59 protein-coding genes, 4 tRNA genes and 1 pseudogene (2 of these 64 cut by a window edge) are annotated in these 54901 nt (G+C 60.5%); 34 read left to right on the forward strand and 30 right to left on the reverse strand.

All coding sequences use genetic code 11. The features are described 5' to 3' along the window. A protein-coding gene (locus AAEO81_RS17415; RefSeq protein ID WP_166594655.1) for an OprD family porin crosses the window boundary here: on the reverse strand, positions 1–677 show its 5' portion. 652 nt of this gene lie to the left of the window's left edge; 677 of the gene's 1329 nt are visible here — the first part of the coding sequence; it begins with the start codon at positions 675–677; the stop codon falls past the left edge of the window. Between the two features lie 741 nt (positions 678–1418). Here AAEO81_RS17415 and AAEO81_RS17420 point away from each other — a divergent pair. The 10 genes from AAEO81_RS17420 to AAEO81_RS17465 all read left to right on the forward strand — a co-directional run bounded on the left by AAEO81_RS17420 (position 1419) and on the right by AAEO81_RS17465 (position 9317). Continuing rightward, the gene (locus AAEO81_RS17420; protein ID WP_341958173.1) at positions 1419–3056 is read left to right on the forward strand and encodes a methyl-accepting chemotaxis protein; all 1638 of its coding nucleotides are present in this window, start codon (positions 1419–1421) and stop codon (positions 3054–3056) included. 129 nt (positions 3057–3185) lie between these two features. Next, positions 3186–3767 (forward strand): cytochrome b, encoded by a 582-nt coding sequence (locus tag AAEO81_RS17425; protein WP_341958174.1) that lies wholly within the window; start codon positions 3186–3188, stop codon positions 3765–3767. A 91-nt stretch (positions 3768–3858) separates the two neighbouring features. Continuing rightward, positions 3859–4410 (forward strand): hypothetical protein, encoded by a 552-nt coding sequence (locus AAEO81_RS17430; RefSeq protein ID WP_341958176.1) that lies wholly within the window; start codon positions 3859–3861, stop codon positions 4408–4410. A gap of 72 nt (positions 4411–4482) precedes the next feature. Beyond that, positions 4483–4977, forward strand: a complete 495-nt coding sequence (locus AAEO81_RS17435; RefSeq protein WP_341964554.1) for an RNA polymerase sigma factor — start codon at positions 4483–4485, stop codon at positions 4975–4977. Continuing rightward, a complete protein-coding gene (locus tag AAEO81_RS17440; RefSeq protein WP_341958178.1) occupies positions 4974–5759 on the forward strand; it encodes a transcriptional regulator in 786 nt (261 codons plus the stop codon). Before AAEO81_RS17435 ends, AAEO81_RS17440 begins: the two co-directional genes overlap by 4 nt. Positions 5760–5898: 139 nt before the next feature. Next, on the forward strand, positions 5899–6285 hold the full coding sequence (gene copC, locus AAEO81_RS17445) for a copper homeostasis periplasmic binding protein CopC (RefSeq protein WP_166594660.1): 387 nt from the start codon (positions 5899–5901) through the stop codon (positions 6283–6285). 4 nt (positions 6286–6289) lie between these two features. Next, a complete protein-coding gene (gene copD / locus AAEO81_RS17450) occupies positions 6290–7159 on the forward strand; it encodes a copper homeostasis membrane protein CopD (RefSeq protein ID WP_341958180.1) in 870 nt (289 codons plus the stop codon). Positions 7160–7243: 84 nt separating this feature from the next. Continuing rightward, on the forward strand, positions 7244–8353 hold the full coding sequence (gene ada / locus AAEO81_RS17455) for a bifunctional DNA-binding transcriptional regulator/O6-methylguanine-DNA methyltransferase Ada (protein WP_341958181.1): 1110 nt from the start codon (positions 7244–7246) through the stop codon (positions 8351–8353). A gap of 47 nt (positions 8354–8400) precedes the next feature. Beyond that, positions 8401–8850, forward strand: a complete 450-nt coding sequence (locus tag AAEO81_RS17460; protein WP_341958183.1) for an antitoxin Xre/MbcA/ParS toxin-binding domain-containing protein — start codon at positions 8401–8403, stop codon at positions 8848–8850. After that, positions 8850–9317 carry an RES family NAD+ phosphorylase gene (locus AAEO81_RS17465; protein ID WP_341958184.1) on the forward strand — a complete coding sequence of 156 codons (468 nt, stop codon included), beginning with the start codon at positions 8850–8852 and terminating at the stop codon, positions 9315–9317. Before AAEO81_RS17460 ends, AAEO81_RS17465 begins: the two co-directional genes overlap by 1 nt. On the opposite strand, the gene AAEO81_RS17470 is transcribed toward AAEO81_RS17465, so the two are convergent. Next, entirely contained in the window at positions 9314–10297 is a 984-nt protein-coding gene (locus AAEO81_RS17470; RefSeq protein ID WP_341958186.1) for an MDR family oxidoreductase, read from the reverse strand. The genes AAEO81_RS17465 and AAEO81_RS17470 overlap by 4 nt on opposite strands. 47 nt (positions 10298–10344) lie before the next feature. Further along, positions 10345–10983 carry a TetR/AcrR family transcriptional regulator gene (locus AAEO81_RS17475; protein ID WP_341958188.1) on the reverse strand — a complete coding sequence of 213 codons (639 nt, stop codon included), beginning with the start codon at positions 10981–10983 and terminating at the stop codon, positions 10345–10347. 164 nt (positions 10984–11147) lie between these two features. Here AAEO81_RS17475 and modA point away from each other — a divergent pair, with 164 nt between their 5' ends. The 7 genes from modA to AAEO81_RS17510 all read left to right on the forward strand — a co-directional run bounded on the left by modA (position 11148) and on the right by AAEO81_RS17510 (position 18200). After that, positions 11148–11915: a molybdate ABC transporter substrate-binding protein gene (modA, locus tag AAEO81_RS17480; protein WP_341958190.1), complete on the forward strand. Its 768-nt coding sequence runs from the start codon at positions 11148–11150 to the stop codon at positions 11913–11915. Then, positions 11916–12596, forward strand: coding sequence for a molybdate ABC transporter permease subunit (gene modB, locus AAEO81_RS17485; RefSeq protein ID WP_166594668.1), 681 nt, complete (start codon positions 11916–11918; stop codon positions 12594–12596). 6 nt (positions 12597–12602) lie between these two features. Further along, positions 12603–13691: a molybdenum ABC transporter ATP-binding protein gene (gene modC, locus AAEO81_RS17490; protein WP_341958193.1), complete on the forward strand. Its 1089-nt coding sequence runs from the start codon at positions 12603–12605 to the stop codon at positions 13689–13691. Between the two features lie 98 nt (positions 13692–13789). Continuing rightward, positions 13790–14848: a DNA topoisomerase IB gene (locus AAEO81_RS17495; RefSeq protein WP_341958195.1), complete on the forward strand. Its 1059-nt coding sequence runs from the start codon at positions 13790–13792 to the stop codon at positions 14846–14848. Further along, positions 14845–15009: a hypothetical protein gene (locus AAEO81_RS17500; protein ID WP_166594671.1), complete on the forward strand. Its 165-nt coding sequence runs from the start codon at positions 14845–14847 to the stop codon at positions 15007–15009. The genes AAEO81_RS17495 and AAEO81_RS17500 overlap by 4 nt, the downstream gene beginning before the upstream one ends. Positions 15010–15051: 42 nt before the next feature. Continuing rightward, positions 15052–17616 carry an excinuclease ABC subunit UvrA gene (locus tag AAEO81_RS17505; RefSeq protein WP_341958197.1) on the forward strand — a complete coding sequence of 855 codons (2565 nt, stop codon included), beginning with the start codon at positions 15052–15054 and terminating at the stop codon, positions 17614–17616. Positions 17617–17966: 350 nt separating this feature from the next. After that, positions 17967–18200, forward strand: coding sequence for a hypothetical protein (locus AAEO81_RS17510; RefSeq protein ID WP_341964555.1), 234 nt, complete (start codon positions 17967–17969; stop codon positions 18198–18200). A 177-nt stretch (positions 18201–18377) separates the two neighbouring features. On the opposite strand, the gene AAEO81_RS17515 is transcribed toward AAEO81_RS17510, so the two are convergent. From AAEO81_RS17515 to AAEO81_RS17555, 9 genes are all read right to left on the reverse strand, one after another. Next, positions 18378–18464: transfer RNA gene (locus AAEO81_RS17515), tRNA-Leu, on the reverse strand. Between the two features lie 308 nt (positions 18465–18772). Continuing rightward, entirely contained in the window at positions 18773–19297 is a 525-nt protein-coding gene (locus AAEO81_RS17520) for a hypothetical protein (RefSeq protein ID WP_341958200.1), read from the reverse strand. Further along, the gene (locus AAEO81_RS17525; protein ID WP_166594724.1) at positions 19255–19539 is read right to left on the reverse strand and encodes a DUF1778 domain-containing protein; all 285 of its coding nucleotides are present in this window, start codon (positions 19537–19539) and stop codon (positions 19255–19257) included. Before AAEO81_RS17525 ends, AAEO81_RS17520 begins: the two co-directional genes overlap by 43 nt. Positions 19540–19932: 393 nt before the next feature. Next, a tRNA-Cys gene (locus AAEO81_RS17530) sits at positions 19933–20006 on the reverse strand. 45 nt (positions 20007–20051) lie between these two features. Beyond that, positions 20052–20127, reverse strand: a tRNA-Gly gene (locus AAEO81_RS17535). A 61-nt stretch (positions 20128–20188) separates the two neighbouring features. Further along, positions 20189–20749: a CDP-diacylglycerol--glycerol-3-phosphate 3-phosphatidyltransferase gene (gene pgsA, locus AAEO81_RS17540; RefSeq protein ID WP_166594725.1), complete on the reverse strand. Its 561-nt coding sequence runs from the start codon at positions 20747–20749 to the stop codon at positions 20189–20191. Between the two features lie 32 nt (positions 20750–20781). After that, complete coding sequence (gene uvrC, locus AAEO81_RS17545; protein WP_341964556.1) at positions 20782–22605, reverse strand: excinuclease ABC subunit UvrC; 1824 nt, start codon at positions 22603–22605, stop codon at positions 20782–20784. A 1-nt stretch (position 22606) separates the two neighbouring features. After that, entirely contained in the window at positions 22607–23251 is a 645-nt protein-coding gene (gene uvrY, locus AAEO81_RS17550; RefSeq protein ID WP_341958204.1) for a UvrY/SirA/GacA family response regulator transcription factor, read from the reverse strand. A 191-nt stretch (positions 23252–23442) separates the two neighbouring features. Further along, positions 23443–23808 carry a helix-turn-helix transcriptional regulator gene (locus AAEO81_RS17555; protein ID WP_341958206.1) on the reverse strand — a complete coding sequence of 122 codons (366 nt, stop codon included), beginning with the start codon at positions 23806–23808 and terminating at the stop codon, positions 23443–23445. An 82-nt stretch (positions 23809–23890) separates the two neighbouring features. On the opposite strand from AAEO81_RS17555, the gene AAEO81_RS17560 reads away from it, so the two are divergent. Beyond that, positions 23891–24118 (forward strand): DNA-binding protein, encoded by a 228-nt coding sequence (locus AAEO81_RS17560; protein ID WP_166594728.1) that lies wholly within the window; start codon positions 23891–23893, stop codon positions 24116–24118. A gap of 18 nt (positions 24119–24136) precedes the next feature. Here AAEO81_RS17560 and AAEO81_RS17565 read toward each other — a convergent pair whose 3' ends face one another. Beyond that, entirely contained in the window at positions 24137–24598 is a 462-nt protein-coding gene (locus AAEO81_RS17565; RefSeq protein WP_341958208.1) for a GNAT family N-acetyltransferase, read from the reverse strand. Continuing rightward, a complete protein-coding gene (locus AAEO81_RS17570; RefSeq protein WP_341958210.1) occupies positions 24599–25372 on the reverse strand; it encodes a carbon-nitrogen hydrolase family protein in 774 nt (257 codons plus the stop codon). Positions 25373–25555: 183 nt separating this feature from the next. On the opposite strand from AAEO81_RS17570, the gene AAEO81_RS17575 reads away from it, so the two are divergent. The 11 genes from AAEO81_RS17575 (at position 25556) to AAEO81_RS17625 (ending at position 38622) form a co-directional block, all read left to right on the forward strand. Next, on the forward strand, positions 25556–25699 hold the full coding sequence (locus AAEO81_RS17575; RefSeq protein WP_341958211.1) for a hypothetical protein: 144 nt from the start codon (positions 25556–25558) through the stop codon (positions 25697–25699). Between the two features lie 342 nt (positions 25700–26041). Further along, positions 26042–27127 carry a 3-deoxy-7-phosphoheptulonate synthase gene (locus AAEO81_RS17580; RefSeq protein ID WP_341958213.1) on the forward strand — a complete coding sequence of 362 codons (1086 nt, stop codon included), beginning with the start codon at positions 26042–26044 and terminating at the stop codon, positions 27125–27127. A gap of 301 nt (positions 27128–27428) precedes the next feature. Beyond that, positions 27429–28313: a triacylglycerol lipase gene (locus AAEO81_RS17585; RefSeq protein ID WP_341958214.1), complete on the forward strand. Its 885-nt coding sequence runs from the start codon at positions 27429–27431 to the stop codon at positions 28311–28313. Between the two features lie 105 nt (positions 28314–28418). Continuing rightward, a complete protein-coding gene (locus tag AAEO81_RS17590; RefSeq protein WP_166594734.1) occupies positions 28419–28700 on the forward strand; it encodes a peptidylprolyl isomerase in 282 nt (93 codons plus the stop codon). Between the two features lie 324 nt (positions 28701–29024). Further along, positions 29025–30893, forward strand: a complete 1869-nt coding sequence (locus AAEO81_RS17595; RefSeq protein WP_341958216.1) for an extracellular solute-binding protein — start codon at positions 29025–29027, stop codon at positions 30891–30893. Further along, positions 30893–31957 carry a microcin C ABC transporter permease YejB gene (locus AAEO81_RS17600; RefSeq protein ID WP_341958217.1) on the forward strand — a complete coding sequence of 355 codons (1065 nt, stop codon included), beginning with the start codon at positions 30893–30895 and terminating at the stop codon, positions 31955–31957. Before AAEO81_RS17595 ends, AAEO81_RS17600 begins: the two co-directional genes overlap by 1 nt. Continuing rightward, the gene (locus AAEO81_RS17605) at positions 31957–32979 is read left to right on the forward strand and encodes an ABC transporter permease (RefSeq protein WP_166594737.1); all 1023 of its coding nucleotides are present in this window, start codon (positions 31957–31959) and stop codon (positions 32977–32979) included. Before AAEO81_RS17600 ends, AAEO81_RS17605 begins: the two co-directional genes overlap by 1 nt. A 1-nt stretch (position 32980) precedes the next feature. Continuing rightward, on the forward strand, positions 32981–34564 hold the full coding sequence (locus AAEO81_RS17610; RefSeq protein ID WP_341958218.1) for an ABC transporter ATP-binding protein: 1584 nt from the start codon (positions 32981–32983) through the stop codon (positions 34562–34564). Between the two features lie 70 nt (positions 34565–34634). After that, positions 34635–36053 (forward strand): sigma 54-interacting transcriptional regulator, encoded by a 1419-nt coding sequence (locus AAEO81_RS17615; protein ID WP_341958220.1) that lies wholly within the window; start codon positions 34635–34637, stop codon positions 36051–36053. A 396-nt stretch (positions 36054–36449) separates the two neighbouring features. After that, positions 36450–37841 carry a GntP family permease gene (locus AAEO81_RS17620; protein WP_341958222.1) on the forward strand — a complete coding sequence of 464 codons (1392 nt, stop codon included), beginning with the start codon at positions 36450–36452 and terminating at the stop codon, positions 37839–37841. 10 nt (positions 37842–37851) lie between these two features. Continuing rightward, complete coding sequence (locus AAEO81_RS17625) at positions 37852–38622, forward strand: 3-hydroxybutyrate dehydrogenase (RefSeq protein ID WP_166598664.1); 771 nt, start codon at positions 37852–37854, stop codon at positions 38620–38622. A 163-nt stretch (positions 38623–38785) separates the two neighbouring features. Here AAEO81_RS17625 and AAEO81_RS17630 read toward each other — a convergent pair whose 3' ends face one another. Further along, positions 38786–39952, reverse strand: a complete 1167-nt coding sequence (locus AAEO81_RS17630; protein ID WP_341958225.1) for a PilT/PilU family type 4a pilus ATPase — start codon at positions 39950–39952, stop codon at positions 38786–38788. A 181-nt stretch (positions 39953–40133) separates the two neighbouring features. Between AAEO81_RS17630 and AAEO81_RS17635 the strand changes: the two genes are divergently transcribed. Continuing rightward, a complete protein-coding gene (locus AAEO81_RS17635) occupies positions 40134–40409 on the forward strand; it encodes a peptidylprolyl isomerase (RefSeq protein WP_037009819.1) in 276 nt (91 codons plus the stop codon). A gap of 128 nt (positions 40410–40537) precedes the next feature. Here the strand turns inward: AAEO81_RS17635 and AAEO81_RS17640 are convergent, their stop codons facing one another. The 8 genes from AAEO81_RS17640 to AAEO81_RS17675 form a co-directional block, all read right to left on the reverse strand. After that, positions 40538–41479, reverse strand: a complete 942-nt coding sequence (locus tag AAEO81_RS17640; RefSeq protein WP_166598662.1) for a sugar kinase — start codon at positions 41477–41479, stop codon at positions 40538–40540. 12 nt (positions 41480–41491) lie between these two features. Beyond that, positions 41492–42715, reverse strand: coding sequence for an amino acid deaminase (locus AAEO81_RS17645; RefSeq protein WP_341958232.1), 1224 nt, complete (start codon positions 42713–42715; stop codon positions 41492–41494). A 42-nt stretch (positions 42716–42757) separates the two neighbouring features. Then, the gene (locus tag AAEO81_RS17650) at positions 42758–43522 is read right to left on the reverse strand and encodes an IclR family transcriptional regulator (protein WP_341958234.1); all 765 of its coding nucleotides are present in this window, start codon (positions 43520–43522) and stop codon (positions 42758–42760) included. 137 nt (positions 43523–43659) lie between these two features. Then, on the reverse strand, positions 43660–44052 hold the full coding sequence (locus tag AAEO81_RS17655) for a RidA family protein (RefSeq protein WP_166598659.1): 393 nt from the start codon (positions 44050–44052) through the stop codon (positions 43660–43662). Between the two features lie 24 nt (positions 44053–44076). Continuing rightward, the gene (locus tag AAEO81_RS17660) at positions 44077–44868 is read right to left on the reverse strand and encodes an amino acid ABC transporter ATP-binding protein (protein ID WP_341958237.1); all 792 of its coding nucleotides are present in this window, start codon (positions 44866–44868) and stop codon (positions 44077–44079) included. After that, positions 44865–45527, reverse strand: coding sequence for an amino acid ABC transporter permease (locus AAEO81_RS17665; RefSeq protein ID WP_341958239.1), 663 nt, complete (start codon positions 45525–45527; stop codon positions 44865–44867). The genes AAEO81_RS17660 and AAEO81_RS17665 overlap by 4 nt, the downstream gene beginning before the upstream one ends. A 9-nt stretch (positions 45528–45536) precedes the next feature. Beyond that, positions 45537–46199 (reverse strand): amino acid ABC transporter permease, encoded by a 663-nt coding sequence (locus tag AAEO81_RS17670; protein WP_166598656.1) that lies wholly within the window; start codon positions 46197–46199, stop codon positions 45537–45539. Positions 46200–46263: 64 nt separating this feature from the next. Further along, positions 46264–47112 carry a transporter substrate-binding domain-containing protein gene (locus AAEO81_RS17675; RefSeq protein WP_341958242.1) on the reverse strand — a complete coding sequence of 283 codons (849 nt, stop codon included), beginning with the start codon at positions 47110–47112 and terminating at the stop codon, positions 46264–46266. Between the two features lie 507 nt (positions 47113–47619). On the opposite strand from AAEO81_RS17675, the gene AAEO81_RS17680 reads away from it, so the two are divergent. Both AAEO81_RS17680 and AAEO81_RS17685 read left to right on the forward strand, forming a co-directional pair. Then, positions 47620–47988 (forward strand): NUDIX hydrolase, encoded by a 369-nt coding sequence (locus AAEO81_RS17680; RefSeq protein WP_341958244.1) that lies wholly within the window; start codon positions 47620–47622, stop codon positions 47986–47988. A gap of 58 nt (positions 47989–48046) precedes the next feature. After that, positions 48047–49063: a hypothetical protein gene (locus tag AAEO81_RS17685; protein WP_341958246.1), complete on the forward strand. Its 1017-nt coding sequence runs from the start codon at positions 48047–48049 to the stop codon at positions 49061–49063. A 36-nt stretch (positions 49064–49099) separates the two neighbouring features. On the opposite strand, the gene AAEO81_RS17690 is transcribed toward AAEO81_RS17685, so the two are convergent. The 6 genes from AAEO81_RS17690 to AAEO81_RS17715 all read right to left on the reverse strand — a co-directional run bounded on the left by AAEO81_RS17690 (position 49100) and on the right by AAEO81_RS17715 (position 52536). Beyond that, complete coding sequence (locus AAEO81_RS17690; protein WP_341958248.1) at positions 49100–49390, reverse strand: DUF6388 family protein; 291 nt, start codon at positions 49388–49390, stop codon at positions 49100–49102. 145 nt (positions 49391–49535) lie between these two features. After that, positions 49536–49611 (reverse strand) — tRNA-Asn (locus AAEO81_RS17695). Positions 49612–49726: 115 nt separating this feature from the next. Continuing rightward, positions 49727–50431, reverse strand: coding sequence for a tRNA (adenine(22)-N(1))-methyltransferase TrmK (locus tag AAEO81_RS17700; protein ID WP_341958250.1), 705 nt, complete (start codon positions 50429–50431; stop codon positions 49727–49729). A gap of 107 nt (positions 50432–50538) precedes the next feature. Then, entirely contained in the window at positions 50539–50775 is a 237-nt protein-coding gene (locus tag AAEO81_RS17705) for a hypothetical protein (RefSeq protein ID WP_341958252.1), read from the reverse strand. A 41-nt stretch (positions 50776–50816) separates the two neighbouring features. After that, positions 50817–52118, reverse strand: a complete 1302-nt coding sequence (gene umuC, locus AAEO81_RS17710; RefSeq protein WP_341958255.1) for a translesion error-prone DNA polymerase V subunit UmuC — start codon at positions 52116–52118, stop codon at positions 50817–50819. Continuing rightward, the gene (locus AAEO81_RS17715; protein WP_341958256.1) at positions 52105–52536 is read right to left on the reverse strand and encodes a S24 family peptidase; all 432 of its coding nucleotides are present in this window, start codon (positions 52534–52536) and stop codon (positions 52105–52107) included. Before AAEO81_RS17715 ends, umuC begins: the two co-directional genes overlap by 14 nt. A 97-nt stretch (positions 52537–52633) precedes the next feature. Here AAEO81_RS17715 and AAEO81_RS17720 point away from each other — a divergent pair. Beyond that, positions 52634–53320: pseudogene (locus tag AAEO81_RS17720) on the forward strand (SOS response-associated peptidase); the annotation flags it as partial. 15 nt (positions 53321–53335) lie between these two features. On the opposite strand, the gene AAEO81_RS17725 reads toward AAEO81_RS17720, so the two are convergent. Continuing rightward, positions 53336–54358, reverse strand: coding sequence for a hypothetical protein (locus AAEO81_RS17725; RefSeq protein ID WP_341958258.1), 1023 nt, complete (start codon positions 54356–54358; stop codon positions 53336–53338). A gap of 361 nt (positions 54359–54719) precedes the next feature. Between AAEO81_RS17725 and AAEO81_RS17730 the strand changes: the two genes are divergently transcribed. Then, positions 54720–54901 carry the 5' end (the start) of an ABC-F family ATPase gene (locus AAEO81_RS17730; RefSeq protein ID WP_341958260.1) on the forward strand. 1405 nt of this gene lie beyond the right edge of the window, so 182 of the gene's 1587 nt are visible here — the first part of the coding sequence; the start codon lies at positions 54720–54722; the stop codon falls past the right edge of the window.

The following is a 54901-nucleotide window of genomic DNA, read 5'->3' on the forward strand; positions in this document are numbered from 1 at the left end:
GAGCCATACAGGCTGGCCGTCAGGTTGTCGTTGAAGGTGTACTTGCCACCGGCATAGTCAATGCTCGACGCCGTAACACCGGCATAAGACGCATAAATATCGTGATCGTGGTTGGTGGTGACCGGGCCATTGCCGCCCGTGAAGTGACCACCATCCAGTTCCAGACCGGCGATGTCACTGCTCAACAGGTTGAAGCCCGTGGCTGTCTGCGTGAACAGGCGCGAACCGCCTGCGGCAAACACCGGCGCGGTCGGCATCAGATCGCCGTAGCGCAATTCGGTCTTGGAAATCCGCATTTTGATGGCCCCGCCCGCAGTGCCGTACTCGTCTTCCGGATCGCCGTGGCGATCCACCGGCAGGTTGCCAGTCCCCGCGGTGCCTGCGCCGCCGTCCAGCTTGATGCCCCACTCACCGTAGGCATCGACGCCAAAGCCCACCGTGCCCTGGGTGAACCCCGAGCTGAAGTTGCCGATGACACCCTGGGTCCAATCCTTGCGGTCGCCACCGCCGTTCTTGCCGTCGCGATTGAAGTAATAGTTCTTGAGATGAACGGTCAGGCTGCTGTCTTCGACAAAACCCTTGGCATCGGACTGATCACTGACGACGCCAGCGGCCGCCATCTGGCTCACGCCCAGCGAAACCGCGAGCGTCACGAGGTTCCATTTCACAAATGTCATTATTATCCCCTGTCTCAATTAAGGCCCAACGTTCCGCAGACCCTGACATGCAGGGTATCGTCCTGAGTTCAGGAGAAAGATGAAACGGTGGAATGTGCGCTATGGCAGATGGGCAAAAATACATCGGCACCGTAATTGATGTTCACGGTTGATCTACAGGCTAGAGGCCCATTTCCTTATTGTTGCAATGAGGTATATCAACCCCATTTCTTGCCGAGTGTGCTCCTCGGGCGAAAAACTTTTAGCATTTTTCCGCCAGACGGTTCATGAATGGGTCGTGATAGTCACTATCGATCTTAGTAATAGTTGCAGCGCCGCCACCGGTGTTACCTTTGTCGGCGATGAAGCACACGAATCAATGACTTGGTGAATCCGCAGCATCAAGTAATCGAATCTTGCTCCACTTCATCATTCCTTTGGTAAGACTTTTTAGCCACCCCACGTCAGTGCGGTGGCTTTTTTTATTAAATAATCTTCATGCAGTTTTCACTATCTGGTTAATTCACGATAGTTCGTAACTCTCCGCGCACTTGATGCCATCACTCACAGTGTTTAATCACCCGCAGGGTTTAATCACCCGCAGGGTTTAATCACCCGCAGGCTTCATTTCCCGACCCGATTCGCCACCGGCAGCGTATATCGCCCCGATAGATAAAAGCGCCTGCAAACGTCTCAGCGATGACGTATAACGAGCATCGGTAGTAGCCATCTAATATCAGACAACAGTTGGAACCGGCGGACATGTTCAAACAGCTTACGATCGGCAAACGGCTTGGGCTCGGCTTCGGTCTGGTACTCGCCCTGATGATCCTCATCACCCTCATCGGCGTGCACCGGGTCAGCATTATTGAAAATACGCTGACGGATGTGAGCGAAGACGCCACGATCAAGCAGCGTTACGCGATCAACTTCCGAGGCAGCGTGCATGACCGGGCCATTGCAGTGCGCGACGCCGTGCTGGTCCGCGACGACCAGGGCCTGGCGCCCCACCTGCGCGACATCGAGCGCCTGAACGCGCTGTATCAAGCGTCCGCCAGCCCGATGGACCAGATTTATCAAACCAAAGGCGCCACTGCCCGCGAACAAGAACTTCTGGCCAGCATCAAAGCGGCGGAACGTGCCGCCCTGAGCGCGACCGACAAAGTGCTGCGCCTGCGTCAACAAGGCGACATCGACCAGGCACAGACTGCGCTGATGGCTGACGTTTCGGGCGCCTACAAGGACTGGCTGAACCGCATCAACGCGCTGATCGATCTGGAAGAAGCCTCCATTGCCGACCATATCGGCATGGTGCGCGTCACCGCCGCCAGTTTTGCGGTGCTGATGTTGATCGCCACCGCCGTTGCCGTGGCGTTGGGCGTTGTGGCTTCGCTGCTGATCATCCGCAGCATCAAATCCACCCTCGGTGCTGAACCCCACGAAGTCGCGGCCTCCATCCGACGGCTGGCCTCGGGTGAACTGACTCAAGCCATCGATACGCCCTACCCCGACAGCGTGATGGGCGCCTTGAAAGTCACCAATGCGCACCTCTCCGCCACCATCAACCAGGTGCGGGCGGCGGCGATGGATTTGATGGGCTCATCCTCGCAACTGCGCGCCAGTTCCGACAGCAACAGCGAACAGATGCGCCTGCAAGCCACCGAGACCGAGCACATGGCCACGGCTATCGGCCAAATGGCAGGCACCGTCAAGGAAGTCGCCGGTTACGCGGCGAAGGCGGCGAACGCCACCGAAACAGCCGATCAGGAAGTCGAGCATGGCAAGCTCATGGTCGAAGGCACCGCCAAAGCCATGCACGAGCTGGCGTACAAGCTGGAAAGCGCCGCTGATTCCGTCGGAAAAGTCTCCGATGACAGTCAGTCCATCGAGACCATCGTCGCGGTGATCAACGCCATCGCCGAACGCACCAACCTGCTGGCCCTGAACGCCGCCATCGAAGCCGCCCGCGCAGGTGAAGCAGGTCGTGGCTTTGCCGTGGTCGCCGATGAAGTTCGCTCGCTGGCCACACGGACACAGGAGTCCACACAGGAAATCCGCAACATGGTCGGCCAGTTGCAGGCCGGTGCCGGCGTCACGGCCGGGCTGATGCGCGAAAGCCGGGAAATGGCTCACCGTACGGTCCAGCAGACCCAGGAAGCGCAAACGGCGCTGGTGAAAATTCGTCACGAGGTTGGTGCGCTGAATGACATGAACGCGCAAATCGCCAGTGCCGCTGCGCAGCAAGGCGCCGTGGCGGAAGACGTCAGCCAGAACATTAACCGTATTCATGACTCGGCCCGCGAGGCGGCGGTGGGCTCTAATCAGGTCGCACTGTCGAGCAAGGAGCTTTCGCAACTCGCCGATCAACTCACCGCCCGCGTGAGCTTTTTCAAGGTCTGAAACGGGCTGGGCGTGCCGGGATGAGGTAGGGTCCCGGTACGTCGGACCTTCTCCGAAAAGAATTTACGACCGGGCCGAATAACTTTCTTCGCCGGGGTGTTTACGGTTCGACACTTTCGGGGATTACACATGAACAGCACGACTTCACGCCTGCACAGCCTTCCCGCTCACCACTACGACCGCATCACTCGCCTTTTTCACTGGCTGACCGCCGCCGTTGTCATTTTTCTGTTCGCCAGCGCCCACATGTGGGCGTTTCTCGCCAAAGGCACGGACCTGCGCAAGGGGCTACAGTCAGTGCATATTTCCTTGGGCATCGCCTTTGCCGTGCTGATCGTCGCGCGCATCGTCTGGCGCGTGTTTGGCGGCAATCGTCCGAAACACGACACCCACCCCGCCGCCCATCTGGCGGCCAGCCTTGGGCACGGCGTGCTGTACCTGCTGTTGCTGGCGCAAATCTCGCTGGGTTTTCTGTTTCGCTGGGCACAGGGTGAGCCGTTCACGTTCTTTGGCCTGTTTCCGATCCCGGCGCCGTTCGCCATCGATCACGGGCTGCGGAGCACCCTGGGCGGTCTGCATGACAACGTCGCCTGGGCGATCATCTTTTTGGCAGGGGTGCATGCCGCCGCTGCGTTGTGGCATCACTACATCGTCGGCGACAGCACCTTGAAACGCATGTTGCCTATGCCTCGCGGGGATCTGCGCGGCTGATCCTTCGCTGACCGGGCCTGCGCCCGGTCATTGTGGTGTTCGGCAGGGCCGAACGCGTATTCGATCCCATCATTTACGGAGCATGAGAACCATGAACACACAGTCTGCACATGCCACGCCCTCCCGTCCTTCCCTGCTGCTGGGGGCCTGCGTGGCCCTCGCACTGTTCGCCGGTCAGGCCCGCGCCTCGGGCGACGAGTCCGCCCCGCCCAAGCCCAACTGCCCGAAAGGCCAGGTCTGGGACAGCAAATCCGGCAAATGCGTGATGCAGACCAGTAAGGCCACCTCGGACGCCGACCGCACCGATTATGCCTACCGCCTCGCCAAAGACGGCCGCTACGAAGAAGCGCTGTCGTTGCTCGACACCCTGCAAAACCCGAATACCGCGAAGGCGCTGAACTATCGCGGCTACGCCACCCGCAAATTGGGCCGGACCGATGAAGGCATCGGCTACTACCTGAAATCCGTGGCCCTGGACCCCAACTACGCACAAGTGCGGGAGTACCTGGGCGAGGCGTACGTGATCAAGGGCCGCGTCGATCTCGCTCAAGAACAGTTGGTGAAGATCAAGGCGCTGTGCAGCACCACCTGTGAAGAGTACGAAGACTTGGCCGACGCCATCGCCGCAGCGCCGCAGACCTGAGTTCGCTTCAGTGAATGATGAGCGACAGGCCGGGAGGCCATCATAGGCAGAGACGCTGAGTTTCGCCGGGAGCTGGGTCTTCTGTTGCCAAGGTTGTGGCGATACGGCTGGGTGCTGTCTCGACAAAAGCACCTGGCCGATGATCTGGTGCAAGCCACTTGTGTCCGGGCGCTGGAGCGTGCCGCGCAGTTCGCCGCGGGCACCCGTCTGGACCGTTGGCTGTTGGCGATCATGCATTCGATCTGGCTCAACGAACTGCGCTCGCAACGGGTCCGTCAGGGCCAGGGTTTCGTCGATGCCGAGCAGGAGCTGTCCTTTGACGGGGAAAGCCAGGCACAGAAAGAAGTCCTCGCCGCCCAAGTGATCAAACGTGTCAACGCGCTGCCGGAAGCCCAACGCGAAACGGTCTTTCTGACCTATGTCGAAGGACTTTCGTACAGGGAGACTGCCGACATCCTGCAAATTCCCGTGGGCACCGTCATGAGCCGATTGGCGGCCGCGCGCCTGAAACTGGCTGAAACCGCACCACCCGCCATGTCGAGCCCTTCGACAGGAGAACGGCGATGACCCGCGATACGACACACGCCCCCCCTTCGGACGAATGGCTGGTCGCCTGGCTGGACGACGAACTCGACCGGGAACAACGCCAGTCCATCGACGACCTGCTGCGCACCGACGCCTCGGTCGCGGCGCGGCTTGAACGGCTGAAACGGTCGGACCTGCCGTTTCGCGAAGCGTTTGATTCGGTCCTGGACGATGCCCCCACCGCACGCCTGCAACGCATGCTCGACGGGTTGCCCGCAGCGGCCGCACCACCGAAGCCAGCCCTGAGCCGTCGCGGTTTCCTGGCCATGGCCGCGACGTTCGTTGTCGCCGGAATCGCCGCAGATCGCCTGTTAATGGGCATGCAAAGCCCTAAATCCGGCGGCGGATGGCGCGGGTCGGTGGCCGAATACATGGCGTTGTACACCCCGCAGACCCTCGACAACCTGACCGCTGACCCCTCGTCCCATGTCGCCCAGTTGAGTTCGGTGGGACAACAGCTCGGCCTGGCGCTGAGCCCTGAAATGGTGGCATTGCCCGGTGCGGAATTCCGGCGGGCGCAAATCCTCGACTACGACGGCGTGCTCATCGGCCAATTGACCTACCTCGATGCCCGGCACGGCCCTTTGGCGTTGTGCATCAATCAGGCACGCACCGGCAGCGAAACCCTTGGCCGGGAACAGCGTCTGGGGCTCAACGTGGTGTACTGGTCCAACACCCGGCAGGACTTCATGCTGGTGGGCAAAAACCCGTTCGAAGACCTGGAAATCATGGCCCGCAGCATTCAGAAACGCCTCCCGGTCTGATGCACCGTTCAGGGGTTTAACTGGAGTCGAGAGGCGGTTTCTGGTCTAGTAGCGCTCGCATTGACCGGAATCGACACGGCATCGGCTCCAGACCGGCCTGTCGCTGCAACACGCTTTCACGAATTCGAAGGAACCCTTGATGTCTGCCCACCGCTTGAAACTCGCCCTCGCTTGCCTGCCGTTGCTCGCCTCCCTGATCGCCACGCCGGCTTTCGCCCATGCGCACCTGGAGAGCCAGCTGCCTGCCGCTGACAGCGAAGTGACCACGCCCAAGGAACTGCGCCTGAATTTCTCAGAAGGCGTCGAAGAAAAATTCACCAAAGTCGCGATCAGCCTCGACGGTCCGGGGGAAACCACCGAAATCATCCAGACCCAGAGCGTCACCACCGACCCCGCCGATAAGAAAGTGCTGATCGTGGTCCCGGCCGTCCCGCTGGCGCCGGGCAAATACAAGGTCGAATGGCATGCGGTGTCGGTCGATACGCACAAAAGCGAAGGCGTTTATCGCTTTCAGGTGACGCCATAACGCCATGCAAGAAGGGTTGATCCTGTGCCGGTTCGTGCACTTCGGCGCTGTCTTGCTGCTGTTCGGTTCGGGCCTGTTTCGCAGTGTGCTATTCACTTCGAACCTGACGGCGTTCGTAACACGTCCCGACAGCCGTCGACTTGACCGCCAGCTCGCGTGGCTGACCGGCACGGCGCTGCTGAGCGCACTGGGCTGGCTGATGCTGACCGCCGGGAGCATGGCCGGTGACTGGCGCGAAGGGTTTGCGCCCTCCACGCTCGCGCTCGTCCTGGGTCACACCTTCTTCGGTCGCGTCTGGGTCGTGCATCTGGCGCTGAATCTGCTGGCATTGATCTGGGTGCTTCGCCCGGGCACATCGGTGAAGTCCCGCCTTTGGATCAACGCCCTCTTGTTGCTGACGCTGGCGCCGGTGGGTCATGGCGCCATGTTCGACGGCCTGCGCGGCCAACTGCTGATCATCAACCAGATGCTGCACCTGCTCGGCGTCGCCACCTGGCTGGGCGGCCTGCTGATGCTGGCCGTTCTGATCAAATCCGTTGATCCGGTGGACCTGCGTGCCGTGCTGCTGCGCTTCAGCGGCATCGGTTACGGGCTGGTGGCCTTGATCATTGCCACTGGGCTGGTCAACGTACGCGCCCTGAGTGGCGGATGGTGGCCAGACCCGGCGTTTTCGGGGTTCGGGGCAGTGCTGGGAATCAAAGAGGCGCTGGTGCTGTGCATGCTGGCGCTGGCAGCCGTGAATCGAAGCCTGGCGCGCGCCCACGTATTGCGACTTCCTGTCTTGAGGGCCAGTGTACTGCTCGAAGGCCTGTCGGGTGGGGCCGCGCTGGCCGCCGTGTCCTTGCTCGGCACTCTGCCGCCCATGCCAGGCTGAATTTGACCGCAAGACTCGGGGTTCCTGACCTCGGCGCAGGCAGTAGTCTTGAGGCTCAACAGTCATTTTCAGAGGTAACGGGTCATGGGCCAAGGCAAGTTGCAACGGTCTGCACAACACATCGAAGACGACCCGCGCTGGGCGGCCGTGGTAGCCCGTGACCCGGCTGCCGACGCGCAGTTCGTCTACGCCGTCCGCACGACCGGCATTTACTGCCGCCCCAGCAGCGTGTCGCGCCTGCCGCGTCCGGAGAACGTGATTTTCTTCGACTGCGCGGCGCAAGCCGAAGCCGCCGGTTACCGCCCCAGCAAACGGGCCGCTGCCGATCAGACCCACCTGGCCGAGCAGCACGCCGGGATCGTCGCCAACGCGTGCCGACACATCGCCGAGGCGGAACAGCCCCCCAGCCTCAACGCCCTCGCCGCACTCTCGGGCATGAGCCCTTGGCATTTTCATCGTGTGTTCAAGGCCGTCACGGGCGTCACCCCCAAAGCCTGGGCCAGCGCCCACCGCGCCGAGCGCGTGCGCCATCGACTGAGCGACACCCAGACCATCACCCAGGCGATGTACGACGCAGGGTTCAACTCCAACAGCCGCTTCTACGAGGCCAGCGAAACCCTGCTCGGCATGACGCCGTCGGACTACCGCAAGGGCGGGACCAACGCTGACATTCATTTTGCGGTGGGCGAATGCTTCCTTGGCTCGATTCTGGTCGCTCAGAGCCAACGCGGCGTGTGCGCGATCCTGCTCGGCGACGATCCGGACCAACTCGTCCGCGATCTGCAAGATCAGTTTCACAACGCCACGCTGATTGGCGGCGACGGCGGATTCGAGCAGTTGGTGGCCCAGGTTGTCGGCTTCGTCGAAGCCCCCGGACTGGGTCTGGATTTGCCCCTGGATTTGCAAGGCACGGCGTTTCAGCAACGGGTCTGGCAGGCGCTGAAACACATCCCGCCAGGCACCACCGCCAGCTACGCAGACATTGCCAAACGCATCGGCGCGCCCCGCTCGTTCCGCGCTGTCGCGCAGGCGTGCGGCGCTAACCCGCTGGCAGTGGCTATCCCCTGTCATCGGGTGGTGCGCAGCGACGGCGGGCTGTCCGGATATCGCTGGGGCGCGGAGCGCAAGCGTCAGTTGCTCGACCACGAAGCACAGGCAACCCCGTGTAACAGCTTGGCGCTTGAGAAACCCTGACAGGGGCGTAACGTCCTGCGTCGGACATCTGATGAAGGAGCATGGACGTGCCTGCCATTTTTCAAGCGTCGACTCACGCGGCTTCGCCCGCTTTCTGGCTGATCGCCGATCAGCTCAGCACCCGCAATGAAACAGAACGACTCGCCTACATCCGCACCGGTTTTCCGCCGGGGTGGGTCAAGACCGTACGCAACGCATTTCAATTGAGCAACAGCCAGCTGGAAGCCCTGCTCAACGCCTCGATTTCGACACTGGAACGTCGGCAGCGGCAACGACGGCCACTGGATCTGGTCGGTTCCGAACGGCTGGACCGGGTCGCTTCGCTGGCCATGCGCGCCGCCGAGGTGTTCGAGGATCAAGACACCGCACGGCGCTGGATGATGACCGTTAATCGCGCCCTCAACGACCAGACCCCGCTCACGTTGTGCGAGACCGAAATCGGCGCTGGCCAGGTTCGCCGCGCGTTGGCGGCCCTGGAACATGGCGGGGTGGTGTAATGCACGCCTGGAGAATCAGCAAGGCCGACGACATCACTGGCCTTTCCGGCGCAGGCGCCGCCGTGTACGGCGGTCGCTGGAATCCGCCGGACGTACCCGCCGTGTACCTGGGCCTGAGTCCGTCCGGCTGCGCGCTCGACCCGGTGATCCTCGCCGGGCACGTTCCTCAACTGCGTTTCAAGCTCATGCACCTTGAACTGCCGCCCGACCCCGAACTGTTTGAAACGCCAGCCGTCGACCAATTGCCGATGGGCTGGGACAACTTCCCCGCTGACCGGCCCAGCATGGAGTACGGTGGCGAATGGCTCGAACGCAATGACCAGCTGGGATTGATCCTGCCGTCAGCCGCCATGGAGGAAATACGGCTGGTGCTGATCAATCCGAAACACCCGGCCTGCAGCCTAATCAAGGTGCTGCAAATCACCGACTTTTTCTACGGCAAATCGGGCACCCGCACTGCGGCTTAGCGCCCGGTGTCGACGACCACCCGCCCACGCACCTGCCCATCCATCAGCCGATGGGCAGTCGCGATCACCTCACTCAAGCCGATTTCGTGGCTGATCAGCGCCAGCGCCTTCGGGTCCAGGTCGGTCGCCAGTCGTGTCCATGCGTCGATACGGTCCTGACGCGGACGCATGACACTGTCGATGCCCGCCAGCGTGACACCGCGCAAGATGAAAGGCGCGACCGAGGCGGGAAAGTCCATGCCTTGGGCCAGCCCGCAGGCGGCGACCGTGCCCCAATAACGGGTGCTGGCGCAGACATTGGCCAAGGTGTGACTGCCCACCGAATCGATGGCGCCTGACCAGCGCTCCTTGGCCAGAGGGCGTCCGGGCTCGGACAGGGTGGCGCGGTCGATGATTTCCGCCGCGCCCAGTTGCTTCAGGTATTCCGCTTCGGAGGCCCGCCCGGTGGACGCCACCACGCGATAACCGAGTTTCGCCAGCAAGGCAATCGAGAAGCTGCCGACACCGCCATTGGCGCCGGTCACCAACACGTCGCCCTTGTCCGGGGTCACGCCGTTCTTCTCCAGCGCCATCACCGCCAGCATGGCTGTGTAACCTGCTGTGCCGATGGCCATCGCCTGGGCGGGGGTGAACGCTGCGTTCAGCGGGATCAGCCATTTACCTTGAACCCGCGCCACCTGCGCCAGCCCACCCCAATGCCCTTCGCCTACACCCCAACCGTTGAGCACGACTGCATCGCCGGACTTGAAATCCGGATCGCTGCTGTCTTCGACAATGCCCGCCAGATCAACGCCCGGCGCCATCGGAAACTGACGGACGATTGGCCCCTTGCCAGTGATCGCCAAAGCATCCTTGTAGTTGAGTGTGCTGTGGGACACCCGCACGGTGACGTCACCTGCGGGCAACTGCGACTCATCGATAGACGCCAGTTTGACGTGATAACCGCTGTCGTCTTTATCAATCAAAATCCCATTGAACATGCTCTTCTCCCGTATAGACCGATCGTCTATAAATAGAGCCGAAGAAATCAGCGTGGCAGCCCACGCAGAAATCCGGCGATGAATGTATTGAGGGGGGTGTCGCTCTGAACGAGCCGTGCGCGCAACACGGCGCCTTCCCAACCGATCCAGAAATACGCGGCCAGCTCGCCACAATCCGCACGCGCCGGCAATTCTCCAACGGCCTTTGCCGCATCGAAGCAAGCACACAAGCGCCGTTGCCAGTCGAGAAACGTCTGCTCAAGCGCGTCGCGAAACCCTTCCGGCAGCACGCTGACTTCCTGGCCCATGTTGCCCACGAGGCAGCCGCGCCTGAAATCATAGCGGGCCATGCTCGCCTTGGAGTGCTGTACGAAACCGGCTAGGCGTTCCAGCGGCGACAGCGACTCATCCAGCAACCAGCGGTCCAGGCGCCTTGCGAAATAGCCTGCATAACTGTCCAGCACGGCGAGCCCGAACGCCTCTTTACTGGCGAAGTAATGGTAGAACGAACCCTTGGGCACGCCCACGCGCTTGAGGATGCTGTCGATGCCTGTGGCCATGAAGCCCTGCTCAGTCAGCACTTCCACACCGCAGCGAATAAGGGCTTCACGGGTGTCGAAGTCGTGGGGGCGGGCCACTTTCGGAGGACGCCCTGGGCGTCGGGGTTTTGCGATCAGATCAGTCATGGGGGGCCATATTAGACCGACCGTCTAATAAATCAACCTAAACCGAACCACCGCAATCTGGCTTCCTTGCCACGCACTATCGCTATATATTCCGCTGCATAGCGTTTGGCCGGTACGAGCCGAGCCTGCACTCACTCACATAAAAACCAACATGGAGCTGCTTCATGCGCGCAACGTTCCTCCGCGTCACCTTCAAATCCCTGGCCCTCGCTGTCGCGGCCTTGTCCGCAAGCAGCGCGTTCGCCGATGAAGTGCAAGTCGCCGTCGCGGCCAACTTCACCGCTCCGATCCAGGCCATCGCCAAGGATTTCGAAAAAGACACCGGCCATAAACTGGTCGCGTCGTTCGGCGCCACGGGTCAGTTCTACACGCAGATCAAGAACGGCGCGCCGTTCGAAGTGTTCCTCGCCGCCGACGACACCACCCCGGCCAAACTGGAAAGCGAAAACGAAATCGTCAAAGGCTCGCGCTTCACCTATGCCGTCGGCACGCTGGCCCTGTGGTCGGCCAAGGAAGGTTATGTCGATGACAAGGGCGAAGTGCTGAAAAAGAACGCGTACCAACACCTCTCCATCGCCAACCCGAAAGCCGCGCCTTATGGCCTGGCGGCCACTCAGGTGCTGGAAAAGGAAGGCCTGACTGAAGCGACCAAGGCCAAAATCGTCGAAGGCCAGAGCATCGCCCAAGCGTTCCAGTTTGTGCAGACCGGCAACGCCGAGCTGGGTTTCGTGGCGCTGTCGCAGGTGTATAAAGACGGCAAATTGACCAGCGGTTCCGCGTGGATCGTGCCGGCCAACCTGCATGAGCCGATCAAACAGGACGCGGTCATCCTCAACAAAGGCAAGGACAGTGCCGCTGCCAAAGCCCTGATGGACTACCTGAAAGGTCCAAAAGCAGCTGCCGTCATCAAATCCTACGGGTATCAGCTGTAAATGCCGCTGGGCAGTGCCGACCTGGCGGCGATCTGGCTGACGCTGAAGCTGGCGTCGTTGACCACCGTGATTCTGCTGATCGTCGGCACCCCCATCGCGTTGTGGCTGGCCCACACCCGGTCATGGCTCAAGGGCCCGGTGGGGGCTATCGTCGCCTTGCCGCTAGTGTTGCCGCCCACGGTCATCGGCTTCTACCTTTTATTGCTGCTGGGGCCGAATGGCGCGTTTGGACAATTTACCCAAAGCCTTGGGCTGGGCACGCTGACGTTCAGTTTCAGCGGCCTGGTGCTCGGTTCAGTGCTGTATTCAATGCCCTTCGTGGTCCAGCCGCTGCAGAATGCGTTCGTGGCGATTGGCCCGCGCCCGCTTGAAGTCGCCGCCACCCTGCGTGCCACCCCGTGGGACACCTTCTTTTCCGTCGTCCTGCCCCTGGCTCGTCCCGGCTTCATCACCGGCGCCATCCTCGGCTTCGCGCACACCGTGGGTGAATTCGGCGTGGTGTTGATGATCGGCGGCAACATCCCCGAAAAAACCCGCGTAGTCTCGACGCAGATCTACAACCACGTTGAATCCATGGAGTACGCGCAGGCTCACTGGCTCGCGGGCTTCATGCTGGTGTTCTCTTTCCTGGTTCTGTTGGCCCTCTACTCCAGCGGCAAGACCAAAGCGACCTGGAGCTGATCCGTCATGACCTCGACCATCGACGTCCGCCTGAACGTGGACTTCCCCGACTTCACTGTGAACGTCGATCTGTCCCTGCCGGGGCGCGGCGTCACGGCGCTGTACGGCCATTCCGGCTCCGGCAAGACCACCTGCCTGCGCTGCATCGCGGGGCTGGAAAAAGCCTCGACCGGCTTCATCTCGATCAACGGCGAGGTGTGGCAGGACAGCGCCAACGGCGTCTTCGTCCCGCCGCACAAACGCTCGCTGGGCTACGTGTTTCAGGAAGCCAGCCTGTTCCCGCACCTTACCGTCCGGGGCAATCTGGAATTCGGCCTCAAACGCATTCCGGCCCGGGAACGTCATGTGAATCTGGAGCAGGCGACCACCCTGCTCGGCATCGAGCATCTGCTCGCCCGTCAACCGGACAAGCTGTCCGGTGGCGAACGGCAACGAGTCGGTATCGCCCGGGCCCTGCTGACCAGCCCTCGCCTGCTGCTGCTCGATGAACCGCTCGCTGCGCTGGACGCCCGGCGCAAGGGCGAAATCCTGCCTTACCTGGAACGCCTGCACGACGAGCTGGACATTCCGATGCTGTACGTCAGCCACTCGCAGGACGAAGTCGCTCGACTGGCCGATCATCTGGTGCTGCTCAGCGGTGGCCAGGCGCTGGCCAGCGGTCCCATCGCTGAAACCCTGGCGCGACTCGACCTCCCACTGGCCATGGGCGATGACGCGGGCGTGGTCATCGAGGGCGCCGTGGTCGCCTACGATGCCGCCTACGACCTGATCACCGTTCGCCTTCCGCGGAGCGATCTCACGATCCGTGTCGCCCATTCCGTGCTGGAAATGAGCAAACCCCTGCGCCTCAAGGTGCAAGCGCGAGACGTCAGCCTGACCCTGCAAGCCGACGACCAGACCAGCATTCTCAACCGTCTGCCGGTCACCGTCGTCAGCGAAGTGCCTGCCGACAACGCGGCCCACGTGCTGGTACGTCTGGACGCGTCGGGCACGCCGCTGCTGGCGCGCATCACGCGTTATTCGCGGGATCAGTTGCACTTGCACACGGGCCAGACGCTCTGGGCGCAGATCAAGTCGGTGGCCCTGCTGGCTTGAGCTGCGTCTGAACCGTGCGCTGATCGCCGAAGCAAATAATCGGCACGACTGTGCGGTGGGAAGGTCAATGCAAAGACCAGCCCTCAGGATTGCCCTTCATGTCGGACGCCCTTACCCGCGAAGACCTGCCCAAAGACCTGCATTATGTCGATGACAGCCAGCCGGGCTTCACGCGCAAGATCCTGCGCGGCAAATTTGCCTATTTCGATACCAACGGCGAACGCATTCGCGACGAGGCGGAAATCAAGCGCATCAACGCGCTGGTGATCCCACCCGCGTACACCGACGTGTGGATCTGCGCAGACCCGCGAGGCCATCTACAAGCCACCGGCAAAGACGCCCGAGGCCGCAAGCAATACCGCTATCACCCCCGCTGGCGCGAGATTCGCGACGAGAACAAGTACTCGCGGATGATCGCGTTCGGCAAGGCATTGCCCAAGGTGCGCAAGCAACTGGAGGCGCAACTGGCCGCCCCCGGCATGGGCCGCGAAAAAGTCATGGCGGCGGTGGTGTCGCTGCTGGACCAGACCCTGATCCGCATCGGCAACAGCCAATACGCCCGGGACAACAAGTCCTATGGGCTGACCACACTGCGCAACAAACACGTAGACGTTCACGGCAGCAAAATCCTGTTCCAGTTTCGCGGCAAAAGTGGGGTCGAGCATGAGGTCAGCGTCACCGACCGACGCCTGGCGAACATCATCAAGCGCTGCATGGAATTACCGGGGCAGAACCTTTTTCAATACTTGGACGAAGACGGCCAGCGTCACACGGTCAGTTCGTCGGACATCAATCGCTACCTCCACGACCTGACCGGCGCCGACTTCACGGCCAAGGATTACCGCACCTGGGCCGGCAGCGCCATGGCACTGACCACTCTGCGCAAACTGGACTGGGAGCCCGAGGCTGACGCGAAGAAACACATCGTCGCGATGGTCAAGGAAGTCGCCCGGCTGCTCGGCAACACCCCGGCGGTGTGCCGAAAATGCTACATCCACCCCGCCGTGCTGGAGGCCTTTGTCGTGGGCGAACTCGCCAAGCTGCCTCGTTCGCGTCAGCGCCAGGGTTTACGACTTGAAGAAGCCGCATTGGCCGGATTTCTCAAAGGCTTGCAGGCTGCCGAAGCCCTGCGTGACGTCACAGGAGACAAACCATGACCGCCCATACCCCCGGCGAAAAAATCAACGACCCTGACGCCAAACCCGCTGATGTGGCGGATGATCGCGACCGCACCCAGGAAACCCGCAAAGAGCAGCCCTTGACGGGAGGCGAGCACGACGACGCAGGCCATACCCCCAAAGTTCCCGATGCCCGGTAAGCTCTGCACTCAGACCGATTCGAATCACGCCAAGGCCCGCCCATGACCACAGCGCCACACCCTCCGCAAGACGCAGACACCCGATCCCTTGGTTCTTCCAAAGTCGCGCCGGATCAACCCGGCTTTGTCAGGGTGCGCGGCGCGCGCGAACACAACCTCAAGGACGTCGATGTGGACATCCCGAGGGATGCCTTGGTGGTGTTCACGGGGGTGTCGGGGTCGGGCAAATCCTCCTTGGCATTCTCGACGCTCTACGCGGAAGCCCAGCGCCGGTATTTCGAATCGGTCGCGCCCTATGCTCGCCGCCTGATCGACCAGGTGGGCGCACCCAACGTCGATTCCATCGAGGGCCTGCCGCCCGCCGTCGCCCTGCAACAGCAGCGGGGCACGCCCAGCACACGCTCGTCGGTAGGCAGCGTCACTACTTTGTCGAGCCTGATTCGCATGCTGTACTCGCGGGCCGGCCACTACCCGGACGGCCAGCCCATGCTGTACGCCGAGGATTTCTCGCCCAATCTGCCACAAGGCGCCTGCCCCGAATGCCATGGTTTGGGCCGCGTGTATGAAGTGTCGGAAGCGCTGATGGTCCCGGACGACTCGCTGACCATCCGCCAGCGCGCCGTCGCCTCTTGGCCGCTCGCGTGGCAAGGGCAAAATCAGCGCGACATCCTCGTGACCCTGGGCTATGACGTCGACATCCCTTGGCGCGACCTGCCGAAAAAACAGCGGGATTGGATTCTGTTTACTGAAGAGCAGCCGACCGCGCCGGTGTACGCCGGGCTCACCCCGGAAGAAACCCGCGTCGCCCTCAAACGCAAGCTGGAGCCGAGCTATCAGGGCACGTTTATCGGCGCCCGACGCTACGTGCTGCACACCTTCACCCACTCCCAAAGCGCGCTGATGAAGAAACGCGTGTCGCAGTTCATGCGCGGCAGCCCGTGCCCGCTCTGCGACGGCAAGCGCCTGAAACGCGAAGCCTTGTCGGTGACCTTTGCCGGTCTGGACATCGGCGAGCTGTCGCAAATGCCGCTCCTGCGCTTGGCCGACGTGTTGAAGCCGGTGGCCGATGGGGCGACCAAGACCGATATGTCCATCGAAAAACGCCTTGCCGCCCAGCGCATCGCCCAAGACCTGTTGGCTCGCGTAACGACCCTCACCGACCTTGGCCTCGGTTATCTGGCACTGGAACGCAGCACGCCGACCCTGTCGTCCGGCGAGCTGCAACGCCTGCGCCTCGCCACGCAGCTCGGTTCGCAACTGTTTGGTGTGATTTACGTGCTGGACGAACCGTCCGCTGGCCTGCATCCCGCCGACAGTGAAGCCCTGTTCGCCGCGTTGCAGCAGCTCAAAGCGTCGGGCAACTCTCTGTTCGTGGTCGAACACGACCTGGAAACCATGCGCCGCGCTGACTGGTTGATCGACGTCGGTCCTGCGGCGGGCGAACATGGCGGACGCGTGCTTTACAGTGGTCCTCCCGAAGGGCTTGCGCAGATCGAGGCGTCTCGCACCCGTCAGCACCTGTTCGCGGAGCATAACGAGTTGCGCACCGAGCGCCGCGCACCCTCAGGTTGGCTGCGCCTCGAAGGCATCACCCGCAACAACCTCGACAACCTGAACGCTGAGTTTCCGCTGGGGTGCTTCACAGCCGTGACCGGCATTTCCGGCTCCGGCAAATCAAGCCTGGTCAGTCAGGCATTGCTGGAACTGGTGGGAGCAGACCTGGGTCGTCCCACCGCCGCCAGCGATCAGGACGAACCGAGCCTCGAAGACGACGCCCCGCAATTCACCGGCGGGCGCATCGCCAGCGGGCTGGAAACGATCAAGCGCCTGGTACAAGTGGACCAGAAACCCATCGGCCGCACCCCGCGCTCGAACCTCGCGACCTACACGGGACTGTTCGACAATGTGCGCAAACTGTTCGCCGCCACCGATGACGCCAAATCAGCCGACTACGATGCCGGACAGTTCTCTTTCAACGTCGCCAAAGGCCGTTGCGATGTGTGCGAAGGCGAAGGCTTCGTCAGCGTCGAATTGCTGTTCATGCCGAGCGTCTACGCACCCTGCCCGACCTGCCACGGCGCCCGCTATAACCCGCAAACACTGGCCGTTAAATGGCAAGGCCTCAGCATCGCTGAAGTGCTGCAACTGACCGTCGATCAAGCCGTCAAGGTGTTCGCCGAGCAACCCACCGTCCTTCGCTCATTAACCGTGCTTCGGGACATCGGCCTTGGCTACCTGCGCCTCGGCCAACCCGCCACCGAACTCTCCGGCGGCGAGGCCCAACGCATCAAACTCGCCACAGAACTGCAACGCAACGCCCGTGGCGCCACCCTTTACGTCCTCGACGAACCCACCACCGGCCTGCACCCCAGCGACGTCGACCGCCTGCTCGTTCAACTGAACGCACTGGTCGACAACGGCCACACCGTCATCGTCGTCGAACACGAAATGCGCGTCGTGGCCCAGAGCGACTGGGTCATCGACATTGGGCCTGGTGCAGGTGATCGAGGCGGAAAAATCGTGGCCAGCGGTACGCCGGAGAAAGTCGCTAAAGCGAAGGCAAGCCGGACCGCGCCGTTTTTGAGGAAGGTGTTAACAGGGTTCTAACTTCACCTTGATCGAAGACAAGGCCGCGAGCAGACTACGCCCTCCCAACAAGGACGAATCTATGAAAACAGGACTCGTGATACTGCTGGCTGGCCTGATCGGTGGATGTGCGAACTACACCGACCGGGGAACCGGCGAAGGCGGAAGGGAAACAGGAAAAAACGGCTACACCGTCCGGTGCGACGCCTCACCGCCGAATCAGCCAGGCTGCTATTCGCCACCGCCCTCCTGGTCATGGGGATTTCTGGACAGGTTCAAATTCGGAATTGGCGCGAAGTAAGGCGAGGCCATACACAGCCAGACAAGAGCGCAACCTCGCGGTGACGCCACTCAGTAAGGATCAATGAATGCTGCAAGAACGAATCGCTGCACTGCGCCTCTCGAAACCCCTGCAAGGGGAAATCGATAATCTGGTGCGCGCACTTAACGCGGCAGATGGGAAGGAATCGGTCGAGCGCGAGGGAGAGATGCAGATCGCTTTCATCTTGGGGCTGGAGAAAACGAAGAAACTGCGCCCAGCGGACATTGAGGCGCTCTACATGATGTTCGACGACGCGGTGCAGGAACGGCTGGCCAATCTGTAGGTTTTGCAGTGTCCGCTACACGGTATTGAAATGGATGCCCGAGCGACGCTACAGGGCGTTGCCGAGGACGCAAAAGCACGAAACCACATTGAGGAGTGAGTTGCGGAAAATGCGGAGTTTTCAGAGCGCTAAAACGACTCAGGCGCTTCGGAAGATTCCGTAAGCGCCTGATCTGGATGGTGCCCCGAGCCGGAGTCGAACCGGCACATCCTTTCGGACGACGGATTTTAAGTCCGGTGTGTCTACCAATTTCACCATCAGGGCGGTGTTGCAGTTTCCATTCCGACCGCGGGCTTTGGAAGCAGGCCGGCCGACAAGAGGTGGGAATATATACATCCCTACCCTGTGAAGCAAGCGCGAAGCGTTGCAAAAGGCGTGAAAAATGTAACTGTGGGCTCTGTGAAAAATCTCGATAAATCATGGGCCTGCGACATTCGCATCACAGATATTGCGAACATCAGGACGATACGACCGCTCTCTTTACCGGTCGCTGCGGTGGCAACGCTGATGATGCTCCGTTTGTCACGCGCCTCTAATCATCAAGAAGCCCGCAGCTGCGGGCTTCTTAGTTTTTACTGTCTAAGCGAAAGCATCATGGTCATCGGAGAAAGGTCTGGGCACGGAATAAACCCAGCGTGCTTGGCATAGTAAGCCGCGAGCCTTTCGTTCAACGGATGCACGATGATTGCCACGGATCCGATGACTTCGGAGGCGATAATGCAACGCTCAATGGCGTCAGCCAGCAATCCAAGTGATAGACCCCGCCCGCTAGCCTTAGCGGTGACCCCCATGCGCCCCAGAACGGTTACAGGCAACGGGTCAGGTGCATTACGTCTGAGCTTCGCCGTCGCGCCGTGTCGCCGATCTACGGCGCTGTTAGATAACGTGTAGTAGCCCGCGATAACATCCGTGTCCTTGAAGCAAACGACATAAACCATCGCATGTTTTGCCTGCTGTGCCTTTAAAGCCTTGTTGCGTATGTAGTCGTCGATTGAATTTTCACCGGATTCAAATTCATCGGCTACGTGACGCACCTCCAGCTTTTCCGGAGGACTCAGCTCCAAGGTTTCGGCTTTGCAAGCAGTTTCCTGACGCATTCGTTATTCCCTAATGAATTGTCGTTGAGCGCTTGCTCAAATCGGTCAAAGGCTTCATCACTCAACAAGAACAGTCTGCGATCCAAAAGCACTTCTTCGGCGCGTTTGCACGCAGCCTCAAGGATGAAGCTGGTCCGGTCTGTTCCAAGAATCTCGACAGCGGCGTCAATCAAGCTGCGTTTTTTGGTATCGACCCGCATGTTGATCGGAACGGGTTTATCGCGTTCTAAGATTTGGTTCATGTCACGGTCCCTAAATGATGATTGTTGAGCCGTGCCCGCCAGGTGAGTCCATGGCCCAAGAATGTTGGTTCGCTGTCACAAAATAGTGCCTCCAGTCCTTGGTTTCTTCGACGGTGAGCGTACCCAATGCACCCGAGAAGCCTATCACTCTGTATAGCTAACGTATAGTCGTATATCTAATGCACTTACACAACTCAGATTGGCACCGTGGCGCGTGTGCTCTCCTGAGCGATGACTGCCTCAAACGAGAACGGAGAAGAGACGGTGCTTGGAGAATAGATCTGCGAGGCAACGAGCTTAGGTTGCGGAAACGATCTTGATAGTTGCGGAAACTTTGACGTTTCAGGAAGCACAAAAAAACCCGCAAGACGTTGATCTTGCGGGTTTTATATGTGGAGGCCGAGGTCGGAATCGAACCGGCGTAAGCGGATTTGCAATCCGCGGCATAACCATTTTGCTACTCGGCCCCAAACGTCCAGCGCCCCTACTACTGACCCTGAACGCGTACAAACTGGAGCGGGAAACGAGACTCGAACTCGCGACCCCGACCTTGGCAAGGTCGTGCTCTACCAACTGAGCTATTCCCGCTTGGTGTGGGCGCCATTCTATAGATTCAAATGACCCCGTCAACCCCTTGATTTAAAAATACTTATTTTTGCTCTGTGGTAGTGCGCAGATGCGGCCACGCCGCTCTGAGGTACTGCACCATCGACCATAGGGTCAGCCCCGCCGCGACCATCAGCAACACATAACCCAACACCACCCAGAAGGTGAAAGCGGGTGGGTTGGCCAGGAGAATCACCAACGCCAGCATCTGCGCGGCGGTTTTCCACTTGCCCAGATTAGACACAGCGACCTGAGCACGGGCGCCCAACTCGGCCATCCATTCACGCAACGCTGAAATCACAATCTCGCGACCGATGATCACGGCGGCAGGCAGCGTAAGCCAGAAATTGGCATGGGCCTGGACCAGCAGCACCAGCGCCACGGCCACCATCAGTTTGTCCGCGACAGGATCGAGAAATGCGCCAAATGGCGTGCTTTGCTCCAGGCGCCGGGCGAGATAGCCGTCCAGCCAGTCGGTGGCGGCCGCCAACGCGAAAACCGAACTGGCAGCGGTATAGCTCCAGTGATAAGGCAGGTAAAACAGCAGAATGAAGATCGGAATCAGCAGGACACGTAATACGGTGATCAGATTAGGGATATTCATCGGCACAACTGGCTACGAGGTGAGCGGGCATTCTACTCGCTGTGCAGGCTGGCATAAATCGACTCTGCGAGCTTTTTACTGATTCCGGGTGCCTTGGCGATTTCTTCGATGCTGGCGCGGGACAATTCCTGCAACCCACCGAAGTGTTTGAGCAAGTCGCGACGCCGCGTCGGGCCCACGCCTGCCACGCCTTCGAGGGTGGACGTGCGGCGGGTCTTGCCACGCCGGGCGCGGTGGCCAGTGATGGCGAAGCGGTGGGCTTCGTCCCGGATCTGTTGAATCAGGTGCAGCGCAGGCGAATCGCCCTTCAGCGTGAATTCATGAGCAACGTCGTTTAAATACAGGGTTTCGAAACCGGCCTTGCGGGTCGTTCCTTTTGCCACGCCGAGCAAAATGAGGTCCGGCACGGCGAGCTCGTTGAGCACATCACGCGCCATATTCAACTGGCCTTTACCACCGTCCACCAACAGGATGTCCGGAAGTTTCCCGGCACCGTCGTTGATTTTGCTGAAGCGCCGGGTCAGCGCCTGATGCATGGCGGCGTAGTCGTCGCCAGCCGTCACGCCTTCAATGTTGTACCGGCGGTAATCGGACTTGATCGGACCCTCCGGGCCGAACACCACGCAGGACGCAACCGTCGCCTCACCACTGGAATGGCTGATGTCGTAGCATTCGAGCCGCTGCGGTGGCTCATCCAGCTTGAGCACCTCGGCCAGCGCCTCGAAACGCGCCGCGACGTGCTGACGGTTGGCCAACCGCGCCGCCAATGCCTGTTCAGCGTTGGTCACGGCCAGTTGCTGCCAGCGCGCCCGGGTGCCGCGCACCCGGTGGCTGATGGTGATTTCCTTGCCGCGAGAGGCATCGATGGCATCGATCAGCGCCGGGAAGTCGTCATTGACCACGTTCACGATCACTTCGCTCGGCAACTCGCGTTCGCCGCCCCCAAGAAAATACTGGGCCAGGAACGCAGACATAACCTCCCCGACCTCCTCCTCGATCCCGACCTGAGGAAAGAAATTCTTGCTGCCCAACACGCGACCGGCACGGACGCTGATGAGATGAACACAGGCGCCGCCAGGGTTGACGAAAGCCGCGACCACGTCGACGTCGCCACTTCCGCCTTCCATGCTTTGCTGATCCTGAACCCGTCGGAGCAGGCCGATCTGATCACGCAATTCGGCGGCCTGCTCGAAATTCAGCGCCATTGCCGCCTTTTCCATGAGCATGTTCAACTCATCGGTCAACGCATTGCTGCGTCCTTCCAGAAACATCACCGAGTGACGTACGTCCTCGGCATACACCTCAGGTTCGACGAAATTCACGCATGGCGCTTTGCAGCGTTTGATCTGGTATTGCAGGCAGGGGCGGGTGCGGTTCTTGTAGAAGCTGTCCTCGCACTGACGCACGTGAAAGGTCTTTTGCAGAATGCTCAGGCTTTCACGGATCGCCCCTGCACTCGGGTAAGGCCCGAAATAACGGCCTTTGGCTTTTTTTGCCCCGCGATGGATGCTCAGACGCGGAAACTCGCCGTCGGACAGGTGCACGTAAGGGTAGGATTTGTCGTCGCGCAGCAAAATATTGTAGGGCGGCCGCGATTCCTTGATCAGCGTCTGCTCCAGCAACAGCGCCTCGGTTTCGTTGGCGGTGATGGTGGTTTCGACCGACGCGATGCGCCCGACGAGTGCGCCGGTCTTCGGCGCATGGCCGGTCTTGCGGAAATAACTGGCGAGGCGTTTTTTCAGGTTTTTGGCCTTGCCGACATAAAGAAGCCGCCCGTCGATATCGAACATGCGATAGACACCGGGACGGCCACTGCAGGTGGCAAGAAACGCGCTGGGATCGAACGATTGGGTCATTTCAGGCGCTGGCATCGACCATGCCGTGACGAACGGCCAGCAAGGCCAGCTCGACGTCGCTGCCGATCGAAAGCTTCTCGAAGATGCGATAGCGGTAGGTATTGACGGTTTTCGGCGATAGACACAACTTGTCGGAGATGGTTTGCACTTTCTGGCAACCGACGATCATCAGGGCAATCTGGATTTCCCGCTCGGACAGCAGGTCGAACGGCGAATTGCTGGTCTGTGGCTGGAACGATTTGAGTGCCAGTTGCTGGGCAATCTGCGGGCTGATGTAGCGCTGCCCTGCGAAGACCAGCCGAATGGCCTGAACCATTTCAGTCAGGCCCGCACCTTTAGTCATGTAGCCCGCCGCACCCGCTTGCAGCAGACGTGTCGGAAACGGATCTTCTTCGCAGACAGTGACTGCCACGACCTTGATGTCAGGGTGACTGCGCAGCATTTTGCGCGTGGCCTCAAGGCCGCCGATACCCGGCATTTTGACGTCCATGAGCACGACGTCGGGCTTGAGCTCTCGCGCCTTCTTCAAAGACTCTTCGCCGGAGTCGGCCTGGCCGACCACCTGCAGACCGTCGATGTCGGCAAGCATGCGTGTGATACCTGTCCGAACCAGATCATGGTCATCGACAACCAGCACCCTAATCAAGCAGACACCTCACAAAAAACAATTTATGGCGATTGCCCGCCACCTTAACAAAAAGAAAGCGCATGACCTAGGACGAAGCAACGTTCGAACGGCCCTGACAGAGAATCGATAACGAGACCGACACGCTATCATCATCGGCCGGGAAACTTGCAAAAAATCTTGAGGCGCACGCTCACACGTGCAACGGAAGGTCAGTCTTCTTGCGGGGCGGATTTCTTTTCAACGGCGTAGGTCGCCTTGTATTCCGCCAACGCAGTCGTCAACCGGAGAATGGCATCCTGATCTTCCTTGACCAGTGTTCTGTAGCTGCCCAGCACCCACTCTTCAACCTCACTGAGGTTTTCGATCGGCACCGGGGTGGGCGAACCGGTCAACACATAGAGCACGTCTACACCTTTGGCAGCCACTGCCGCCAGGTAATCGGCTTTCGGCGTACGGTCACCGTTTTCGTACTTTCCTTGCGCATTGGGTTCGACACCACCAATTTCGCCGAACGCTCGTTGCGACAGCCCCAAGCGCTCGCGTTCTTCCCTAAGCCGGGCACCTATTCCACTCATTTGAATGCGTAACCTTGTTGACCCCATCCTTACGAATGGTAGAATCCAGATAAATTTGTACAGACTTGAACGGTTTTGAACTATGCCCGGAATACGCACCGCAGCACAAGCCAAGGCCTGGCTCGAAGAGCAAGGCAAATCCGTTCAAGAATTTGCCCGGGAAAATTGTGTGGACGCGGCCACGACCTATCAGATTCTTTCTGGCCGGAAAAAAGGCCGACGCGGAGAATCCCATAAGGTAGCGGTGCTGTTGGGGATGAAAATCGGGGTCATTCCGGACTCGGCTTCGTCCGCTGAACCCAAGATATGAAGTGCGCCGGGGCCGGCTTCACGCCTCCAGCACATACTCCATCCAATACAGTGCAGGCTCCTCTCCCACGTGGCGATAACCGAGCCGAAGGTACAGGCCCGACGCCGGATTGTTCTTGAACACTTTCAGCCGAACCCTCGCACACCCCCGCGTCCTGGCCATTTGCAACACCCACACCATGACCCATTCCCCCACGCCTTCGCCGCGATAGGCCTCGATCAGTTGAATGTCGCGGATATAAAGGTAATCACTCTCCAGGGTCAGACTGAGAAAGCCGATCGCCTTGCCCGCCTGCTCCACCACATAACTCTCTCGGTTGGGCCATTCCGTGTCGAAGGCTTCGGGCTGCCAGACCAGACCGTAGTGGCTGTAATAGTCACGCATGTTGACCCGCGTCAGCTCTCGAGCGAAGGCTAGCGTCTCATCGGTGGCGGGCCGCAGCTGTAACCGTTTACCCTCGGGCGCGATGAGCGGCGTCATCTACAGCGCGACCCGGTGTGAACGGGTCTCCCACCCGCTTCCCAAACGCTGCGCAACCAATAGCCCCTCTTCCGCGTCAGGGAGGGCAGCTACTTGCGCGCCCTGTTCATCCCACAGCGCGCTGCGCCCTCCGGAATGCCAACCGCCGGTGACGCCCGCATAGTTGGCCATCAAAACAGCCATCCGATAGGTGCGGGCATGGCCGCTGAGCAACCCAGCGTCGTGTGCGTACCCGCCTTCCGAAATCAACACGCTGGCCGCGTATATTGACGCGCCTGCCTCGGCGGCCCGCCTTGGGTGAGAGGCCTGGCAGAAATCGGCACAGATGGCCAGCCCGAGGCATTCACTCCCCAAGTTGAACGCTTCGCCGCCCGCTCCGGCCGTAAAGACCGCTTCCTCGCCACTGTGCAAATGCTGCTTGTGCTGGACGGTCACGCCGCCGTCGGGATGAAGAATGAAGGCAGCGATCGATAGGCCGTCACCGGTGGATGAACGGACTGGCGCGCCTACGACCGTGGTCATGCCCCATTCACGTGCCTTCACCAGCAACGGTCGCAGCCGAGTATCCTCCGAAGTGATGGCCATCCCCCGAGCCAATTCGGGTTCATAACCGGTCAGCGACAGTTCGGGAAACATCAAGAAACTCACCCCGAGTCCCGCCGCCTGCTCCATGAACGCGAGATGCCGAGCGATATTGGCGGCGATATTTCCCGCGTCCGACCGGGATTGAGCGACGGCCAGCACCGCTGCACCGGGTGTTTCATTGACATGCATGGCTGTTCCTCCTGAGCGCCGTTTCTTCGATGATTGGTTCGCCGGGGCATTCTACGTGAAGCGTTCATCGCGCCCGTATACGCCAATCGTCAAAGGCTGCCCGAAATCGACACGATTGAAATTTCCAATTGAATAGACGCGCAACCCTGAAGTAAGCTCGGCGACATTCCATGGAGACAGATCATGTTGCCATCCATTCATACATCGCTTCTGCGCACTGCCGACGTCCCGCGTCAGGTAGCGGGCATGGCCATGTGGGATGCAACGACGATCGCCTCCCCGGCTTCTTATTTTTATGGGTATTGGTTTAGCCACTGGCGCGCCTGATACCCAACCGGCGCCCACGAATCACGGGACGCCAACCAGAGATAACTCTACCCCCGGTCGGCCTCCCGACCGGGGGTTTTGTTTTTTAGCCCCTTTGGTTTTAGCCCGTTTGAACAACCGACCAACGCTTCGAATCGAGGAACACGACATGAACTACAGCACCTATTACCGCAACGACATCGACTTCGCCTGGCGATTTACCACCCTCCGTTCGGGACAGCCTGCCGCCTCCGATCGGTCACTGACAGGTGGCGCATCAACACTCACGGCCAGTACGGCCCTTTGTCGAACACCCCAGTAGGTCCGCGCGGGAAAATGCCCGCCGACCAGGAAGCCCGAACCATGAATTCGTCCGTCGCCGCAACACACCTGTCCGACCTGCCGTCCAGCCCTGTGACCCTGATCGACAGCCACCCTGCCCCACAACGGCTGCCCAGCACCCTGGCATTGAAAAACCAGTTGCCGCTGAGCCCGGCCCTCGCCGCCCAAGTGGCTGCTCATCGCCAATCGGTACGCGCCATCCTCAACGGCGAAGACACCCGCCTGCTGGTGGTCGTCGGCCCCTGCTCCATTCACGACCCGAAATCTGCGCTGGAATACGCTGAACGCCTGGCCAACCTCGCCACCGAGGTCAGCGACCAGATGCTGCTGGTGATGCGTGCATACGTGGAAAAGCCCCGCACCACCGTGGGCTGGAAAGGCCTCGCCTACGACCCGCACCTGGATGGCAGCGACGACATGGCCGCGGGCCTGACCCTGTCCCGACATTTGATGCGCGAGATGATCAGCCTCGGCCTGCCGATTGCCACCGAGCTGCTGCAACCGATCGCCGCCGGTTACTTCGATGACCTGCTGAGCTGGGTCGCCATCGGCGCCCGCACCACCGAATCGCAAATCCACCGCGAAATGGCCAGCGGCCTGCACATGCCGGTGGGATTCAAGAATGGCACGGATGGTGGCATCGCCGTGGCTTGCGACGCCATTCGTTCGGCGGCCCATGCCCATCGTCACTTCGGCATCGACCGCCACGGCCATCCGGCGATCATCGAGACCCAGGGCAACCCGGACACCCACATCGTGCTGCGCGGCGGGCATGCCGGCCCCAATTACGATCAGGCCAGCGTGGCCACGGTCAATGCCAGTCTGGACAAACACCGCATGGCGGCCCGGATCATGGTCGATTGCAGCCACGCCAACAGTGGCAAAGACCCACTGCGTCAGCCCCACGTCTTCAATGACGTCCTGCAACAGCGGCTGGCAGGTGATCAAACGCTGACCGGCATGATGCTGGAGAGCCACCTTTTCGAGGGTTGCCAGCCACTGAGCGATTCGATGCGTTATGGCGTATCGGTCACCGACGGCTGCCTGGGTTGGGACGGCACTGAACAGCTGCTGCGTGACGCCGTGAACAAACTCCGTTACAGGTAAGTAAGACGTGTGGGAAAGCCAGCTCGCATTCCGCGGCTGGCTTCCCATAACTGCGTCATCATCGACAGCACGCCGCTGTCGACTTCCAGAGCGATGCCGTAGGAAATTCAGGCGATGCCCGTAAGCCTTTTCGCTCCATCACCTGCTACCAGCAGCAAGCCCTTTGAATCCAGACTTCCGTTGCCCCGCTCACGCTCACACCAGCGCTACGCCGGTCGTGAAGACCGCAAAAGGTGGCACTCACTGCGTCATATGACTCGCTAACCTCGCTCGCCTCACTACCAGCAAGGGATTGCCCGTCATGAATGACACACCTATCACGACCAAATACCCGATCCTGTTGGTCCACGGGCTGTTCGGGTTTGATCGTATCGGCACGTTCGACATGTTTCACGGGATCGTTACCGCACTGGAGAACGCTGGCTGCCGTGTTCACGTGCCGGTGCTGTCCAGCACCCACGACAATGAAACCCGGGGCGAACAGCTTCTCGAACAGATCGACCGTTTCATGAACCGCACCGGCTATTTGAAAGCCAATCTGATCGGCCACAGCCAGGGCGCGTTAACGGCCCGTTACGCAGCCGCTGTCCGTCCGGACCGTGTGGCCTCAGTCACTTCTGTCTGTGGCCCGAACCATGGCTCCGAAGTCGCGGACTGGGTCCGGCGGGCGTTGACACCCGGGGCATTGCCGGAACGACAGGCCGCGCGACTGATAAGAGGGTTTAGCTATTTTCTCTCGTTGCTGGGCGGCACCACTGATTTGCCGCGAGACCCGGTCCGCGCACTGGATGCATTGACAACCAACGGGGTCGAACAATTTAACCGCCGGTACCCTCAGGGCCTGCCAGATGAATGGGGTGGCGAAGGGCCAGAGCGTGTAGACGGCGTGAACTACTACTCCTGGAGCGGATGCCTGCGAGACACGCTGTTGGACGAAGGGCAAAACGCATTCGACCCACTACACTTGGCACTGCGCAGCTATGCCCTGCTGTTTGAGCGCGAGGCCGAACACAACGACGGCCTCGTCGGTCGCTACAGTTCCCATTTGGGTAAAGTCATTCGTTCCGACTACCCACTCGATCATATGGACGCCATCAACCAGACGGCGGGATGGGTGCGCAGCGATATCGATCCCGTACAGCTTTACGTCGATCATGCAGGCTTGTTGTTTCGCAAAGGCTTGTAGTTTCCGTGACGGCTTACCCGCTCAGCCTGCGAGCCGGAACTTTCTCGGGAAAAGCGTCCCTTAATCCGGTAGGCTCGTTCCTTTTTTTGACAGGAGTACTTTCAAATGGCTAAAGCCACTGCCCGCCACATCCTTGTTTCCAGCGAAGCGAAATGCAACGAACTCAAGGCAGAAATTGAAAATGGCGCTGACTTTGCCGAAGTCGCAAAAGCCAATTCCAGCTGCCCTTCCAGCCGTCAGGGCGGCGACCTGGGTTCGTTCGGTCCTGGCCAGATGGTCAAGGAATTCGACACCGTGGTCTTCAGCGCGCCGGTCAATGTCGTTCAGGGTCCAGTGAAAACCCAGTTTGGCTATCACCTGCTGGAAGTGACCAGCCGTCAGGACTGATTCTGAAGGTTGTCTCTTCAAACGGCTCGCCTTCTAAAGCGGGCCGTTTGCGGTTAAAGCCCTCAAAAAAAGATTCTTGCCTATTCCGGCAAAGAAATTGCTTCGTTTTGTCTGGTTCACGGTGGTGCACAGGCTTGAGCCCCGGCCGCCCGCGCCGCACTGTAGAGATGTCATCAACCACAGGAATCGTGCGGTTACAAAGATCACAGCGTTGCGGTACCTTGCCACCGGAGGTAACGAATAAAAACCACAGGACAGACAGCACCTTCCGTCCATGACCTTCAACCCTGACATTGCCCGCCAATGTCAGTCAGGATTCGTGTAATGCGTTTTGTTTTTTCATCGCTGATCGTTGCAACACTGGTCCTTGTCTCAGGTCTTCAATCCCTGTCCGCTGCACCTCAACACGCCCTGACCGTCTATGGTGAAGCTCCCCGCTACCCGGCCGATTTCAAACACTTCGACTACGTGAACCCGGATGCCCCAAAAGGCGGCAGCATGCGCCGGTCCGCACAGGAAATCGGTCAATACGATCACATCATGCCGTACCTCGACAAAGGCACCGGCGTGTCGCAAGTCAACGGCCTGCTCTACTCCCCGTTGGCGGTGAAATCCCTGGACGAGCCTTACACGGTTTACGGCCTGATCGCGGAAAAAATGGAGCGTGCACCGGACGGCATGTCGCTGCGCTTTTTCCTTAATCCCAAGGCACGTTTCTCCGACGGGACGACCATCACCGCTGAAGACGTGCGCTTTACCTATAACCTGCTGATGACTCAGGGCAGCCTGTCCTACCGCACCGAGTTCGGCGACGTAAAAGGCGTCGAGGTGGAATCGCCCACCCAGATCCGCTTTGACTTCAAGAGCAATGAAAGCCGGACCTTGCCGCTGGACCTGGCCTCGTTGCCGGTGTTCCCCGAGCATTACTGGAAAGACAAAGACTTCACCAACGGCGGCGGTTTCGATGTTCCCGTCGGCAGCGGACCGTATCGGATCGGCAAGGTCGATCCAGGCCGCAGCATCACCTTCGAGCGTGACCCGAACTGGTGGGCGAAGGACCTGCCGGTGAATCGCGGGGTTTATAACTTCGATCACTTCAGCGTCGAGTATTTCGGCGACATTGACGTCGCCCGCCAAGTGCTGCGCGGCGGCGGCTACGACTACAACCGCGAATATTCGGCCACTGGCTATTCCATCCTGTATGACAGCCCGGCACTGACCGAGGGTCGTCTGCAACGCGCGCACCTGGCCAGAGGCGCCGTTCAAAGTTCGCAAGGCTTCGTGTTCAACCTGGACCGGCCGAAATTCCAGGATCGCCGTGTGCGCCAGGCGCTGGCGATGCTGTGGGACTTCGAATGGACTAACAAGCAGATGATGCGCAACGTCTACGTGCGCCAGAACAGCTACTTCTCCAACAGCGACCTGGCGGCCACCCAGCTTCCCACCGAGTCTGAACTGAAAATTCTCGAACCGCTGCGTGGCCAGGTTCCTCCGGAAGTCTTTACCACGGTGTTCCAGACACCCAAGACCGACGGCACCGGTTTCATCCGAGACAAACAGTTGCAGGCGTTGGCGTTGCTGGAAGAAGCCGGCTGGATGCCGAAAGGCGACAAGCTGGTCAATGCCGAAAGCGAGCCGCTGAGTTTCACCTTCCTCAACGGCCAGAGCGGGTTCGAGAAGATTCTGCTGCCTTATAAGCGCAATCTGGCGCAGATTGGCGTCGATTTCGAGATCCGTCGCATCGATTCCGCGCAATACCTGAACCGGGTCATGGCGCGGGACTACGACATGATCGTGACCGGCTACGGCGTCTCGACCTCCCCCGGCATGGAGCTGTACAACAATTTCGGTTCCAGTGTGGCGCGCGATTCCGGCTCCAGCAATTACATGGTGTTGCGTGACCCGGCGGTCGACACCCTGATCAACGGCCTCGCCAAAGCCGACACCAAACCGGCGATGGTCGATTACGCCCATGCGCTGGATCGGGTGCTGCAATGGGGCTTTTACTGGATTCCCAACTATTATCCGCCGGGCTCCTCAACCGTCTGGTGGAACCGCTTCGGCATCCCCAAAGTGCAGGCCAGCAACAGTGAAGCCATCGAGACTTGGTGGGAAATCAGCCCGCAGGCGCTGACCACCGAACAGTTCGCCCAGCAACGGGGCGCCTCGGCCATTCCTTCGGAGGTGAAGTAATGCTTGGCTACCTGACGCGACGCCTGCTGCTGATCATCCCGACGCTGCTGTGCATTTTGCTGGTGAACTTCTTCATCGTGCAGGCTGCGCCCGGCGGTCCGGTAGAACAGGCCATCGCCAAGCTCCAAGGCGTGGCGGGCGGCACCATCGGCGCGGGCCACACCGAAACCATGAACGTCGGTCAATCCCGCGCCAGCCGGGGTCTGGACCCCAAGCTGATCAAGGAAATCGAGCACCAATACGGCTTCGACAAGCCTTTGCATGAGCGTCTGTGGCTGATGCTGTCGAATTACGCACGACTGGACTTCGGCAACAGCTTCTTTCGCGGCGCCAAGGTCACCGACCTGATCCTGCAAAAGATGCCGGTGTCGATTTCTCTCGGCCTGTGGGCGACGCTGATCACCTATCTTGTGTCGATCCCGCTGGGCATTCGCAAGGCGGTGAAACACGGCAGCCATTTCGACATCTGGAGCAGCACCGCGATCATCATCGGCTACGCGATGCCCGCATTCCTGTTCGCCATGTTGCTGGTGGTGTTGTTCGCGGGAGGCACGTACCTGAACTGGTTCCCGATCCGGGGGCTGGTGTCGGAAAACTTCGATCAGATGACCACCTTGGGCAAGATCGCCGATTATTTCTGGCATTTGGTGCTGCCCGTCGCGTCGCTGGTGATCGGTGGTTTCGCGACGCTGACCATTCTCACCAAGAACTCGTTTCTCAACGAAGTCACCCGCCAATACGTGGTCACGGCTCGGGCCAAGGGTCTGAGTGAACGCCGCGTGCTGTACGGACATGTGTTCCGCAACGCCATGCTGCTGGTGGTCGCGGGCATTCCACAGGCGTTTATCAGCGTGTTCTTTGCGGGTTCACTGATGATCGAGGTGATTTTCTCCCTTGATGGTCTCGGCCGCATGAGTTACGAGGCGGCTGTGTCGCGGGATTACCCAGTGGTGTTTGGTTCGCTCTTCATCTTTACCCTGTTCGGGCTGCTGATCAAACTGGTCGGGGACATCTGCTACACCCTCGTGGACCCCCGAATCGACTTCAGCGCGAGGAATGCCTGATGCGCAGACTGTCTCCGGTGGCTCGCCGACGCTTCGAGCGTTTTCGCAACAACCGCCGTGGCTGGTGGTCGCTGTGGCTGTTTTGCGGCCTGTTCGTCATCAGCCTCTGTGGCGAACTGGTCGCCAACGACAAACCCTTGGTGCTCAGTTATCAACACAGCTTGTACTTCCCTGCTTTCAAACGGTACACCGAGCAGGCGTTCGGCGGTCAACTGCCCTTCCAGCCGGACTACCGCAGCGATTACGTGCGCCAGCTCATCAGCAAGGGCGACGGCTGGATGCTGTTCCCGCCCATCCCGTTCAGCGACGACACGCCGAACTATGACCTGAACAAACCTGCCCCCAGCCCGCCCTCGGCGATCAACTGGCTGGGCACCGACGATCAGGCGCGGGACGTGCTGGCGCGGGTGATTTTCGGCGCGCGGGTGTCGATTCTGTTCGCCCTGGCGCTGACCGTCATTAGCGCATTGATCGGTATCGCCGCAGGCGCGCTGCAGGGCTATTACGGCGGCTGGGTGGATTTGATCGGCCAGCGTCTACTGGAGGTCTGGTCGGGCCTGCCGGTGCTGTACCTGCTGATCATTCTGTCGGGGTTCGTCGAGCCCAATTTCTGGTGGCTGCTGGGCATCATGGCGCTGTTTTCATGGCTCGCACTGGTAGATGTGGTGCGCGCCGAGTTCCTGCGCGGGCGCAATCTGGAATACGTCAAGGCGGCCCGCGCATTGGGGCTGGACGACCGCAAGGTGATCCTGCGCCACATTCTGCCTAACGCCATGAACGCGACCCTGAGTTACCTGCCGTTCATCCTCACCGGAGCGATTTCGACGCTCACCGCCCTCGACTTCCTCGGCTTCGGCATGCCCGCAGGCAGCGCCTCGTTGGGGGAGTTGATCGGTCAGGGCAAACAGAACCTGCAAGCCCCTTGGCTCGGCTTCACAGCCTTTTTCACGCTGGCACTCATTCTCTCGTTGCTGGTGTTCATTGGCGAGGCGTTGCGCGACGCCTTCGACCCGAGGTCCTGACGTGGCTGAAAATCTCATTGAAATCCGCGACCTGTCGGTGTCATTCAGCGGCAATAACGTGGTCAAGCACCTGAGCCTCGACATCCCGGCCGGAGAATGCCTCGCGCTGGTTGGCGAGTCCGGTTCGGGCAAATCGGTGACGGCGCATTCGATCCTGCAACTGTTACCCCAGGCGGGCACGGTCAGCACCGGCAGCATCCGTTATCGCGGGCAAGAATTGCTGGGCGCTGATGGCAAAACCATGCGGCAGATTCGCGGCAACCAGATCGCGATGATTTTCCAGGAGCCGATGACTTCGCTGAACCCGTTGCACACGGTTTCCAAGCAGATCGGTGAAACGCTGCTGGTGCACAAGGGCATGACGGGCAAGGCGGCGCAGGCACGCATTCTCGAATTGCTGGAACTGGTGGGCATTCAGCACCCGAAGAAGCGCCTGAAGGCCTACCCCCACGAATTGTCCGGCGGCCAGCGGCAGCGGGTGATGATCGCCATGGCGCTGGCCTGCGAGCCGGAACTGTTGATTGCCGACGAGCCCACCACCGCCCTCGACGTCACGGTTCAGCGCAAGATTCTGTTGCTGCTGAAAGAGCTGCAACAGCGCCTGAACATGTCGCTGCTGCTGATCAGTCACGATTTGAACCTGGTGCACAGCATCGCCCAAAAGGTCTGCGTGATGCGGGCCGGGGAAATCGTCGAGCAGTCCAACTGCCACACCCTGTTCAAACACCCGCAGCACCCGTACAGCCAGCTGTTGCTCGACGCGGAGCCTGCGGGCGAGCCGCTGCCTCGGGACACCCGCGAGAAGGTCCTTGAGGTCGAAAACCTGCGGGTCTGGTTCTCGCTGGGCGGCGGCATCTTCAACCGCCACCACGAATACCTGAAGGCGGTCGATGACATCAGCCTGAGCATCGAGCGTGGCAAGACGCTGGGGATCGTCGGCGAATCGGGGTCGGGAAAATCGACACTTGGTCAGGCAATCCTGCGCTTGCTGGAATCCCGTGGCAGTATCCGCTTCAAGGGTCACGCGCTTGACTGCCTGAACCAGAAGCAGATGCGTCCATGGCGCAAGCAGATGCAAGTGGTGTTTCAGGACCCTTACGGCAGCCTCAGCCCGCGCATGTCGGTGGCACAGATCATCAGCGAGGGGCTGGAAGTGCACAGCGAACTGGACAAGGTCCGCTGCGATGCCGAAGTGATTCGCGCCCTGGAGGAAGTCGGCATCGATCCGCTGAGTCGGCATCGCTATCCCCATGAGTTTTCCGGCGGGCAACGGCAACGTATTGCCATCGCCCGTGCCCTTGTGCTCAAACCTGCCTTGATTTTGCTCGATGAACCGACGTCTGCACTGGACCGTACCGTGCAGAAACAGGTAGTGGCGTTGTTGCGTCAACTCCAGGAGAAACATGGGCTGACGTACCTGTTCATCAGTCACGATCTGGCGGTGGTCAAGGCCCTCGCCCACGACCTGATCGTGGTCAAGGACGGCAAGGTGGTCGAGCGCGGCGCGAGTCATGATGTCTTCGATGCCCCGCAACACCCCTACACCCGGGAGCTGCTGGCGGCGGCGCACCCTGGTTACAACTGAGGGGTTACAACTGATTGGCAACAGCAGTCTGAGCGGCCAGATGCCCGGGACGGAAACGACGGAACAGTGCATGAAAGACAGTGACAGCCTCAAGGATTACCGACGCGTTCGGCGCTTAGCGATCCGTTCGTTGTTCGAAATCATCGAGCAGTCCAGTGAAGGTACTGTGATCGTGGACAAGGACGCACGGATCGTCTGGATCAACGAGCGTTATGCGCGCCGCTTCGGTCTCGAAGACCCCAGCCGCGCCGTGGGTCAGCCCTGCGAAAAGGTGATTCCGGGTAGCCTGCTGCGTCAGGTGGCGAGCAACGGCCAGCCGATCTTGCTGGACATGATGGACACCGCCAAGGACCCGCTGGTAGTGATGCGTCTGCCGATCCACGACGACGTGGGCGGCGTGATCGGCGCCATCGGTTTTGCCCTGTTCGACGAGCTGCACGCCCTCTCCCCCTTGCTCAAGCGCTACCTGAGCATGCAGCAGGAACTGGCCTCGACCCGTTCACTGTTGCGGGCGCGACAGGCCAAATACAGTTTTGCGCAGTTCATTGGCACCAGCGCCGCGAGCCTGGAGGTCAAACGCCGTGCGCGTCGCAGCGCCAGCACTGACTCTCCCGTTCTGCTGATGGGCGAAACGGGCACCGGCAAAGAGCTGCTCGCTCACGCGATTCACAACACCTCGCCCCGGGCGCACAAACCTTTCGTCAGCATCAACAGCGCGGCCATTCCCGAAACGTTGCTGGAAGCCGAATTCTTCGGCACGGCGCCGGGGGCGTTCACGGGCGCAGACCGGCGCGGGCGTCAAGGCAAGCTGCGTCTGGCCGAGGGCGGCACGCTGTTTCTCGATGAGATCGGCGACATGCCGCTGCCCCTGCAAAGCAAATTGCTGCGGGTGTTGCAGGAAAAGGAGTACGAACCGGTCGGCTCCAACGAGATGATCAAGACCGACATCCGGCTGATTGCGGCAACGTCCATCGATCTTGAGGCGGCGATCAAGCGCGGGGAATTTCGCGCCGACCTGTATTACCGCCTGAGCGTGCTGCCGATTGAAGTTCCGCCCTTGCGCGACCGGCTGGATGACATGCCCGCGCTGACCGAAGCGATTCTCGAAGAGTTACACAGCCAGCACGAGCTGGAGCCCGGAGCGATGACAATGCTCGGCCATCATGCATGGCCAGGAAACATCCGCGAATTGCGCAACGTGCTGGAACGCGCGGCGCTGCTCAGTGATGACACGCAATTGACTGCCGACGACATTCGCGTGGCCATTGGCACGGTTGTTCCTCATACCCCTGCCGCCTCGCAGCGGCGGACGGAGCCGGTCCTCAACGAAACCTACAACGACGCACGGCAGCGGTTCGACCGGGAATTGATCCAGGCGAAACTGGCGCAATGCAGGGGGAATGTAATCCTAGCCGCCCGGCAATTGGGGTTGGGGCGCTCGACGTTGTACAAGAAGATGGCGGCGTTGGGGATTGCCGAGTCTCAGTAAGGAGACAGGCTGTCTCTGAACAGAGATGCGATGACTGCTCCTCTTGCGCCTGCGCCCACGTCCTATCCTGTAGGAGCGAATTCATTCGCGAGACGTCGGTTCGGTCGATAGAAATTCGCCGGATTGACTGGCCTCTCGCGAATGAATTCGCTCCTACAGAAATGTGCGGCATTCCCGAATATGCGATTGCCTTGGCGTTCCCGAACACTGCTTGCCGGTGGAGTGGCCCGTACGGTTGCCCGATGTCTCAATAACGAGACAAAAACACATCTGGCAACTTCCTTAAAATCATAAAGCCCATTAAATTCAATGTCTTACGCACATGGCACGCTTATCGCTACACCTCCTGCCAAGCGGCTTGACCGCGTCGATAACAAAAACAACAGGAGACACTCGATGAGTGTGATCATCGCCTTGGCAGCCCTCGCGCTGTTGATGCTCGCGGCCTACCGTGGTTACAGCGTCATTCTTTTTGCCCCCATCGCCGCCCTCGGTGCGGTGTTGCTCACCGATCCGTCTGCCGTGGCCCCCGCGTTCACGGGTGTGTTCATGGACAAGATGGTCGGCTTCGTCAAACTTTACTTTCCCGTGTTCTTGCTCGGCGCCGTGTTCGGCAAGCTGATTGAGCTGTCCGGCTTTTCCCGTTCTATCGTGGCCACTGCTATCAAGCTGCTCGGCACGCGGCAGGCGATGCTGGTGATCGTGCTGGTCTGCGCACTGCTGACCTACGGCGGCGTGTCGCTGTTCGTGGTGGTGTTCGCGGTCTACCCGTTCGCCGCCGAAATGTTCCGCCAGAGCAACATCCCGAAACGGCTGATCCCGGCGACCATCGCACTGGGCGCGTTTTCGTTCACCATGGACGCCCTGCCCGGCACGCCGCAGATCCAGAACATCATCCCCTCGACCTTCTTCAACACCACCGCGTGGGCGGCGCCTTGGCTGGGATTGATCGGCACGGTGTTCGTCTTCTGCGCAGGCATGCTGTTCCTGCAACGCCAGCGCAACAAGGCGCAACGCGCGGGTGAAGGCTACGGCGCTGAACTGCGCAACGAACCGGAAACGCCTGCTGACATTCAACTGCCCAACCCATGGATCGCACTCGCGCCTCTGCTGTTGGTCGGGATCATGAACCTGCTGTTCACCCAGTGGATTCCCCAGTGGTACGGCAAAACTCACACCCTCTCGCTGCCCGGCATGGCGACGCCGGTGCAGACCGAAATCTCCAAGATCACCGCCATTTGGGCGGTGGAAGCCGCGTTGTTGGTGGGGATTGTCTTCGTGTTGCTGTTCGCGTTCAGCGCCGTGAAATCCAAACTCGCTGAAGGCAGCAAGGGCGCGGTCAGCGGCGCGTTGCTGGCGGCGATGAACACCGCGTCGGAATACGGCTTTGGCGCAGTCATCGCGTCACTGCCGGGCTTTCTGGTGTTGGCGGACGGCCTCAAGTCGATCCCCAACCCGCTGGTCAACGAGGCGATCACCGTTACCCTGCTGGCGGGCATCACCGGCTCGGCTTCGGGCGGCATGAGCATTGCGCTGGCGGCGATGTCAGACAGTTTCATCGCCGCTGCCCACGCAGCAAACATACCGTTGGAAGTCCTGCACCGGGTGGCGGCGATGGCCAGCGGCGGCATGGACACCCTGCCCCACAACGGCGCCGTCATCACCCTGCTGGCCGTTACCGGCCTGACGCACCGCGAGGCGTACAAGGACATTTTCAAGATCACCCTCATCAAGACCCTGGCGGTTTTCGTGGTGATCGCTACTTTCTATGCAACCGGCATCGTATGAGGAATCCAACATGAGTCTGCACGGCAAAACCGCACTGGTCACCGGCTCCACCAGCGGCATCGGTCTGGGCATCGCCCTGACCTTGGCGAAAGCGGGCGCCAATCTCGTGCTGAACGGCTTTGGTGACGCCTCGGCCGTAATCGAGCAGGTCAAACAGTTCGGCGGCAAGGTCGGCCATCATCCGGCGGACGTCAGCGACGTGGCGCAGATCGCCGACATGATCGCCTACGCCGAGCGTGAGTTTGGCGGCGTGGACATTCTGGTGAACAACGCCGGGATTCAGCACGTCGATGCGGTGGAAGATTTCCCGGTCGAGAGCTGGGACAAGATCATTGCGATCAACCTGTCGTCGGTGTTCCACAGCACCCGTCTGTGCCTGCCCGGCATGCGCGCCAAAAACTGGGGCCGGATCGTCAACATTGCCTCGGTACACGGGCTGGTGGGTTCGACCGGCAAGGCGGCGTACGTCGCGGCGAAGCACGGCGTGATCGGGCTGACCAAAGTGGTGGGGTTGGAGACGGCGACCAGTAATGTGACGTGCAATGCCATTTGTCCAGGCTGGGTGTTGACCCCGCTGGTGCAGAAGCAGATCGATGATCGCGGCGCGGAAACGGGCGACATCGAACAGGCCAAGCATGACCTGCTGGCGGAGAAGCAGCCGTCACTGGAGTTCGTCACCCCGTCTCAACTGGGCGAATTGGCACTGTTCCTGTGCAGCGAAGCCGGTGCGCAGGTGCGTGGTGCGGCGTGGAATATCGATGGGGGCTGGTTGGCGCGCTGATCAGACCGGACACCGAACTGTAGGAGCGTGGCTTGTCCCGCGATCGGGTGCGCAGCACTCTTGAATTCACTGCACGCGGTGCACCAGACTGGACCAAGTCGTCGGACTTTACTGCCGCTTCGCGCCAGATCGCGGGACAAGCCACGCTCCTACAGTGGCAGCTTTAGCTCCCTGGCTCATCCCGCTCATCCACCAGCCCCCAATCCTTGACGTTTGCTTTCGCGGCGGGCTGTGGAGGCGGCGGAGGCGTCGAGATCGTGTTCGCATCGCCCTCGGCGTGGAGCTTCAGGCGCAAACGCACGTTGTTTGCGGAATCAGCATTTTTCAGCGCCTCTTCTTCGGTGATCGCCCCCTCCACCGCCAGGTCGAACAGCGCGTTATCAAAGGTCTGCATCCCCAGGTTCACGGATTTTTCCATGATGCCTTTGAGCTCAGTCAGTTCATTGCGATGGATCAGGTCGCGAATGGTTGACGTGCCGAGCATCACTTCCACGGCCGCTCGACGCTTGCCATCCGTGGTCTTGACCAGCCGCTGGGAAACGAACGCCTTCAGGTTGTTGCCCAGGTCATGCAGCAACTGCGGGCGGCGTTCTTCTGGGAAAAAGTTGATGATGCGGTCCAGCGCCTGGTTGGCGTTGTTGGCGTGCAGGGTCGAAATCGCCAAATGCCCGGTGTCGGCAAACGCCAGCGCATGCTCCATGGTTTCCCGGTCACGGATTTCCCCGATCAGGATCACGTCCGGCGCCTGACGCAGGGTGTTCTTCAATGCAGCGTGAAAGCTGCGGGTGTCGACCCCGACTTCCCGCTGATTGATGATCGAGCGCTTGTGTTTGTGGATGAACTCCACCGGGTCTTCAATGGTGATGATGTGCCCGCTGGCGTGCCGGTTTCGGTGGTCGATCAACGCGGCCAGCGAGGTGGATTTGCCCGAGCCCGTGGCCCCGACGAACAGCACCAGCCCGTGCTTTTCCATGACCACGTCGAGCAGGATCGGTGGTAGGTGCAGGTCTTCGAATTTCGGGATGTCGAGCTTGATGTTCCGCGCCACGATGGACACTTCGTTGCGCTGTTTGAAGATGTTGATCCGGAACCGTCCGACGCCCGACAAGGAGAACGCCAGGTTCATCTCCAGCTCACGCTCGAAGTCCGCCCGCTGCTCGGCGTCCATGATCCCGTCGGCAATCAGCGCGACGTCGCCGGGTTTGAACGCCTCAGTGCCCAATGGCTTGAGGACGCCATTGAATTTCGCGCAGGGCGGCGCACCGGTAGACAGGTAGAGATCCGATCCATCCTGGGTGGCCAAAACCTTCAACAACGCCGGAAAATCCATAAATCACACCGCACATAAAGGTTTAAGAAGACTGCAGGTCGACATTAAGTGCGACCATCGACCCGTACCAACGTTCGCTTGAAGCCCGCGCAACGCTCGTCCGACCAAAGAGAAGGAAATTACCTGAAATTCTGTGACAAAGGCATAATGCGCGGCTTTTTTATCGAGGGGTTCATTCCGCATGAAGGCTCAAGCTCGCCATATTCTGGTCAAGACGGCCGAAGAGGCCGAACAGTTGAAGCAGCGCATCGCCAAGGGTGAAGCCTTCGACGTGCTGGCGAAGAAATATTCCACCTGCCCGTCAGGCAAGCGCGGCGGCGACCTGGGCGAAGTCCGGCCAGGGCAAATGGTCGGCGCCATCGACCAGGTCATCTTCAAAAAGCCCCTGCGCACGGTGCATGGGCCGGTGAAGAGCAAGTTCGGCTATCACCTGGTGCAGGTGTTTTATCGGGATTGAGGTGACGTTCACGCCATGAGTCTGTAGGAGTGAGCTTGCTCGCGATTGCGCCATGGCAGATGCCGCAGATGTGTCGGGTAAACGCTATCGCGAGCAAGCTCACTCCTACAGGGGATCGTGTAGGTGATTCAGACCGGCATCACGCTCCGTGGAATCACCGCACCTGGATGCTGAATCACCAGCCCCGCCAAGCGATGCCCGGCGTCCGCTGCCTCTTCCGGGCTGCCGCCACGCAGGCGTTTCGCCAGGTACGCTGCGCTGAATGAATCCCCCGCCGCCGTGGTGTCCACGACCTTCCGCACCGCATGCGCCGGAACCTCATAACGCCGCTCGCCCGCGCGCACCAGGCAGCTTTGCGCACCCCGCTTGATCACCACTTCGGCCACGCCCAGTCCGCGATAGGCGTCCATGATCTGCTCACTGTCGGTGTAACCGAACAGTGCCTGTTCGTCGTCCTCAGTGAGCAAGGCAACGTCCACTTCATGCATCACGGCCCGATACGCCTGTCGCGCCTGATCGACGCTGCGCCACAGCCGTGGGCGGTAGTTGTTGTCGAACACCACCCGCGCGCCGCGATCACGGGCATCGCCGAGGCTCGACAGCAGCCGCGCCCTGCCCACTTCCCCCAGCACCGCCAGGGTGATGCCACTGAAATACAGCACGTCGTATTCCGGCAGCGCTTCCAGAATCGGGTCGGCCGATGGCGTGGTGAAGCATTCGCGCACCGCCGCTTCGTTGCGCCAGTACAGGAAACGCCGCTCGCCGTTAGCGTCGGTCTGAATGCAATACAACCCCGGCAAGCGGCCCGGCAGACGCTGGACCCGGCTCAAGCCGATGCCTTCGTCCGCCCAGATGCCGCACATGGCGTCGCTGAAGCTGTCATCGCCCAGTGCCGTGACGTAATCCACCTGCGCCGCCGAACCCAACAGGCGCGACAGATAGACCGCCGTGTTCAAGGTGTCGCCGCCGAAGCTCTGCTTGAGCGCACCGTCGGCGTGCTGTTGCAGCTCGATCATGCATTCGCCAATCAAGGCGACGCGGGGATGACTGTGGCTGACCAGTTCGCTCATCACAGGCTCCCGTCAGAAAAAGGTTTCGAAGGTTTCGATGACACTCAAGTCGTCGCCCACCAGACAGCCCGTGCGCCACTTGTCGAAGGTCAGGCAAGGGTGCGAGGTGCCGAAGGAAATGATGTCGCCGATCTTCAGCTCGACGCCCGGCGCGACGGTCATGAACGCGTGCTGGTCCATCACGGCAGTGACCTTGCAGGCACTGACGTCATCGCCTTGCGCGGGCACCACGCCCGGTGTGTAGCGTTTGATCGGGTTGGGCATGCCAGCGTCGAACGCCACGTCACGCTTGCCCAGTGCAATCACGGCAAACCCCGCCTCCGGCATCGATTGCACGTGGGCCCAGACTTCCATGGCCGGTTGCAGGCCTTCGTTCAGGTCGTGGCGACGGTCCAGCACGCAGCATTGGGCTTCTTTGTAAATGCCGTGATCGTGCACCACGTAGCTGCCGGGGCGCAAAACAGCGAGGAAGCGGTCGCGCACCTGCTGTTTGTCGAACTCTTCGGCGATCAGGTCGTACCAGGCCGAACCCGAAGCGGTGACGATTGGGCGATCCAGCGCGAACGCACCTTTGTCTTGCAGGGTCACGGCCAGACGCACCAGCGACGCGGCAAAAGCGCGAATACCGGCGATGGCCTTGTCGCCATGAATCACGCCCTCATAGCCTTCAATGCCAGTGAGCTTGAGTGCCGGTTGCGCGGCAATCGCGTCGGCCAGGGCCATGACTTCTTCTTCACTGCGGCACCCGCAACGGCCGCCGACCACGCCGTATTCGATCATCACGTTGAGGTGCAGGCCTCTGGCAGCGAAGAACTCGCCGAGGGCTTTGACGTTGTCCGGATGATCGACCATGCAATGGAAGTCGAACATCGAGTCGCTGAGCATCTCTGCGATGATCGCCATGTTCGGCGCGCCCACCAGTTGGTTGGCCATCAGCACCCGGCGCACGCCGTGGGCGTAGGCAGCGCGGGTCTGGGTGGCGGTGGCCAGGGTCATGCCCCAAGCGCCGTGCTGCAGCTGACGCTGAAACAGCGCGGGAACCATGCTGGTCTTGCCGTGGGGGGCCAGCTCGGCGCCGCTGTCACTGACGAATCTCTGCATCCAGCGCAGGTTGTGTTCCAGCGCTTTATCGTGGATGACCAGCGCGGGCAGGCTGACGTCGCGAACCAGTTGGTCGCCTGGGTTAGCGGCGCCTTTCTCGACGACGGCGTCCTTGTTTACGGTGGCAGTGGTCATGTCTGTTCTCCGGAATTCTTGTTGGTGTGAAAAGACGAACCGTCAGTCGTTGACCCGGCGGGCCAAGCCGTTTGCGCTGTCGATCAGCACGCGTCGGTAGTCGTCGTAATGCGCGGTCGCGTCGGCCCGTGGCGCGACGATGCACAGGGTGGCAATGCAAATGCCCTGCTTGTCCTTGACCGGCGCGGCGAAGCAATGGGTAAACGTGTCGGCGATGCTGTTGAAGGAAAAGAAGCCTTCGGCATGAGCCTTGCGGATCTCCGCGAGGAAGGTCTCCAGCGGCAGGCGAGTGCCGTCCGGCAGGATGAAATCCTCGGGGTCGATCAGGTCGGTGATCGCCTGATCGCTCAGGTGGCCCAGCAGCAGACGGCCCGAGGCGGTCCACGGGATGGGCGCGTCTTCGCCGATGTCCGATGAAATGCGGAAATGCCGGGCGCCCTCTTTCATCAGCGCGACGGTGTATTTACGGCCGTTGAGCAGGCACATCTGCGCGGTTTCACGGGTCTGGTCGACGATCTCGCCCAGGCTGATTTCGGCCTCACGGGTGAAGTCGAAATGCCGTAAATGCGCCTGCCCGAGAAAGTACAGCTGACGCCCCAGGTAGACGTGGCCGTCCTTGCCCACGTTTTCCAGAATCCGCCGCTCCAGCAGGGACGCGACCAACTCGTAGACCGTCGATTTCGGGCTGCCGATGCCGCTGGCAATTTCGTTCGGACGCAGGGGCGTGCCCGTTTCCTTGAGGAAATCGAGAATATCGAACGCCCGGTCCAGACCACGGGCCCGGCGTTTGATGGTGTCTTCGGTCATAAGAGCAGTTCCGAGCTGAGCGGCGGGGGTGCACAGCACACCGCACGCCTGTAAAAAGAGGCGCCAGTTTCAAGCTGCAAGCTCCGAGCTGCAAGTGGCGCAACGACGCGCTCAGCTTGCCGCTTGAAGCTCACCGCTTATAGCTGTTTCTTCTTGTACGCAATGCAGTCGATCTCGACCTTGCAGTCGACCATCATGTTGGCCTGTACGCAGGCGCGGGCCGGGGCGTGTTCGGGTTTGAAGTATTCGCCGAACACCTTGTTGAAGCTCCAAAAATCCCGTGGGTCTTCCAGCCACACGCCGACGCGCACGACATCTTCCAGGCCGTAACCGGCCTCTTCCAGAATCGCCACCAGGTTCTGCATCGTCTTGTGGGTCTGCTCGACGATACCGCCATTGATGATTTCGCCATTCTCGGCGGGCACCTGACCGGACACGTGCAGCCAGCCATCAGCCTCTACAGCGCGGGCGAAAGGACGTGGCTGGCCGCCACCTGCGGTGCTGCCTGCGCCGTAACGAGTAATGCTCATGAAATTTCTCCTTCGGTTGAGCGTTTAAAAACGGATGTTCTTGAGGAATTCTGCCAGACGCGCCGATTTCGGCTGCTCGAACAGGGCTTTGGGAGGGCCTTGTTCCTCGATGCGGCCCTGATTCATGAAAACGATCTGGTCGGACACTTCATAGGCGAAGCGCATTTCGTGGGTCACGAGCAGCATGGTCATGCCCTCTTCGGCTAGGCCCTTGATCACGCTGAGCACTTCGCCGACCAGTTCAGGGTCCAGCGCCGAGGTCACTTCGTCGAACAGCATCAGGCTCGGGTTCATGGCGATGGCGCGGGCGATGGCCACACGCTGTTGCTGACCGCCGGACAACTGGCCCGGATAGTGATTGCGACGCTCCAGCAGGCCCACCCGCTCCAGCCATTTCTCGGCCAGCGCAACGGCCTGATCCTTGGGCAGCTTTTTCACTTTCAGCAGGCCCAGGGTGACGTTCTGCAACGCCGTGAGGTGCGGAAAAAGGTTGAATTGCTGGAACGCCATGCCAGTCATGGCACGGTGCTGGGCGATGACTTTTTCAGGGTGGCGCACGCGCTTGCCGTTCACGTCGCTGTAGCCGATGTCCTGGCCTTCAAGGCGAATGTGCCCGCCCTGAAACTCTTCCAGCAGGTTGACGCAGCGCAACAGCGTGGTCTTGCCCGATCCGCTGGAGCCGATCAGGGTCACCACGTTGCCCTTGTTCATTTTCAGGTCCACGCCCTTGAGCACTTCAACGGGGCCGTAGGATTTGTGCAGCCCTTCGATGCTCAGCAGAGCCGGGGCGGCGGTCGCGGTTTGAGTCTGTGTCATGGCAAGGCCACCCGTTTTTCGATTTGCCGCCCGAGAAGCTCGATGGCGTAGTTGATGACGAAGAAAAGGAATCCGGCGAACAGGTAAAACTCAAGGGTCATGAAGTTGCGGGCGATCACTTGTTGCGTGCTGAGCAGCAGCTCCGCCACGCCAATCACCGACAGCAACGTCGAGGCCTTGACGATTTCGGTGGACGAGTTGACCCAGGTCGGCAGGATCTGGCGCAGGGCCTGAGGCAGCAGCACGTAGCTCAGGGACTGGCTGAACGTCAGGCCAATGGCCTTGCCTGCTTCCAGTTGCCCGCGAGGAATCGCCTGCAGCGCGCCGCGCACGATTTCCGCGACGTGGGAGCCGCAGAACAGCGTCAGGCCCAGTGCCCCGGCGTTGAAGGCGGTGATCTGCCAGCCCATGGCCGGTGCCATATAAAAGCAGGCCAGCACCAGCACGAAGACCGGCGTGCCGCGAATCAGGTCGACGTAGGCGCGAAACGGCAAGCGTGCCCACCATTTGCCGTAGGTCAGGATCAGACCGGCAAACACGCCAATCACGGTGCCGCAGATGATGGCAAGGCCCGCGCACTGCACGCTGGTCAGAAAGCCGTTCCACAGGGCTTCGCGGGCGATCCACAGTTCATGCAGCCAGGTCGGTTGTTCGTACATGTCGGCCTCCTAGCGGCGAATCGCCAAGCGCTGTTCGAGGTAGCGCAAGAGCATGGCGATGAGGTAACAGGCCGCGACATACAACGCCGTGGTCACCATCCAGGTTTCGATCACCCGGTAGCTCTCGACGTTGATCTTGCGCGCGTAATAGGTCAGTTCCGGCACAGCGATGGCGGCTGCCAGCGAGGTGTCCTTGAACAGCGAAATGAAGTTGTTCGACAGCGCCGGCAGCACGTTGCGCAGCATCACCGGCACGATGATGTACGCCCTCACCTGCCATTCGCCCAAGCCAATCGCCAATCCCGCTTCGCGCTGGCCTTTATGAATGCTCAACAACCCGGCGCGAAACACTTCGGTCAGGTACGCCCCGGCGTACAGCGACAGGGTGACGATGAACGAAGGGATCTTGTCCAGGCGAATCCCCAGGCTTGGCAACGCGAAGTAGATCAGCAGGATCAACACCAGAATCGGCGTGTTGCGGATCACCGTGACGTACACCGACGACACCACCCGCAGCGCGCGGTATTTCGACAACATCGCAAACGCCGCCATCAGGCCAATCACACAGCCGATGGCGATGGAGATCAGGGCCAGCTCAAGGCCCAGACCCAATCCCGCCAGCAGGCTGGGGAAATCCCGCCAGACTGCCGCAAAATTCAACTGATAATTCATGGTCAAGAGTACCTGGGACGGGAAGGCGCCACGGCCTTCCCTGCCCCGTCAATTACGGGTCGCGTTACTTGTACTCAACCGGGAAACCGATCGCTGGGCTCGGCAACTCGACGCCAAACCACTTCTTGAAGGATTCCGCGTAGGCCGGGAATTCCACGCCGGTCATGGCTTCATGCAGCGCGGTGTTGACGAAGTTCAGCCAGTCCTGATCGCCGCGTTTGACGGCACAGGCGTAGGTCTGCGGGCTCCAGGCGAAGGCTGGCGAGCGATACCGGCCAGGGTTCTGCACCATCAGGTATTTGACCGAGGACTGGTCGGTGGCCGCGGTGTCGGCACGACCGGAGTTGATGGCCTGGTACATCAGGTCAACGCTGTCGTATTGGTCGACCTTCGCTTTGGGCAGCGCCTGGTGCACCAGTTCCTCGGCGTACACGTTCTGCAGCACGGCAACGGTCACGCCATCGCCAGCGGCTTTCAGGTCGTCGATTTCCTTGTACTTGCTGTTGGCCGGCAGCAGCAGCGCCACGCCTTCGCGGTAGTACGGCAGGGTAAACGCCACCTGTTGGGCACGGCTCGCGGTGACGGTAATGAACTGGCAGCTCATGTCCACTTTGTCGGTGAGGAGGTTGGGAATCCGCGCATCGGAAGACTGCACCACGAACTCGACTTTGCTCGGGTCGTTGAACAGGCCCTTGGCGACGATGCGCGCAATGTCGATGTCAAACCCCTGCAATTTGCCGTCTGCGCCCTGGAAGTGCCACGGGGCATTGGTGCTGCCGGTGCCGACGACCAGATGGCCACGTTGCAGCACGCTGTCGAGCTTACTGTCCGCCGCTTGCGCGGTGGTTGCCAGTGTCGCCGTCGCTGCCAGAACGAATGCACAAGCTTTCAGAAAAGAAGGTCCGCGATGCATGTGATGAACTCCGCCGAGAAGGTGTTTATTCCGCTATACCGGAACTATGTATGTAACAACGGAATGAACAGCAGAAAGTGTGCCACAGAACGGGCAGCAAATCCCAGCGCAAGAAAAACGCGGAATATCAAAGGGCTAGCCATACAGGCCGTTATGGGGAGTGAACAAACGAGGTGTCCGACGCGCTACTGTTCGCCACATCGCTGTGTACCCGGGCCCCACCGTTGTGCACGGCGCGCCACAACCGCGCACTTAGCGCGCAGCACCGCGTCCCATATCCGAAACAACACGGGGGCAATAAAAACGTAACGGGATTGCAGCCTTAAACCCACGGCGTTTAGCTACGCTCAACAGCATCCAGGACGGACCCGCCCCTACTTGCCTGACAGATCAGGGGAACATTGGCACCGTAAGTGCTTCGAAGCTGTATATGAAGCTTTTATGACAACCACGTGACCAAGCGTCCATGAGACGCATCTCACCGGTTGTGCGGTGGAGGAACAGCCAATGAAAGAACGCGCCACAGTCATTTGCCGACGGGAAGATCAGATCCTGTACGTGCGCAAACCCAACGCCCGCTGGACGCTGCCCGGTGGCAAGGTCGAAGCCAATGAATCCCCGGCTCAGGCTGCCGAGCGTGAGTTGCGCGAAGAAACCGGGCTCATTCTCAATGAACTCTCCTACGTCAGCCGTTTCGAAGGTGGAAGCGTGTTGCATCACGTGTTCGAGGTCTCGGTGACCTTTATGGCCACCCCGACACCCAAAAACGAAATTGCCGATTGCAAGTGGTTCACCGTCAAGCAGCTCAACGCTTTGAAGGTCAATCCCTCGGTGAAATCCATCGTCAAAGCTTTCCTGAGCGATGCGATTCTCTAGTCTCCGCTGGCAATCGTGCCCCTGACCGAGCCGCAAGGCTTCGGAAGGAGTCATGACCATGTCACTCGATCCCATTCTTCTCGTCGGCGGTTCCGGCGTCGTCGGCCGCCAGACTGCTCGCTGGTTGCGCGAACGACGTCCTGAGCTCCCGCTGTTGATCGGCGGCCGCAACCCCGTAACCGCTGCCGAAGTCGCGACGCTTGTGGGCGGCGCGCAACCTGTGGTGGTCGATTCAGCGACATCGGGCCTTGGCTTGGCGCACGGGCAACGTGTCAGCGCGGTAGTGATGCTGGCGCCAGATGACGGGCTTCATTGCCTGAAACTCGCGCAAGAACAGGGCGTTCCGTACCTCACAATCGTCAATGGTGTGGTGGAAATCGGCCCCGAGCTGGCTTTTTTCGCCAACCACCCGAGCCAGGCGCCGATCATCTTCGCCAGCCACTGGCTGGGCGGCGCGGCCGTATTTCTGGCGATAGACGCCGCGCGGCACTTCGACACCGTAAAGTCGATCCGACTCGGCTCGATCATCGATGATCAGGATCTGGCAGGCCCCACCGCACTGGAAGACATGGAGCGCGTTCACGACACCGCCCCCGCCGCACTGGCCTTTGCCAACGGGCGCCGCACCTGGCTGATCAATGAGGCCACCGACGGGACGTTTCGGACCATTGATGGGCGAACACTGGACGCCAAAGCGTTCTCGACCTTTGACACCGCCAGCCTTTACGCCCTCACCAGCGCGCCGGACATTCGCTTCGACCTGGCGACAGGCGCCTCGTCGAGCCGGCTTGGCGGCGGCCGCCCCGGGGCTGAAATCGTGGTCGAGGTGGAAGGCGAAAAAGCGGGCCAAGCGCTGCATGCCCGCTCGACCCTATCATTCGAGGAAGGCTTGGCATCGCTGACCGGGCTGTGTGTCGCGTTGCTGCTTTCCCCCGCGTCGGGTCAGAGTGGGCGCCCGCTTCCGACGACGGGCGTCCTGCTGCCGGAGTTGCTGTGGGAGGCCGACGCCTTTCTGGATCAACTGTCTCGATCGGGCGTGGTATTGACCCGACAGGATCCCCGTCCTGCCGGCTGATACTTGTCACGCTCGCCGTTCACTGAGGTAACGGCTTCAGGCATTCAGCATCTGGGTTTGCAGGCGCAACTCATGCCGACGCTCTTCTCGCATCGCCTCCAATTCCGCCGGCGACCGGGCCAGGAATCGAAGCGCAAAGTCATAAGGGTTGGTGCCGTGGTCCTCGACTGCGTTCAGATACGCGGTCTGCGCGTGCTGCTGGCGGCGCTCTTCCACATACAGCCCGCCCGGATGCTGACTCAGGCTCGCCAGCTCTCGCTGCAGTTTCTCGTTGCGATGGATAAAGATTTCAAGCGCCTTGGCGACGCGTTGATCGTTGAAGGGCATGGGTTTCTCTCCTTGATTTGCCTGTGACCGTATCGGCCGCCTTCCTGAAATATTGCGCGCAGTTCGTCGCTTTTCCGTTTTCGCGACACAAAACCCGCACACACAAAAAAGGCCAGCGATGCGCTGGCCTTTTCGGTGTTTCGTATGGCTCCACGACCTGGACTCGAACCAGGGACCCAGTGATTAACAGTCACTTGCTCTACCAACTGAGCTATCGCGGAATGCGAGCTATCTTACTGATTGAAAAAGAGAAGTCAAGCGAGCGGATAAAAAAATCTTCTATTCCACCGCCGTCCAGTGCAACTCCCTTTTCCTACACTTCCTGGCGGAATGGACCTACGACGACTCCGCGAGCAACACCGTGATCCACGTCACCTGACGCTCAAGCTCCTGCACCTTTCCAGCGGGTAAGGTCTCTCTCGCGCGGGCAAGGTTGAGTAATGTCCGCTGTTTGAGATTAAGAAGGCGCTCCCATTTAGCCAGAAACGCGGCGCTACGGGCCTGCATCAGCAAGGGACCGAAGAACAGTTCTTCCTCGCGATACGCCACCGGGCCACTCCGTTCCGCCACGATGATTTCGTAGTCGAATCGGTTCTCGCGCAACACCTCTTCGCTGAGAATCCGGTAGTCGTGCTCCATCAACCATCGACGCAAGGGTTGCTCGCCGCCGTTGGGTTGCAGGATCAGACGCTCTTCACCGGTCAATCGCGACTGGCCACTCGCCAGAATGTCGCGAATCGTCTCTCCGCCCATGCCGCACAGGCTGACAGCGTTGATCCGGTCGCGGGCTTCGATAGCCTGCAGGCCATCGGCTCGGCGCACAATGATTCGTTCGCTGAAATCGTTTTCACGCACCGTACGCGTCGCGGCCTGAAACGGGGTCAACGCCACCTCACCCGCTACGGCGGATTCGATCAGGCCACGACGCATCAGCGCCACCGGCAGATAAGCATGGTCCGAGCCGATATCAGCCAGCCGCGCGCCTGTCGACACATGCGCCGCCACGCGCTCAAGGCGCTCGGACAATGTCTGTTCGTTCAACGTCGGCCTGCTCCGTCCGCACTTCCGGCCCCCATGAGCCGGATTGGGGCGCGATTGTGTCGGGTGTGACGTTACATTTCAAATGCAAACGCGGGTGACGCCGTGAATCAGTCCGCCCCGTCAACGACGTGGATGTCCCTCAACCCTACGCGTGCAGCCTGCCCGACAATCTCGTCAGGCGACGCCTCGCCGTTGGGCATGATCAGGCTGTTCTCAGCGTCGCCGAAATGCAGTTGAAGCAGATGCATCGCGGCTTCATGGACCGGCAGACGGGCCTGTTTGAGCTCGAACCGATGGGTCCGGGCCTCGTCGTTGAAAACATATTGAACCGTGTAAGTACGCATGGATGAGTCCTCGTAAAGAAAGAATCGGCGAACATCCTGACTTAACAGTCAGTTTTTAGTTCAGCCTTATTCCCGACTTTCCACAACTCATCGAGCTTGGTCGTGTAGCTCTGACTCATCATTTCCCGCCGCATGGCCCACCCCGGGTCCTGCGGAACACTGGCGCAGCGCAACGTGCCCCTGCCCCATCGCCCGTTGATGGCATCCAGCACTTCCATCACCTTGGTCGCGGTTGCCGGTTGCGAGGCGGCGAACAGGTCGTCGGTAAACTCCCCCGGCTGCCGCAGGTCCATCAGCAATACCTCGGCCTTGCTGTAGCGATACCCCGGCCGAAACAGGCGATTGACCGCTTCGGTCGCCGCCTTGCTCATCAGGCGCACGTCGTTGGTGGGATAGGGCAATTCCACCAGTGCGGCATTGGCGTAGCGAACCTCTTCGGGGTTGAACATGCCCGTGCGGATGCTGACCCGAATCTTCTTGCACAAGGAGTTCTGGGCACGCAGCTTTTCCGCCGCTCGCTGGGTGTAAGCGGCCACGGCCTGCTGGATCGACTCGATGTCGGTGACCCGGTCACCGAACATGCGGCTGCAGCAGATTTCCTGCCGGGGCGCTTCGGTTTCTTCCAGCGCCAGGCATGACGTTCCAGCCAGCTCCCGGGCGGTCTTTTCGATCACCACGCTGAACTTCTGTCGCAGCATCCAGTAATCGGCCCGCGCCAGATCCATGGCCGTATTGATGCCCATCGCGTTCAAATGTGCCTTCATTCGCTTGCCGATGCCCCAGACCTCGCCGACATCGCTATTGCGCAGCACCTTGTCCCTCAACGACGGGTCGCACATGTCGAACACACCTTCGTTACGCCCTACACGCTTCTTGGCAACATGATTCGCCAGCTTGGCCAAGGTCTTAGTGCGCGCGATTCCGATCCCCACTGGCAGGCTGGTGTGCATGAGGATCGTCTGGCGAATCTCACGGCCAAATGCCGTCAGGTCGCCGGGGATGCCGGTCAGGTCGGCGAACGCCTCGTCGATGCTATACACCTCAAGGGCGGGCACCTTCGACTCGATGATGGTCATCACCCGCTCGCTCATGTCGCCGTACAGCGCGTAATTGCTGCTGAATGCCACCACCCCGTGACGCCGCAGTTCGTCCCTTATCTTGAAATACGGCGCGGCCATCTGCACGAACGGCTTGGCGTCATAACTGCGCGCGATCACACAGCCGTCGTTGTTCGACAGCACCACAATCGGCGTCTTGACCAGATCGGTGCGAAACACCCGCTCGCAGCTGGCGTAGAAGCTGTTGCAGTCGATCAGCGCGAAAACCGGCTCAGGCTTTGCCATGGGCGCGAATGCTGTGCTTGACGACACCCCAGATCATCAGGTCATCGCTTTCCAGCACGCGGCGAGGCGGATAACTCGGGTTTTCCGACTTCAGCATGACGTCCGCCCCGCGCATGTGCAGGCGCTTGCACACGGCTTCGGTATTGAGCGACGCCACCACGATGTCACCGTGTTCGGCGTAAAGGCTTCGGTCGACGATCACCAGGTCGCCGCAGAAAATCCCGGCGCCCTGCATGCTGTCGCCTTCGATCCTGACCAGATAGACGTGGGGCGCACGGATGTCGAACAGCTCGTCCAGCGACAGGTGTTTTTCAATGTGATCGGCCGCAGGCGACGGGAATCCCGCAGCGGCATGGGAAGAAAAATAGGGCAAGCGTTCGCCGCCAGCCTTCAACGGACCCAGTACGGTAAGACTCATGATGTGTGCCTTGTTTGAATAACTGTATGCATATACAGTTAACGCCGTGACCGGGCTTTTGGTCAATCTCACGACACAACATTTCGACGGGTGACACATGTGCGGGCGATATTCGATTTACGAGTCGATGGATCACTACCTCAAGGAGCTGGCGCCCACGCAGTTGGTGATCAATGGCTACGACCTCTGGCCCATCGAACGCTACAACGTTGCGCCGACCAGCCGGGTCGAAATCATTCGGGCCACCCATGACGGGCTGAGGGTGGACAAGGTGCGCTGGGGCTGGTCGCCGTCGTGGGCCAAAGGCAAACGGCCCGATCCGTTCAATGCCCGGATCGAAACGGTGTTGGAGGGTACATTCTTCAATACACTGTGGCCGAAACGGCGCGTGCTGGTGCCCGCCAATGGCTGGTTCGAATGGGCGAAAGATGCACAAGACCCGAAAACCAAACAGCCCTTTTTCATCCGGCTGAAAAACTCGGCGCCGCTGTTCTTTGCCGGTCTGGCGGACGTCGAAAAAGGCCCGAACGCCGATGAACACAACGGTTTCGTGATCCTTACCACCGCCAGCGATCCAGGCATGATGGCCTTGCACGACAGACGCCCTGTCGTACTGACACCGGAGCATGCACGGGAATGGATCGACCCGGCGACCTCCAGCGAACGGGCCGAACAGCTCGCCCGAGAAGGCTGCCGCTCGACCGACGACCTGACATGGGACGCCGTCAGCAAGGACGTCGGTCGTGCAGACGCTCAAGGCCCACACCTGATCCAACCCCTCGATAAATGGCCGCCTGCCTCAAACGACGTCTACAGCCACAGGCGCTACGCCGACCAACTCGACCTTGTGTTCGATGACGGTGCCCGTGTCATTGGTCGCGAAAATCACACTGCCGTGGCTCAAGCCCTCACGGACGTCACCCTTGAACAGGATTTCGAAGCTGCGCCCCTGCGCATCAACGTCCAACGAGCGAAGTGAGGTCTGATTTCCTGCCGCATTGACGCTGAGCTTCAAGGTGCCGTGATGGCCGTCGCCCAGACCGCTAAACCCCAGCAGCGACAAGTCGACCAGATCACCGTCGGCGGCGTTGAAGTCAGTGACGACATCGCGGTTGCGCACATCGGTGCCATCGACGCGGTAGCTGTCCTCTGCGTGGGCAAAAAAGAAGATGTCCGCGCCGCTGCCGCCGGTCAGCGTGTCGCCGTCTTCCCCGCCGTCGATGCGGTCATCGCCGCCCGCACCATTGAGGGTGTCGCGCCCGATATCACCGAACAGGGTCTCCTGCCCCGCGTCAGTGCCGGTCAACGTGTCGTCAAAACGATCGCGGGCTTCCAGGTTCCAGAAATTGGCGTTGGTCAGGCTCGTGCGGTAGTCGCCTTGCAGCGCCACCTGAAAATACTTGAGGTCCTGGCCGGGGATGAACGGGTGCTCGTAGCTTCTCAGGTAAGTGCGGTCGAGTGTCTCGTTGTAAACCACGTCGACTTTTCCGCCGTACCCCTGCCCGATGCCGTCCAGCCTCAACGTCGTCAGATCGAGCATGTCATGCGCGGGATCGAAGCCCACGATCAGGTCACTGTGGCCACCCGTGCTGTCGACGTAGCTGTCGCTTTCGGTGACGTACCGAAAGGTGTCGCTTTGGCTGCCGGCCACCAATCGGTCCTGCCCCTCGCCGCCGACCAGCACGCTGACACCCTCACCCTCGCCCGCCGTCAACACGTCGTTGCCCGCATTGCCAAACAGCAGGTTGTTACCGCTGCCGCCCGTGATCGAATCACTCTTGGCAGTACCGTACCAATCGGTTCGTTGGACTGATGAAGTCATCCCGGCTTCCCCTCGATCGATGTGATTGAGGGGGCAAGGGTAGAAAATGACAGGGATATCGCCAGAAGGAATGGACGAATGGTCCAGGCTCTCCCGGAAAACTGCGCCAACACGCCGCAGCTTCGGGGCAGACCGCCATACAACTGTCGTCCGACTTATGCGACAATGCGCGCCAATTCCGGTCTGAATCCCGCGTTCAATTCCCCAGCAGCTCTGCCCACCCGGGCAGACGTTGCTGTTTACGTATGCGTGTTGAGTCGACTCCCTCCGTGATCAGCGCGTGACGGGAGCGACCGGCATGGGTCGAACTCTGGTCCAAGACCCAAACCAGTAACCTGTAACTCCTTGATAGGTAAACGCTTTGATTTCCACAGCTAACATCACGATGCAGTTCGGCGCCAAGCCGCTGTTCGAGAACGTTTCGGTCAAATTCAACAACGGCAATCGCTATGGCCTCATCGGCGCCAACGGCTGTGGCAAATCCACGTTCATGAAGATCCTCGGTGGCGATCTGGAGCCATCGGGCGGTCAGGTAATGCTTGA

It is taken from the genome of Pseudomonas sp. RC10 (assembly GCF_038397775.1).
Classification (GTDB): Bacteria; Pseudomonadota; Gammaproteobacteria; order Pseudomonadales; family Pseudomonadaceae; genus Aquipseudomonas; species Aquipseudomonas bambusae.

What these genes read in the sequence shown, in the direction of transcription:
- AAEO81_RS17425 (WP_341958174.1), top strand. Translation starts at nt 3,186, where the DNA reads ATGAACAGCACGACTTCACGCCTGCACAGCCTTCCCGCTCACCACTAC.
- AAEO81_RS17705 (WP_341958252.1), bottom strand. Translation starts at nt 50,775, where the DNA reads ATGCGTACTTACACGGTTCAATATGTTTTCAACGACGAGGCCCGGACC.
- AAEO81_RS17640 (WP_166598662.1), bottom strand. Translation starts at nt 41,479, where the DNA reads ATGAGCGAACTGGTCAGCCACAGTCATCCCCGCGTCGCCTTGATTGGC.
- AAEO81_RS17585 (WP_341958214.1), top strand. Translation starts at nt 27,429, where the DNA reads ATGAATGACACACCTATCACGACCAAATACCCGATCCTGTTGGTCCAC.
- AAEO81_RS17690 (WP_341958248.1), bottom strand. Translation starts at nt 49,390, where the DNA reads ATGCCCTTCAACGATCAACGCGTCGCCAAGGCGCTTGAAATCTTTATC.
- AAEO81_RS17420 (WP_341958173.1), top strand. Translation starts at nt 1,419, where the DNA reads ATGTTCAAACAGCTTACGATCGGCAAACGGCTTGGGCTCGGCTTCGGT.
- AAEO81_RS17555 (WP_341958206.1), bottom strand. Translation starts at nt 23,808, where the DNA reads ATGAGTGGAATAGGTGCCCGGCTTAGGGAAGAACGCGAGCGCTTGGGG.
- modA (WP_341958190.1), top strand. Translation starts at nt 11,148, where the DNA reads ATGCGCGCAACGTTCCTCCGCGTCACCTTCAAATCCCTGGCCCTCGCT.
- AAEO81_RS17565 (WP_341958208.1), bottom strand. Translation starts at nt 24,598, where the DNA reads ATGACGCCGCTCATCGCGCCCGAGGGTAAACGGTTACAGCTGCGGCCC.
- AAEO81_RS17715 (WP_341958256.1), bottom strand. Translation starts at nt 52,536, where the DNA reads ATGAGTCTTACCGTACTGGGTCCGTTGAAGGCTGGCGGCGAACGCTTG.
- AAEO81_RS17665 (WP_341958239.1), bottom strand. Translation starts at nt 45,527, where the DNA reads ATGTACGAACAACCGACCTGGCTGCATGAACTGTGGATCGCCCGCGAA.
- AAEO81_RS17615 (WP_341958220.1), top strand. Translation starts at nt 34,635, where the DNA reads ATGAAAGACAGTGACAGCCTCAAGGATTACCGACGCGTTCGGCGCTTA.
- AAEO81_RS17495 (WP_341958195.1), top strand. Translation starts at nt 13,790, where the DNA reads ATGTCGGACGCCCTTACCCGCGAAGACCTGCCCAAAGACCTGCATTAT.
- AAEO81_RS17650 (WP_341958234.1), bottom strand. Translation starts at nt 43,522, where the DNA reads ATGACCGAAGACACCATCAAACGCCGGGCCCGTGGTCTGGACCGGGCG.
- AAEO81_RS17475 (WP_341958188.1), bottom strand. Translation starts at nt 10,983, where the DNA reads ATGACTGATCTGATCGCAAAACCCCGACGCCCAGGGCGTCCTCCGAAA.
- AAEO81_RS17520 (WP_341958200.1), bottom strand. Translation starts at nt 19,297, where the DNA reads ATGCGTCAGGAAACTGCTTGCAAAGCCGAAACCTTGGAGCTGAGTCCT.
- AAEO81_RS17670 (WP_166598656.1), bottom strand. Translation starts at nt 46,199, where the DNA reads ATGAATTATCAGTTGAATTTTGCGGCAGTCTGGCGGGATTTCCCCAGC.
- AAEO81_RS17465 (WP_341958184.1), top strand. Translation starts at nt 8,850, where the DNA reads ATGCACGCCTGGAGAATCAGCAAGGCCGACGACATCACTGGCCTTTCC.
- AAEO81_RS17685 (WP_341958246.1), top strand. Translation starts at nt 48,047, where the DNA reads ATGTCACTCGATCCCATTCTTCTCGTCGGCGGTTCCGGCGTCGTCGGC.
- ada (WP_341958181.1), top strand. Translation starts at nt 7,244, where the DNA reads ATGGGCCAAGGCAAGTTGCAACGGTCTGCACAACACATCGAAGACGAC.
- AAEO81_RS17570 (WP_341958210.1), bottom strand. Translation starts at nt 25,372, where the DNA reads ATGCATGTCAATGAAACACCCGGTGCAGCGGTGCTGGCCGTCGCTCAA.
- AAEO81_RS17655 (WP_166598659.1), bottom strand. Translation starts at nt 44,052, where the DNA reads ATGAGCATTACTCGTTACGGCGCAGGCAGCACCGCAGGTGGCGGCCAG.
- AAEO81_RS17590 (WP_166594734.1), top strand. Translation starts at nt 28,419, where the DNA reads ATGGCTAAAGCCACTGCCCGCCACATCCTTGTTTCCAGCGAAGCGAAA.
- AAEO81_RS17560 (WP_166594728.1), top strand. Translation starts at nt 23,891, where the DNA reads ATGCCCGGAATACGCACCGCAGCACAAGCCAAGGCCTGGCTCGAAGAG.
- AAEO81_RS17595 (WP_341958216.1), top strand. Translation starts at nt 29,025, where the DNA reads ATGCGTTTTGTTTTTTCATCGCTGATCGTTGCAACACTGGTCCTTGTC.
- AAEO81_RS17430 (WP_341958176.1), top strand. Translation starts at nt 3,859, where the DNA reads ATGAACACACAGTCTGCACATGCCACGCCCTCCCGTCCTTCCCTGCTG.
- AAEO81_RS17470 (WP_341958186.1), bottom strand. Translation starts at nt 10,297, where the DNA reads ATGTTCAATGGGATTTTGATTGATAAAGACGACAGCGGTTATCACGTC.
- AAEO81_RS17440 (WP_341958178.1), top strand. Translation starts at nt 4,974, where the DNA reads ATGACCCGCGATACGACACACGCCCCCCCTTCGGACGAATGGCTGGTC.
- AAEO81_RS17505 (WP_341958197.1), top strand. Translation starts at nt 15,052, where the DNA reads ATGACCACAGCGCCACACCCTCCGCAAGACGCAGACACCCGATCCCTT.
- AAEO81_RS17635 (WP_037009819.1), top strand. Translation starts at nt 40,134, where the DNA reads ATGAAGGCTCAAGCTCGCCATATTCTGGTCAAGACGGCCGAAGAGGCC.
- AAEO81_RS17525 (WP_166594724.1), bottom strand. Translation starts at nt 19,539, where the DNA reads ATGAACCAAATCTTAGAACGCGATAAACCCGTTCCGATCAACATGCGG.
- AAEO81_RS17600 (WP_341958217.1), top strand. Translation starts at nt 30,893, where the DNA reads ATGCTTGGCTACCTGACGCGACGCCTGCTGCTGATCATCCCGACGCTG.
- AAEO81_RS17620 (WP_341958222.1), top strand. Translation starts at nt 36,450, where the DNA reads ATGAGTGTGATCATCGCCTTGGCAGCCCTCGCGCTGTTGATGCTCGCG.
- AAEO81_RS17725 (WP_341958258.1), bottom strand. Translation starts at nt 54,358, where the DNA reads ATGACTTCATCAGTCCAACGAACCGATTGGTACGGTACTGCCAAGAGT.
- AAEO81_RS17645 (WP_341958232.1), bottom strand. Translation starts at nt 42,715, where the DNA reads ATGACCACTGCCACCGTAAACAAGGACGCCGTCGTCGAGAAAGGCGCC.
- AAEO81_RS17575 (WP_341958211.1), top strand. Translation starts at nt 25,556, where the DNA reads ATGTTGCCATCCATTCATACATCGCTTCTGCGCACTGCCGACGTCCCG.
- pgsA (WP_166594725.1), bottom strand. Translation starts at nt 20,749, where the DNA reads ATGAATATCCCTAATCTGATCACCGTATTACGTGTCCTGCTGATTCCG.
- AAEO81_RS17680 (WP_341958244.1), top strand. Translation starts at nt 47,620, where the DNA reads ATGAAAGAACGCGCCACAGTCATTTGCCGACGGGAAGATCAGATCCTG.
- AAEO81_RS17630 (WP_341958225.1), bottom strand. Translation starts at nt 39,952, where the DNA reads ATGGATTTTCCGGCGTTGTTGAAGGTTTTGGCCACCCAGGATGGATCG.
- AAEO81_RS17580 (WP_341958213.1), top strand. Translation starts at nt 26,042, where the DNA reads ATGAATTCGTCCGTCGCCGCAACACACCTGTCCGACCTGCCGTCCAGC.
- AAEO81_RS17675 (WP_341958242.1), bottom strand. Translation starts at nt 47,112, where the DNA reads ATGCATCGCGGACCTTCTTTTCTGAAAGCTTGTGCATTCGTTCTGGCA.
- modC (WP_341958193.1), top strand. Translation starts at nt 12,603, where the DNA reads ATGACCTCGACCATCGACGTCCGCCTGAACGTGGACTTCCCCGACTTC.
- uvrC (WP_341964556.1), bottom strand. Translation starts at nt 22,605, where the DNA reads ATGACCCAATCGTTCGATCCCAGCGCGTTTCTTGCCACCTGCAGTGGC.
- AAEO81_RS17605 (WP_166594737.1), top strand. Translation starts at nt 31,957, where the DNA reads ATGCGCAGACTGTCTCCGGTGGCTCGCCGACGCTTCGAGCGTTTTCGC.
- umuC (WP_341958255.1), bottom strand. Translation starts at nt 52,118, where the DNA reads ATGGCAAAGCCTGAGCCGGTTTTCGCGCTGATCGACTGCAACAGCTTC.
- AAEO81_RS17660 (WP_341958237.1), bottom strand. Translation starts at nt 44,868, where the DNA reads ATGACACAGACTCAAACCGCGACCGCCGCCCCGGCTCTGCTGAGCATC.
- AAEO81_RS17625 (WP_166598664.1), top strand. Translation starts at nt 37,852, where the DNA reads ATGAGTCTGCACGGCAAAACCGCACTGGTCACCGGCTCCACCAGCGGC.
- AAEO81_RS17500 (WP_166594671.1), top strand. Translation starts at nt 14,845, where the DNA reads ATGACCGCCCATACCCCCGGCGAAAAAATCAACGACCCTGACGCCAAA.
- modB (WP_166594668.1), top strand. Translation starts at nt 11,916, where the DNA reads ATGCCGCTGGGCAGTGCCGACCTGGCGGCGATCTGGCTGACGCTGAAG.
- copC (WP_166594660.1), top strand. Translation starts at nt 5,899, where the DNA reads ATGTCTGCCCACCGCTTGAAACTCGCCCTCGCTTGCCTGCCGTTGCTC.
- copD (WP_341958180.1), top strand. Translation starts at nt 6,290, where the DNA reads ATGCAAGAAGGGTTGATCCTGTGCCGGTTCGTGCACTTCGGCGCTGTC.